This is a genomic window from Nonomuraea sp. NPDC050733 (assembly GCF_040654215.1).
GTDB lineage: Bacteria > Actinomycetota > Actinomycetes > Streptosporangiales > Streptosporangiaceae > Nonomuraea.
In genome coordinates this window covers 1-53,385 of the sequence record NZ_JBFAHO010000051.1, presented here as the reverse complement: position 1 = coordinate 53,385, position 53,385 = coordinate 1, and the positions used below count along the sequence as shown (strand labels likewise).

The 53,385-nt window shown below is 70.6% G+C and carries 58 protein-coding genes, 2 tRNA genes and 2 pseudogenes; 22 read left to right on the top strand and 40 right to left on the bottom strand.

The features are described from left to right. Nucleotides 1-93: 93 nt before the first annotated feature. From xylB to AB0H64_RS40605, 3 genes are all read right to left on the bottom strand, one after another. A complete protein-coding gene (gene xylB, locus AB0H64_RS40615; RefSeq protein ID WP_357636034.1) occupies nucleotides 94-1,584 on the bottom strand; it encodes a xylulokinase in 1,491 nt (496 codons plus the stop codon). Between the two features lie 193 nt (nucleotides 1,585-1,777). After that, a complete protein-coding gene (locus AB0H64_RS40610) occupies nucleotides 1,778-1,999 on the bottom strand; it encodes a hypothetical protein (protein WP_357636026.1) in 222 nt (73 codons plus the stop codon). 76 nt (nucleotides 2,000-2,075) lie between these two features. Next, nucleotides 2,076-2,525, bottom strand: coding sequence for a MarR family transcriptional regulator (locus tag AB0H64_RS40605; RefSeq protein WP_357636023.1), 450 nt, complete (start codon nucleotides 2,523-2,525; stop codon nucleotides 2,076-2,078). A 61-nt stretch (nucleotides 2,526-2,586) separates the two neighbouring features. On the opposite strand from AB0H64_RS40605, the gene AB0H64_RS40600 reads away from it, so the two are divergent. Both AB0H64_RS40600 and AB0H64_RS40595 read left to right on the top strand, forming a co-directional pair. Next, nucleotides 2,587-3,096 (top strand): VOC family protein, encoded by a 510-nt coding sequence (locus AB0H64_RS40600; protein ID WP_357636020.1) that lies wholly within the window; start codon nucleotides 2,587-2,589, stop codon nucleotides 3,094-3,096. Nucleotides 3,097-3,208: 112 nt separating this feature from the next. Continuing rightward, a complete protein-coding gene (locus AB0H64_RS40595) occupies nucleotides 3,209-3,454 on the top strand; it encodes a hypothetical protein (protein WP_357636017.1) in 246 nt (81 codons plus the stop codon). Nucleotides 3,455-3,575: 121 nt separating this feature from the next. Here the strand turns inward: AB0H64_RS40595 and AB0H64_RS40590 are convergent, their stop codons facing one another. Beyond that, the gene (locus tag AB0H64_RS40590) at nucleotides 3,576-4,151 is read right to left on the bottom strand and encodes an NAD(P)H-dependent oxidoreductase (protein WP_357636015.1); all 576 of its coding nucleotides are present in this window, start codon (nucleotides 4,149-4,151) and stop codon (nucleotides 3,576-3,578) included. 106 nt (nucleotides 4,152-4,257) lie between these two features. Between AB0H64_RS40590 and AB0H64_RS40585 the strand changes: the two genes are divergently transcribed. Further along, nucleotides 4,258-4,629 (top strand): helix-turn-helix domain-containing protein, encoded by a 372-nt coding sequence (locus tag AB0H64_RS40585; RefSeq protein ID WP_357636012.1) that lies wholly within the window; start codon nucleotides 4,258-4,260, stop codon nucleotides 4,627-4,629. 22 nt (nucleotides 4,630-4,651) lie between these two features. Further along, complete coding sequence (locus tag AB0H64_RS40580; protein WP_357636010.1) at nucleotides 4,652-5,110, top strand: MarR family transcriptional regulator; 459 nt, start codon at nucleotides 4,652-4,654, stop codon at nucleotides 5,108-5,110. Nucleotides 5,111-5,120: 10 nt separating this feature from the next. On the opposite strand, the gene AB0H64_RS40575 is transcribed toward AB0H64_RS40580, so the two are convergent. The 22 genes from AB0H64_RS40575 to AB0H64_RS40470 form a co-directional block, all read right to left on the bottom strand. After that, a complete protein-coding gene (locus AB0H64_RS40575; RefSeq protein ID WP_357636007.1) occupies nucleotides 5,121-6,233 on the bottom strand; it encodes a hypothetical protein in 1,113 nt (370 codons plus the stop codon). Nucleotides 6,234-6,290: 57 nt separating this feature from the next. Beyond that, nucleotides 6,291-7,664, bottom strand: a complete 1,374-nt coding sequence (locus AB0H64_RS40570; protein WP_357636004.1) for an amino acid permease — start codon at nucleotides 7,662-7,664, stop codon at nucleotides 6,291-6,293. A 153-nt stretch (nucleotides 7,665-7,817) separates the two neighbouring features. Beyond that, nucleotides 7,818-8,447, bottom strand: a complete 630-nt coding sequence (locus AB0H64_RS40565) for a TetR family transcriptional regulator (RefSeq protein ID WP_357636001.1) — start codon at nucleotides 8,445-8,447, stop codon at nucleotides 7,818-7,820. A 36-nt stretch (nucleotides 8,448-8,483) separates the two neighbouring features. Further along, nucleotides 8,484-9,194 (bottom strand): DUF4328 domain-containing protein, encoded by a 711-nt coding sequence (locus AB0H64_RS40560; RefSeq protein WP_357635998.1) that lies wholly within the window; start codon nucleotides 9,192-9,194, stop codon nucleotides 8,484-8,486. A gap of 113 nt (nucleotides 9,195-9,307) precedes the next feature. Beyond that, entirely contained in the window at nucleotides 9,308-10,930 is a 1,623-nt protein-coding gene (locus AB0H64_RS40555) for a GMC oxidoreductase (protein WP_357635995.1), read from the bottom strand. 70 nt (nucleotides 10,931-11,000) lie between these two features. Next, on the bottom strand, nucleotides 11,001-11,504 hold the full coding sequence (locus AB0H64_RS40550; RefSeq protein ID WP_310707440.1) for a carboxymuconolactone decarboxylase family protein: 504 nt from the start codon (nucleotides 11,502-11,504) through the stop codon (nucleotides 11,001-11,003). Continuing rightward, nucleotides 11,501-12,580: a dihydrodipicolinate reductase gene (locus tag AB0H64_RS40545; RefSeq protein WP_357635993.1), complete on the bottom strand. Its 1,080-nt coding sequence runs from the start codon at nucleotides 12,578-12,580 to the stop codon at nucleotides 11,501-11,503. Before AB0H64_RS40545 ends, AB0H64_RS40550 begins: the two co-directional genes overlap by 4 nt. Nucleotides 12,581-12,673: 93 nt before the next feature. After that, entirely contained in the window at nucleotides 12,674-14,233 is a 1,560-nt protein-coding gene (locus AB0H64_RS40540) for an aldehyde dehydrogenase (NADP(+)) (RefSeq protein ID WP_357635990.1), read from the bottom strand. 1 nt (nucleotide 14,234) lies between these two features. Further along, on the bottom strand, nucleotides 14,235-15,785 hold the full coding sequence (locus AB0H64_RS40535) for an FAD-dependent oxidoreductase (RefSeq protein WP_357635987.1): 1,551 nt from the start codon (nucleotides 15,783-15,785) through the stop codon (nucleotides 14,235-14,237). Then, nucleotides 15,769-16,059, bottom strand: a complete 291-nt coding sequence (locus AB0H64_RS40530) for a (2Fe-2S)-binding protein (protein ID WP_357635984.1) — start codon at nucleotides 16,057-16,059, stop codon at nucleotides 15,769-15,771. The genes AB0H64_RS40535 and AB0H64_RS40530 overlap by 17 nt, the downstream gene beginning before the upstream one ends. Further along, a complete protein-coding gene (locus AB0H64_RS40525) occupies nucleotides 16,056-17,243 on the bottom strand; it encodes an FAD-binding oxidoreductase (RefSeq protein WP_357635981.1) in 1,188 nt (395 codons plus the stop codon). Before AB0H64_RS40525 ends, AB0H64_RS40530 begins: the two co-directional genes overlap by 4 nt. Then, nucleotides 17,240-17,923: a GntR family transcriptional regulator gene (locus AB0H64_RS40520; RefSeq protein WP_310707446.1), complete on the bottom strand. Its 684-nt coding sequence runs from the start codon at nucleotides 17,921-17,923 to the stop codon at nucleotides 17,240-17,242. The genes AB0H64_RS40525 and AB0H64_RS40520 overlap by 4 nt, the downstream gene beginning before the upstream one ends. Next, complete coding sequence (locus tag AB0H64_RS40515) at nucleotides 17,920-18,921, bottom strand: proline racemase family protein (RefSeq protein ID WP_357635978.1); 1,002 nt, start codon at nucleotides 18,919-18,921, stop codon at nucleotides 17,920-17,922. Before AB0H64_RS40515 ends, AB0H64_RS40520 begins: the two co-directional genes overlap by 4 nt. Continuing rightward, nucleotides 18,918-19,823 (bottom strand): dihydrodipicolinate synthase family protein, encoded by a 906-nt coding sequence (locus AB0H64_RS40510; RefSeq protein WP_357635975.1) that lies wholly within the window; start codon nucleotides 19,821-19,823, stop codon nucleotides 18,918-18,920. The genes AB0H64_RS40515 and AB0H64_RS40510 overlap by 4 nt, the downstream gene beginning before the upstream one ends. Before the next feature lie 67 nt (nucleotides 19,824-19,890). Beyond that, nucleotides 19,891-21,225: an aminopeptidase P family protein gene (locus AB0H64_RS40505; protein ID WP_357635972.1), complete on the bottom strand. Its 1,335-nt coding sequence runs from the start codon at nucleotides 21,223-21,225 to the stop codon at nucleotides 19,891-19,893. Further along, nucleotides 21,218-22,510 carry an alpha/beta fold hydrolase gene (locus AB0H64_RS40500; RefSeq protein WP_357635969.1) on the bottom strand — a complete coding sequence of 431 codons (1,293 nt, stop codon included), beginning with the start codon at nucleotides 22,508-22,510 and terminating at the stop codon, nucleotides 21,218-21,220. Before AB0H64_RS40500 ends, AB0H64_RS40505 begins: the two co-directional genes overlap by 8 nt. Beyond that, on the bottom strand, nucleotides 22,507-23,325 hold the full coding sequence (locus AB0H64_RS40495; protein WP_357635966.1) for an ATP-binding cassette domain-containing protein: 819 nt from the start codon (nucleotides 23,323-23,325) through the stop codon (nucleotides 22,507-22,509). Before AB0H64_RS40495 ends, AB0H64_RS40500 begins: the two co-directional genes overlap by 4 nt. Then, on the bottom strand, nucleotides 23,322-24,122 hold the full coding sequence (locus AB0H64_RS40490; protein ID WP_357635963.1) for an ABC transporter ATP-binding protein: 801 nt from the start codon (nucleotides 24,120-24,122) through the stop codon (nucleotides 23,322-23,324). Before AB0H64_RS40490 ends, AB0H64_RS40495 begins: the two co-directional genes overlap by 4 nt. Next, on the bottom strand, nucleotides 24,119-25,108 hold the full coding sequence (locus AB0H64_RS40485) for an ABC transporter permease (RefSeq protein WP_357635960.1): 990 nt from the start codon (nucleotides 25,106-25,108) through the stop codon (nucleotides 24,119-24,121). Before AB0H64_RS40485 ends, AB0H64_RS40490 begins: the two co-directional genes overlap by 4 nt. Then, a complete protein-coding gene (locus tag AB0H64_RS40480) occupies nucleotides 25,108-26,064 on the bottom strand; it encodes an ABC transporter permease (protein ID WP_357635958.1) in 957 nt (318 codons plus the stop codon). The genes AB0H64_RS40485 and AB0H64_RS40480 overlap by 1 nt, the downstream gene beginning before the upstream one ends. A gap of 7 nt (nucleotides 26,065-26,071) precedes the next feature. Then, on the bottom strand, nucleotides 26,072-27,754 hold the full coding sequence (locus AB0H64_RS40475) for an ABC transporter substrate-binding protein (protein ID WP_357635955.1): 1,683 nt from the start codon (nucleotides 27,752-27,754) through the stop codon (nucleotides 26,072-26,074). Nucleotides 27,755-27,810: 56 nt separating this feature from the next. Further along, nucleotides 27,811-29,706: a beta-L-arabinofuranosidase domain-containing protein gene (locus AB0H64_RS40470; RefSeq protein ID WP_357635952.1), complete on the bottom strand. Its 1,896-nt coding sequence runs from the start codon at nucleotides 29,704-29,706 to the stop codon at nucleotides 27,811-27,813. Between the two features lie 362 nt (nucleotides 29,707-30,068). Here AB0H64_RS40470 and AB0H64_RS40465 point away from each other — a divergent pair, with 362 nt between their 5' ends. Then, complete coding sequence (locus tag AB0H64_RS40465; RefSeq protein ID WP_357635950.1) at nucleotides 30,069-30,419, top strand: DUF4190 domain-containing protein; 351 nt, start codon at nucleotides 30,069-30,071, stop codon at nucleotides 30,417-30,419. Between the two features lie 264 nt (nucleotides 30,420-30,683). Continuing rightward, nucleotides 30,684-31,337 (top strand): hypothetical protein, encoded by a 654-nt coding sequence (locus AB0H64_RS40460; protein ID WP_357635947.1) that lies wholly within the window; start codon nucleotides 30,684-30,686, stop codon nucleotides 31,335-31,337. A gap of 31 nt (nucleotides 31,338-31,368) precedes the next feature. On the opposite strand, the gene AB0H64_RS40455 is transcribed toward AB0H64_RS40460, so the two are convergent. Beyond that, nucleotides 31,369-32,328, bottom strand: a complete 960-nt coding sequence (locus AB0H64_RS40455; RefSeq protein ID WP_357635945.1) for a GntR family transcriptional regulator — start codon at nucleotides 32,326-32,328, stop codon at nucleotides 31,369-31,371. Nucleotides 32,329-32,520: 192 nt separating this feature from the next. Between AB0H64_RS40455 and AB0H64_RS40450 the strand changes: the two genes are divergently transcribed. Together AB0H64_RS40450 and AB0H64_RS40445 are read left to right on the top strand one after the other, a co-directional pair. Beyond that, nucleotides 32,521-33,573, top strand: a complete 1,053-nt coding sequence (locus AB0H64_RS40450; RefSeq protein ID WP_357635943.1) for a hypothetical protein — start codon at nucleotides 32,521-32,523, stop codon at nucleotides 33,571-33,573. A 118-nt stretch (nucleotides 33,574-33,691) separates the two neighbouring features. After that, nucleotides 33,692-34,267 (top strand): GNAT family N-acetyltransferase, encoded by a 576-nt coding sequence (locus tag AB0H64_RS40445; RefSeq protein WP_357635941.1) that lies wholly within the window; start codon nucleotides 33,692-33,694, stop codon nucleotides 34,265-34,267. A 235-nt stretch (nucleotides 34,268-34,502) separates the two neighbouring features. On the opposite strand, the gene AB0H64_RS40440 is transcribed toward AB0H64_RS40445, so the two are convergent. The 3 genes from AB0H64_RS40440 to AB0H64_RS40430 form a co-directional block, all read right to left on the bottom strand. Beyond that, a complete protein-coding gene (locus AB0H64_RS40440; RefSeq protein WP_357635938.1) occupies nucleotides 34,503-35,297 on the bottom strand; it encodes a hypothetical protein in 795 nt (264 codons plus the stop codon). A gap of 258 nt (nucleotides 35,298-35,555) precedes the next feature. Then, nucleotides 35,556-35,628 (bottom strand) — tRNA-Arg (locus AB0H64_RS40435). 56 nt (nucleotides 35,629-35,684) lie between these two features. Next, nucleotides 35,685-36,239 (bottom strand): hypothetical protein, encoded by a 555-nt coding sequence (locus tag AB0H64_RS40430; RefSeq protein ID WP_357635935.1) that lies wholly within the window; start codon nucleotides 36,237-36,239, stop codon nucleotides 35,685-35,687. Between the two features lie 149 nt (nucleotides 36,240-36,388). Between AB0H64_RS40430 and AB0H64_RS40425 the strand changes: the two genes are divergently transcribed. Both AB0H64_RS40425 and AB0H64_RS40420 read left to right on the top strand, forming a co-directional pair. Continuing rightward, a complete protein-coding gene (locus tag AB0H64_RS40425) occupies nucleotides 36,389-37,747 on the top strand; it encodes a histidine kinase (RefSeq protein ID WP_357635932.1) in 1,359 nt (452 codons plus the stop codon). A 181-nt stretch (nucleotides 37,748-37,928) separates the two neighbouring features. Next, nucleotides 37,929-38,582 carry a response regulator transcription factor gene (locus AB0H64_RS40420; RefSeq protein ID WP_357635930.1) on the top strand — a complete coding sequence of 218 codons (654 nt, stop codon included), beginning with the start codon at nucleotides 37,929-37,931 and terminating at the stop codon, nucleotides 38,580-38,582. A gap of 57 nt (nucleotides 38,583-38,639) precedes the next feature. Here the strand turns inward: AB0H64_RS40420 and AB0H64_RS40415 are convergent, their stop codons facing one another. Beyond that, a complete protein-coding gene (locus tag AB0H64_RS40415) occupies nucleotides 38,640-39,110 on the bottom strand; it encodes a hypothetical protein (RefSeq protein WP_357635927.1) in 471 nt (156 codons plus the stop codon). 233 nt (nucleotides 39,111-39,343) lie between these two features. Here AB0H64_RS40415 and AB0H64_RS40410 point away from each other — a divergent pair, with 233 nt between their 5' ends. Genes AB0H64_RS40410 through AB0H64_RS40390 form a run of 5 tightly spaced genes read left to right on the top strand, consistent with a single transcriptional unit; the run spans nucleotide 39,344 to nucleotide 42,681 of the window. After that, nucleotides 39,344-39,673, top strand: a complete 330-nt coding sequence (locus tag AB0H64_RS40410; protein ID WP_357635924.1) for a hypothetical protein — start codon at nucleotides 39,344-39,346, stop codon at nucleotides 39,671-39,673. Between the two features lie 18 nt (nucleotides 39,674-39,691). After that, the gene (locus AB0H64_RS40405; protein ID WP_357635921.1) at nucleotides 39,692-40,126 is read left to right on the top strand and encodes a hypothetical protein; all 435 of its coding nucleotides are present in this window, start codon (nucleotides 39,692-39,694) and stop codon (nucleotides 40,124-40,126) included. 1 nt (nucleotide 40,127) lies between these two features. Beyond that, nucleotides 40,128-40,859, top strand: coding sequence for a prolipoprotein diacylglyceryl transferase family protein (locus tag AB0H64_RS40400; RefSeq protein WP_357635919.1), 732 nt, complete (start codon nucleotides 40,128-40,130; stop codon nucleotides 40,857-40,859). After that, on the top strand, nucleotides 40,856-42,409 hold the full coding sequence (locus AB0H64_RS40395; RefSeq protein ID WP_357635916.1) for a radical SAM protein: 1,554 nt from the start codon (nucleotides 40,856-40,858) through the stop codon (nucleotides 42,407-42,409). The genes AB0H64_RS40400 and AB0H64_RS40395 overlap by 4 nt, the downstream gene beginning before the upstream one ends. A 23-nt stretch (nucleotides 42,410-42,432) precedes the next feature. Beyond that, on the top strand, nucleotides 42,433-42,681 hold the full coding sequence (locus AB0H64_RS40390) for a hypothetical protein (RefSeq protein WP_357635914.1): 249 nt from the start codon (nucleotides 42,433-42,435) through the stop codon (nucleotides 42,679-42,681). 13 nt (nucleotides 42,682-42,694) lie between these two features. On the opposite strand, the gene AB0H64_RS40385 is transcribed toward AB0H64_RS40390, so the two are convergent. Beyond that, nucleotides 42,695-43,153 carry a MaoC family dehydratase gene (locus tag AB0H64_RS40385; protein WP_357635912.1) on the bottom strand — a complete coding sequence of 153 codons (459 nt, stop codon included), beginning with the start codon at nucleotides 43,151-43,153 and terminating at the stop codon, nucleotides 42,695-42,697. A 296-nt stretch (nucleotides 43,154-43,449) separates the two neighbouring features. On the opposite strand from AB0H64_RS40385, the gene AB0H64_RS40380 reads away from it, so the two are divergent. Continuing rightward, a complete protein-coding gene (locus AB0H64_RS40380) occupies nucleotides 43,450-44,631 on the top strand; it encodes an ATP-binding protein (RefSeq protein ID WP_357635910.1) in 1,182 nt (393 codons plus the stop codon). 100 nt (nucleotides 44,632-44,731) lie between these two features. Here AB0H64_RS40380 and AB0H64_RS40375 read toward each other — a convergent pair whose 3' ends face one another. Both AB0H64_RS40375 and AB0H64_RS40370 read right to left on the bottom strand, forming a co-directional pair. After that, nucleotides 44,732-45,523, bottom strand: a complete 792-nt coding sequence (locus AB0H64_RS40375; RefSeq protein WP_357635907.1) for a MauE/DoxX family redox-associated membrane protein — start codon at nucleotides 45,521-45,523, stop codon at nucleotides 44,732-44,734. Between the two features lie 5 nt (nucleotides 45,524-45,528). Further along, nucleotides 45,529-46,476 (bottom strand): hypothetical protein, encoded by a 948-nt coding sequence (locus tag AB0H64_RS40370; RefSeq protein ID WP_357635906.1) that lies wholly within the window; start codon nucleotides 46,474-46,476, stop codon nucleotides 45,529-45,531. A gap of 216 nt (nucleotides 46,477-46,692) precedes the next feature. Here AB0H64_RS40370 and AB0H64_RS40365 point away from each other — a divergent pair, with 216 nt between their 5' ends. Beyond that, nucleotides 46,693-47,229 carry a SigE family RNA polymerase sigma factor gene (locus AB0H64_RS40365; protein WP_357635903.1) on the top strand — a complete coding sequence of 179 codons (537 nt, stop codon included), beginning with the start codon at nucleotides 46,693-46,695 and terminating at the stop codon, nucleotides 47,227-47,229. Here AB0H64_RS40365 and AB0H64_RS40360 read toward each other — a convergent pair. Continuing rightward, nucleotides 47,186-47,674, bottom strand: a complete 489-nt coding sequence (locus tag AB0H64_RS40360) for a MarR family transcriptional regulator (protein WP_357635899.1) — start codon at nucleotides 47,672-47,674, stop codon at nucleotides 47,186-47,188. The two genes, AB0H64_RS40365 and AB0H64_RS40360, sit on opposite strands and share 44 nt — an antisense overlap. Nucleotides 47,675-47,774: 100 nt before the next feature. On the opposite strand from AB0H64_RS40360, the gene AB0H64_RS40355 reads away from it, so the two are divergent. Further along, on the top strand, nucleotides 47,775-48,335 hold the full coding sequence (locus tag AB0H64_RS40355) for a YceI family protein (protein WP_357635897.1): 561 nt from the start codon (nucleotides 47,775-47,777) through the stop codon (nucleotides 48,333-48,335). A gap of 153 nt (nucleotides 48,336-48,488) precedes the next feature. Then, nucleotides 48,489-48,577: transfer RNA gene (locus AB0H64_RS40350), tRNA-Ser, on the top strand. Between the two features lie 88 nt (nucleotides 48,578-48,665). Here the strand turns inward: AB0H64_RS40350 and AB0H64_RS40345 are convergent. Further along, nucleotides 48,666-48,947 carry a tyrosine-type recombinase/integrase gene (locus AB0H64_RS40345; protein ID WP_357636031.1) on the bottom strand — a complete coding sequence of 94 codons (282 nt, stop codon included), beginning with the start codon at nucleotides 48,945-48,947 and terminating at the stop codon, nucleotides 48,666-48,668. A 449-nt stretch (nucleotides 48,948-49,396) separates the two neighbouring features. On the opposite strand from AB0H64_RS40345, the gene AB0H64_RS40340 reads away from it, so the two are divergent. Further along, on the top strand, nucleotides 49,397-49,612 hold the full coding sequence (locus tag AB0H64_RS40340) for a Tn3 family transposase (protein ID WP_357636028.1): 216 nt from the start codon (nucleotides 49,397-49,399) through the stop codon (nucleotides 49,610-49,612). Nucleotides 49,613-49,707: 95 nt separating this feature from the next. Here AB0H64_RS40340 and AB0H64_RS40335 read toward each other — a convergent pair whose 3' ends face one another. After that, nucleotides 49,708-50,313 (bottom strand): CGNR zinc finger domain-containing protein, encoded by a 606-nt coding sequence (locus AB0H64_RS40335; protein ID WP_357635894.1) that lies wholly within the window; start codon nucleotides 50,311-50,313, stop codon nucleotides 49,708-49,710. 88 nt (nucleotides 50,314-50,401) lie between these two features. Between AB0H64_RS40335 and AB0H64_RS40330 the strand changes: the two genes are divergently transcribed. Then, nucleotides 50,402-50,737, top strand: a complete 336-nt coding sequence (locus AB0H64_RS40330) for a VOC family protein (protein WP_357635891.1) — start codon at nucleotides 50,402-50,404, stop codon at nucleotides 50,735-50,737. Nucleotides 50,738-50,789: 52 nt separating this feature from the next. Further along, the gene (locus AB0H64_RS40325; protein WP_357635889.1) at nucleotides 50,790-51,209 is read left to right on the top strand and encodes an SRPBCC family protein; all 420 of its coding nucleotides are present in this window, start codon (nucleotides 50,790-50,792) and stop codon (nucleotides 51,207-51,209) included. Here the strand turns inward: AB0H64_RS40325 and AB0H64_RS40320 are convergent. From AB0H64_RS40320 to AB0H64_RS40310, 3 genes and pseudogenes are all read right to left on the bottom strand, one after another. Continuing rightward, nucleotides 51,206-51,376: pseudogene (locus AB0H64_RS40320) on the bottom strand (IS481 family transposase); the annotation flags it as partial. The gene AB0H64_RS40325 and the pseudogene AB0H64_RS40320 overlap by 4 nt on opposite strands. A 199-nt stretch (nucleotides 51,377-51,575) precedes the next feature. Beyond that, nucleotides 51,576-52,381: pseudogene (locus tag AB0H64_RS40315) on the bottom strand (IS481 family transposase); the annotation flags it as partial. Nucleotides 52,382-52,451: 70 nt separating this feature from the next. Further along, entirely contained in the window at nucleotides 52,452-53,354 is a 903-nt protein-coding gene (locus AB0H64_RS40310; protein WP_357635886.1) for an alpha/beta hydrolase, read from the bottom strand. Nucleotides 53,355-53,385: the final 31 nt, after the last annotated feature.

The window sequence follows — 53,385 nt, the reverse complement described above, 5'->3', positions numbered from 1 at the left end:
TCGGCGCGGGCGGGGGGGGGGCCGCCGGCCGTCCGTCCGCGGCGCGCGACCTTCCGGCCGGCCGCTCCCCTGGACCGGCCGGCCGGGTGGGCGTCAGAGCGGGCGGTCGAGGATGTGGGGGCGGGCGGCGGCGTAGCGGTGGCGGATGTCCGGCACCGGGTCGGCCTCGTAGGCCGCGGCGTCCTGCGACGACCAGTCCACCTCCGCGTCCAGCAGCCGGGCCGCCTGGTAGGCCGCGCCGTCGGCGACGTACTCGCCCGGCGGCGGGGCCAGAACGGGCCGGCCGAAGACGGTCGGCGCGATGCGGCGGACCGCCTCCGAGCGGGCTCCTCCGCCGATCAGCAGGACGCGCTCCGGGACGTGGCCGAGCGCGTCGAGGCCGTCGGCCAGGCCGCACAGCATGCCCTCGATCGCCGCTCTGGCCAGGTGGGCCGGGGTGGAGGTGGCCAGGGTGAGGCCGTGGACCGCTCCGGTGGCGTTGGGCTGGTTGGGGGTGCGCTCACCCTCCAGGTACGGCACCAGCGTGAGCCCACCGGCTCCCGGCGGGGCCTGGAGCGCCAGCTCGCCGAGCCGGTCGAGGCCGACGCCCGTGAGCCGGGCCGTCGCGTCCATGACCCGGGCCGCGTTCAGCGTGCAGACCAGCGGGAGGAAACGGCCCGTCGCGTCGGCGAACCCCGCCACCTGGCCACTCGGGTCGGCACTCGGCGCGTCGGAGACGGCGAACACGGTGCCGGAGGTGCCGATGGACACCACGACGTCGCCGGGCCGCGCGCCCACGCCCAGCGCGGCGGCCATGTTGTCGCCGGTGCCCGGCGCGATGCGCGTCCGCCCCGCCTCGCCCCCGGCGTCCAGGCCCCCGCCCGGCGCGGTGCGCGTCCCGCCGGAGCCGGCCTCCCCGCCCGGCGCGGTGGCGGCGTCGGCCACCGGCCCGAGGACACGGGGCAGCAGTGGTACCGCACCGAAGGCTGCCTTGAGCAGATCCGTCCGGTACGTCCCGGTGGCCGGCGACCAGTAGCCGGTGCCGGAGGCGTCGCCGCGGTCGGTGGTCAGGTGGTCGAGCGGCGGCGGCGGCGCGTCGGCCCACGCGCCGAAGGGCAGGCCGAGGACTCCCGCGAGCCGCCAGGTGAGCCAGTCGTGCGGCAGGCACACGGCGGCCACCCGGCGGGCGTTGTCAGGCTCGTGCTCGGCCAGCCAGCGCAGCTTGGTGATCGTGAACGACGCCACCGGCACGCTGCCCACCGCCTCGGCCCAGGCGGCGGGGCCGCCGAGCTCGGCCACCAGGGCCGCGGCGGCGTCCGCGGAGCGCGTGTCGTTCCAGAGCAGCGCCTCGCGCACGACCTGGCCGGCCTCGTCGAGGCAGACCATGCCGTGCTGCTGTCCCGCCACGCTCACGGCGGCCACGTCGTCGAGCCCGCCGGCCTCCTCGACGGCCCGCAGCAGGGCGGCCCACCAGTGGGAGGGGTGGATCTCGGTGCCCTCGGGGTGTGCGGCCCTGCCCTGCCGGACGAGCCGGCCGGTGGCGGCGTCGCGGATGACGACCTTGCAGCTCTGGGTCGAGGAGTCGACCCCGGCGACGAGCGTCATGCGGTCACGCCCGGCACGCCGCACGTGAGAGGAAGGTGAATGTCAGCGCTACCCATGGCCCCGATGCTGCACGAACCTGCCCGGACACCACAACCCCGGGCACCGCATTCCCCCACCCCAGACGCCACTGGGCAGAACGCCGGAGGCACCCCGCGCGGACCCTGTGTCACAACTCCCGCGCCGTGGGCCGGCGTCACAGGCCCGAGGGGTCGCGGCCCACGCTGATCTCTTCGGCGATCTTGCGTAGCTCGGGGCCGTCGAGACCCGGCGCCTTGGGAAGCTGGCGCACCAGCGCGTCGAGCACCACGGGCACCGGCTCTCCCGCCAACCGTCCGGCGATCCCGTGGACCGCCCTGAACAGCGCATCGTCCATGTCGTGCATCCCCCGCTCACCTCCGGGCGTGTGGAGCGTCATCCGCTCCTGCGCCGGGCCGAGGCCACACCCCCGGCCACCCGCGCAACGGTACGACGTGCCACCGACAGTTTCCGCGCTAGCGCTCCAGCGTGTCCCGGACCGTGGCGCAGATGTCGTCGAGTGCCCGTACCTGCTCGGGGCTGAGCACGTCGAACAGACTCCGCCGTACCTCCTCGACATGGCCGTGGGCGGCGCCGGCCAGCGCGGCGAAGCCCTCGTCGGTGAGCACGGCGAAGCTGCCGCGCCCGTCGTCCGGGCAGCGCTCGCGGCGCACCCAGCCGCGCTCCTCCAGCCGTGCGACCGCGTGCGACAGGCGGCTCTGCGAGGACTGCGCCCAGGTGGCGAGCTCGCTCATCCGCATGCGGCGCTCCGGCGCCTCCGACAGCCCCACGAGGACCACGTAGTAGGCGTGCGGCATCCCCGCGTCGCGCTGCAACTGGCGGTCGAGCGCCGCGTACAGGAGCTGGGTGGCGGCCACGAAGTTGCGCCAGGCACGCTGCTCGTCGTCGTCCAGCCATCGGGTCATGGGGCCATTTTAGTTGAACTCTCATATACTTGAGTTCGTGTCCTGCTGAAAGGGGAACACCATGCCGGTCCAGCGGCTCAACCACGCGGTCCTGTACGTCCGTGACGTGGAGCGGAGCGTCGCCTTCTACCGCGAAGCCCTCGGCTTCGAGGTGGTCATGGGGATGCGGGGGGCCGCCTTCCTCCAGGCCCCGGGCTCGAACAACGACCACGACCTCGGCCTGTTCGAGATCGGCGCCGGCGCGGCTCCGTCGCCGGCCGGGCGCTCGTCGGTGGGGCTCTACCACCTGGCCTGGGAGGTGGACACGCTGGACGAGCTGGAGCGCGTCGCGGCCAGGCTCGGCGAGATGGGGGCGCTGGTCGGCGCCTCGGACCACGCCACCACCAAGGCGCTGTACGCCCAGGACCCGGACGGCCTGGAGTTCGAGGTGTCCTGGCTGGTGCCGGCCTCGCTCATCGACGAGGAGCTGCTGGCCGCGCGCAGCTCGGTCCGGCCGCTGGACCTCGCCGCCGCCAAGCAGCGGTACGGCGGGACGACGCGCGGCGGCGTGGGCGTGTCGATCCCCGCCTGACACACGGCCTGACGCACACGGCCTGGTAGCCGAAACGCAGGCGCGGGAGGAAGTGATCAGGGCCGGAGAGGTACCGTGGCCTTGTCCGACTCCCGCGCCTTGGAGAACGGTCATGTCGAGCGATCCTGATCACGTGCTCGACGCCATCGACGGCGTCGTCGACGAATGGGAGACGCTGAGCGCCGACGCGATGCGCTGGGCGCCTCCCGAGCAGAAACAGGTGGGCGTGGTGGGCGAGGTGACCGACATCCTCGCCCCGCTCGCCAACGCCCTCACGGAGGCGTTCCGCCCGCTGGGCGACGCCGTGACGCGCCTGCTGGACGGCCTCGCGGGCGGCGATGACGACGACGACCGCTGAGGTCGTCAGGGTGATCCGCCATGCCGCCGGCGGGCCGCCAGGCGGTGATCCACGGGCCGGAAGGCCGCGCCGCGCACCTGCGGAGTGACCGGCATGTCCCTGATCAATCCGGTCGCGACGTTCAGGCCGCCAGGCGCATGGGACGCAGCGCGCCGGTGAGCTTGGTCAGCTCGGCGATCAGGGCGTCGGCGGCGGCGTTCATCATCTCGTCGGGCCGCACCACGCCGTCCTCGCCGACGAACTGGGGGAAGAACGGGATGTTGACGGACTCCACCACGGGCACCATCTTCAGCGAGCTGGTGACCTGACGCAGGCCGTTGACCGCGCGGGTCCCGCCGGAGACGCCTCCGTAGCTGACGAAGCCGGCCGCCTTGTGCTGCCACTCCTGGTGCAGGTAGTCGAGGGCGTTCTTGAGCACGGCGTTGAAGCTGTGGTTGTACTCGGGGGTCACGAAGACGAAGGCGTCGCCACGGTCGACGGTGGCGCTCCACGCCTTGGTGTGCGCGTGCTCGTACTTCTTGAGCCGGGGGTGGTTGGGCTCGTCGAGGAAGGGCAGCCCCACTTCGGCGAGGTCGACGAGCTCGATGTCGAAGCCGCCCGCCGCCACGGCGCGGTCCCGGAACCACTCGGCGATCGAACGGCCCACGCGGCCGGGCCGGGTGCTGGCGACGATGATCTGAAGGACGGGCTTGGACATGTACGGCTCCTCGCGGCGTTGGTGTGGTGACGGTCAGCTTACTAAACATTATTGAGTAACTACACATTCCTTAGCAAGTGTCCGCCCGATCCGGTACTCTCGTGACGTGAGCCTCAAGACCGTCTGCACCCGCTTCCACATCGCCCTGGAGCTGATCGGGGCGCGGTGGTCCGGCGCGTTGATCCACATGATCTTCAAGGGCGCGCACCGCTACGCCGACCTCAAGGCCGCCATCCCCGGCCTCAACGACACGATGCTGGCCCGGCGGCTGCGCGAGCTGGAGGCCGCCGGGCTCGTCGAGCGGCGCGTGCTGAGCACGTCGCCGGTCCGCGTCGAGTACCACCTCACCGAGATGGGCGAGGACCTGCGCCCCGTCCTGGACGAGCTGGTCACCTGGGCCCACAAGTGGATCCCGCTGCCCGACGCCGCCGACCACGAGGCACCGGAGCACGTCTCCCGGGAGAACGCCGCGATCTGACAGAGTTGTTACGTTGGCCGGCATGGCATCCCTGGGAACGCTGCTGCGGCACGTCCACGAGGTCATGGACGGCGCGATCGCCCGGATCTACACCGATCTCGGCCTGCCCGACTACCGGCCGCGCTTCTCCCCGGCCGTGCGGGTCCTGGCCGCCGAGGGGCCGCTGGCCATCCGCGACCTGGCCGCCGCCATCGGCGTCACCCACTCGGCGGCCAGCCAGACCGTCCACCAGATGAGCAGAGCGGGCTTCGTCACCCTCGAACGGGGCGCGGACGGCCGGCAGCGCGTCGTCCATCTGACCGAGCGCACCCGGGCGGCGCTGCCCGCCATCGAGGCGGAGTGGGCCGCCACCACGCGGGCGGTGGCGGAGCTGGAGGCGGAGCTGCCGGCGCCGCTCACCGCCGTGCTGGAGGCCACGGTGGAGGCGCTGCGCCGCCGCCCCTTCCACGACCGCGTCACCGCCGCCCAGGACCGCGACTGAACACCTCGGGTCAGGTGTGGGCGGGCAGGCCCAGGTGCTCGGCGATCGCGGCGGTCACCGGGGTGACCGTGGGCAGCGGCGGCCCGGCGTAGTGTCCCGGCTTGTGCGCGCGCAGCAGCAGCTCGCCGCTGCGCTCCCACTCGAACCCCTTGCGCCCGAGCAGCCCGGCGAACACCTCGCTCGCCCTGGCCGGGTCACGCTCGGCCAGGCGCAGCAGCGGCACCGGGGAGACGGCGTCGCCCCGGAGATAGGCGGACAGCAGATCGCGGTACGCGGCCCGGACGACGAGCGGAGGATCGTTGAACAATTCCTCCAGCATCCCGAACTCCGCGTAGTACCCCAGCCCTGCCGCCTCGTCGAAGATCAGGCCGACCGTGCGCGCCGCGACCAGGTGCTCGGGCGGTTCGAATCCCCCTGAGGGCGGGCCGCCGAGCCGTGCCGCCTGGTGGGCGAGGTAGCCCCGGACCAGATCGGCGAGGTCGACGCCGGGCAGCACGATCAGGTCGGCCCCGAAGTACTCGGTGAAGCAGCGCCGCTGCGCCCGCTGCGTCTCCCTGGCCTGGGCGAGCAGGACGGGGTTGCGGAGGACCCACGCCGGGTGGCCGAGCGCGAGCCGGGCGGCGACGTCCACGAGCGTGCCCCGCGCCTCGGCGGTGTGCACGGCCGGAGGCGCGCTGATCAGCCAGTCGGCGCCGAGCGGGATGAGCCGCCCCACGACGAACATGCCGGGCGTCAGCGCCGCGAACGCCTCCTCGCCCAGGTTGGAGAAGGCCCGGTAGACCAGCTCGTCGACGAGGTTGAACAGCAGCACGGCCGCCCCGTCGACGGCCCGCACCTCGAACACCCCCTCGACCACGATCTTCCAGCCGGCCACCAGCTCCACGTCGGTGCGGTCGAGCCCCGGCGTCTCGGCGAGGAAGCGGTCCACGACCGTGTCGCCGCTGGGCAGCGCGTGCTGGTGGGCGAAGAAGTCGACCGGCAGGAAGGCGGCCGCCTCGTCGGCCGGCGGCCCGCCGGCGTAGAAGCGGTCGAGCACGGCGCCCAGCTCGGCGCCGAACCGGCCCGAGGTGGCGAAGTGGATCAGCTCGGCCTTCAGCTCCACGGCCCGCGCAAGCTTGCTCACGCAGTGAGACTAACCGGCGACGGTGCGCTCACGCGGGCGGTTCGGGCAACTCGTGGTCTACCGCTCCCCGGCGGCCTGGGGCTCCAGCGCGGAGTGCCGGCGGCCGTAGCCGAAGTAGATGATCAACCCGATCACGAACCAGACGGCGAACCGCAGCCACGTCAGCGGATCCAGGAACGTGATCAGCCAGATCGAGAAGACCACCCCGATGGCCGGCACGAACGGCATGGCCGGCGTCCGGAACGTCCTGGGCAGGTCCGGCTGGCGGTACCGGAGCACGATGACCGCCACGCAGACCACCACGAACGCGAGCAGAATTCCGATGTTGGTCAGCTCGGCCGCCTCCCGGATCGGGAGGAACCCGGCGATCAACGCCGAGGCGGCGCCCACGATCCAGGTGACGCGGCTCGGCACCCGGCGCACCGGGTGCAGCTTGGCGAACCACGGCGGCAGCAGCCCGTCACGGCTCATGGAGAACCACACGCGCGTCACGCCCAGCATGAACGTGAACATGACGGTCAGGATGCCGATGATGGCCCCGACCGCGATCACGGACGCCAGCCCCGACAGCCCGACCGAGGCGAACGCCGAGGAGAAGCCGCTCTCGGGGTCGATCTCCTTGTAGTTCTGCATGCCGGTGAGCACGAGCGTCGCCAGCACGTAGAGGATCATGGAGATGATCAGCGAGTAGATGATGGCCTTGGGCATGTGCCGCTGCGCGTCCTTGGACTCCTCGGCGGCGGTGCTCATCGCGTCGTAGCCGAACACGGCGAAGAACACGGTCGCGGCGCCGGTGATCGCCCCGCTGATTCCGAACGGGAAGAACGGCGTGTAGTTGGCCGTGTTGATGAAGAAGAAGCCGACCACGATGACCAGCAGCACCACGGCCACCTTGATGCCGACCACGATCGTCTCGAAGCGGGCGGCGGCGCGGATGCCGAGGTTGAGCAGGTACGCGATCAACAGGCACAGGACGACCGCGAACAGGTCCACCACGTGGCCGCTCCCCGTGCCCGGCGCGCCGAGCATCCAGGCGGGCAGGTCCACGCCGAACTGCATGACCAGGAAGCCGAAGTAGCCGGATATGCCGATGGCCACGACGGCCACGATGGCGGTGTACTCCAGCAGCAGGTCCCAGCCGATGAACCAGCCGACGATCTCGCCGAGCACCGCGTAGCCGTACGTGTAGGCCGACCCGGCCTTCGGGATGAGCCCGGCGAACTCCGCGTAGGACATGGCCGCCGCCGCGCTCGCGACACCCGCGATGAGGAACGAGACGAGGACGGCCGGTCCGGCCGTCTGGTTGGCGACGGCTCCGGCCAGGGCGAAGATGCCGGCGCCGATGATGCCGCCGACGCCGATGGCGGTGAGCTGCCACAGTCCCAGCGTCCGGGACAGCTCACCCTCGTGCTCGTGGGCGATCTGTTCCACGGGTTTACGCCGGAAGATCCCGCGAGAAGACACCATGATGATCCTCCTGACCAGGGTTCGGCCCAGAGTGCCCCTTCCCGCCGTGTCGGCTCCTATGCCGTTCCCCCAGGTCGAACCGCCTTTGCCGGGCGACGGCAGGGCGAGCGCGGCGGCTCAGGGAGGGTCGCCGGGGAGGCCCAGGGCGCGGTGGAGCAGGTGGTGCATGTGCGCGCGGAACCGGCGCAGCGCCCGTGGGTCGTCGGCGCCGTGCCGCTCACCGGCCTTGTCGAACACTCCGCTCAGCACGAAGCTGTGGGCGCACCAGATCAGCGTGTTGACCGTGTAGTCCACGTCCGCGTCGGGGTCCACGTCCAGGGTGGCCCTGATGGTGTCGATGACGAGCTGGGCCAGCGGCTGGACGTACTCGGGTTCGAGCCCGGTGACGTCGCTGGCGTCGGAGAGCCACCGGTGCGTCCACAGGGCGGGGAACTCGGGGTGCTCGACGCAGAAGTCGATGTAGAGGTCGATCAGCCGGTGCGCCGTGGGAAGCTTGTCCTCCCGCGGGGCCGCCATCAGATTCTCGACCGCCGTCTCCAGCATGGCGCGGTGCGCGTTGTTGGCGCGGTTCATGACCGCGAGGTACAGCTCGCGCTTGCTGCCGACGTGGTAGCTGATGGTGGCGACGTTCAGCCCCACCGCCTCGGCTATCTGCCTGGTGGAGGTGCCGTCGTACCCGAGTCCGGCGAACAGTTTCGTCGCGACCCGGAGAATCATCTCCCGCTGGCTCGTGTCCCCTGAAATCACCCAAAGGACGATATTTGACCCTATCGTCCCCCTCAATCAGTTGACGGACAGATCTGGGCCAAGTTCCGGCAAAGCGGCGCGCCGATCCTCCTGGAAGCGGGTGATCTTCATGACGACGAACGCCGCCAGCGCCGCCGTGGCCGTCCACCAGGCGCAGCCGGCCACGTCCACCCACGCCGCCTCCCTCTGCGCCTCCAGGTCCGACCGCCACAGCAGCACGGCCACCACGTCGAACACCCAGACGCCGATCAGGAAGGCGCTCCACCAGGCCCAGATCAGCACGGAGGGGCGCGCCAGCGGCAGGGGCCCCACGGGCGCGCCCGGCCTGGAGGCGTTCCACACGTCCTCCACGACCTGCTTGGGGAACCACAGATTGACGACCGGCACGAACCAGCCCATGATCACCCACGGCCTCGCCCGCCGGTGCGGACCCGGCACGAGCACCTCGGCGTTCGCCCGCACCCGGCGCAGCCACACCAGGAACGCCCCGGCGGCCAGCACGAACACCGCGATCTCCGCGACCACGTTCCCGACGGCCAGGGCGCCGTTGACGTCCACCTCCAGCGGCCGGACGGAGTCCGAGTCGACGAGCATCCGCTGGATGATCACGGCCTGCCACGCGCTCATCCCGGCCCTCACGACCTTCACCAGGGAGTGCGCCGCCAGCGTCACCATGGCCACTGACGCCATCCCCCGCACCGGCCGCAGCACCGGCCGCAGGGCCGCGGGAGACACCGCCGGATGCATGAAAACTCCTCGCGTAGACACCCAGAAGCGCAGTATCGCCAAGTTCGACGCCCCGAAGCCCCGATTCCGGGCGTCGCAACGCTCCTGTGATCGACGACGACGGAGCCGCGCTCTCAGAGGTCGGTGGCGATGATCTTCTCGATGTTCCGCTCGGCGAGGGCCGTGATCGTGACGAACGGGTTCACGCTGGTGTTGCCCGGGATCAGCGAGCCGTCGATCACGTACAGGCCGGGGTGACCGGTGAGGCGGCCGTAGTTGTCGGTGGCCCTGTTGAGGACCACGCCCCCGAGCGGGTGGTACGTGAGGTGGTCGCCCCAGATCTTGTACGTGCCGAAGAGGTCGGTCCGGTAGATCGTCCCCTCCTTGGAGTTGATCTTGTCGAAGATGCTCTTGGCCATGTCGATGGCCGGCTGCTTCCAGGCGGTCTGCCAGCTCAGCTCGACCGCGCCCGTCGCGGCGTTCCAGGTGAACTGGGCGCGGTTCGGGTTCTTGGTGATCGACAGGTAGAACGAGGCGAAGGTCTCGATCCCGGTCGGAAGCGGCGCGATCTCGGCGAACGCCCCGCCCGCGGCCCAGTTGTCGATGCCGCTGCACGGGATGGTCGACTGGTGGGAGCCGGTCGCGTCCCAGACGTGGTTGGCGCGGCCGCACATGACGTTGCCGTTGTCGCCCCAGCCCTTGCCGACCTCGCCGTTCAGGTTGGGCAGCGCGCCGGTGGCCTTCAGCTTGACCAGCAGCTTGCTGGTGCCGACGCTGCCGGCCGCGAAGAAGACCCGGTCCGCGGTCACGGTCTTGGTGGCCGTGGTGTCGCCGTTGGTGTTGATCTGCTCGATGACGACCGTGTAGCGGCCCCCGGCCGCCGGGGTCACCGAGGTGACCTTGTGCAGCGGCGAGATCGCGACCCGGCCGGTGGCCCTGGCCTTGGCGAGGTACGTCTTCTGGAGCGACTTCTTGCCGTGGTTGTTGCCGTAGAGGATCTCGCCGGCCAGGGCGGACTTGGTGGCGGTGCCGGCCGCCTCCTGCTGCATGTAGTTCCAGTCGTACACGTCGGGGACGAAGACGAACGGGAACCCGGAGCGCTCGGCGTGCTTGCGGCCGACGCGCGAGAACTGGTACCACTCCGTCGAGTCGAACCAGGCCGGGTCCACCGTGCCGACGCCGAGCCCGGCGTGGGCGCGCGGGTAGTAGACGTCGTACATCTCGCCGGGGTTGACCGAGGGCAGGATGGCGGCGAAGTTCTCGCGCTTGGGGGTGACCGCCATGCCGCCGTTGACGAGGGAGCCGCCGCCGACCCCGCGGCCCTGGTAGACCGTGATGCCGCTGAACTCCTCGGCGTCCAGGACCCCGGTGTAGCGGCTGATGTCCCGGTCGATGGGGAAGCCGAGGAAGTAGTTGAGTGGCGCCTTGGTCCTGGTGCGCAGCCAGTACGACCGGTTGTCCGGCTCCAGCGTGGTGCAGAAGATCTTGCCGTCGGAGCCCGGGGTGTCCCAGGCCATGCCCATCTCGATCATGTGCACGTCCACGCCCGCCTGGGCCAGGCGCAGGGCGGCGACGGACCCGCCGTACCCGGTGCCGATGACCAGCGCCGAGACGCTCGCCCCGTTCGCGATCGGACCGGTGATCGCCTGTGCCGCGGCCCGCGCCGGGTCGCGGCCGGCGAGGGCCGCGACTCCGAGCAGGGTTCCGGTCCCGGCGATGAACCCACGACGCGAGATGCCAGAGGTCTTCTCACTCATGCGGCGTTCCTCACTCTTGAGGGAGTCGTACGGAGTTGCTCGCGCCTGAGTCGCTGCCTGGTGAATGCGCCTACCGGTCACCCGCCGGCGAGGGACCACCGGTGGGCAGCACGCACACGGTGTCCAGCCCCAGCACCCGGTTGAGCCGGCCGAACGCCAGCCACGATCCGATGCACATGCTCAGCTCCACGATCTGGAGCTGGCTGTAGTGCGCGGTCATCCGCGCCCAGAACTCGTCGTCGATGCCGTGGTGGTCGACGGCGTACCGCTCGGCGTACTCGGCCGCCAGCCGGGTCCGCACGTCGAAGGCCGCGGTGGTGCGCCACTCGGCCACCGCCTCGGCGAACTCGTCCTCCACCTTCTGCCCGTCCCGTTCGGTACGCCAGTCGAGGCAGAACGCGCAGCCGTTGATCTGCGCGATCCGCAGCCGCGCGGCCTCGAACTCGCGCAGCCCGAGGGTCGTGTGGGCGTACACGGCGAGGGAGAAGTGGGAGGCCGCGGGCCCGATGCCGGGGACCAGCTCGCCCCACACGTACGTGATGGGGTCCTTGCCCGCGGGAATGTCGACCCTCACCAGCGGCTCCTTCCGAGCTTGCCCGTCGCCGGGCGCAGAGGGACGTCGAGCGCGTCGTACAGTCCCGGCTCCGTCTCGGCCAGCCACTCGACGGCGTTGACCAGGCGTCCGACGGCGGTGGCGTTCCCGCCGGCGGCCGGGTTGCCGCCCTCGTCGCTCGCCTCGACCGTGACCTCGATCCGCGGCCTGCCCTCGATGACCACGCGGTGCGCCCCCGCGCGGCCGGGCGTCGCGGGCCAGTCCGGGGCGCAGGAGGGGTGGATCCGCGTCACGTGCTCGACCACGATCCGCGGCTCGCCGCCCACGATCCCCTGGACCTCGAACCGCACCGCGCCCTGCGTGCCGGCCTTGAACTCCCCCATGAGCTCCGTGGCGACGGTGGCGCCGAGGGGGCGCCGCTCCACGCTCTCGCGGACCTCCTCGACCTGGACCCCGAGGCCGCGGGCGATCATCCGCACCTGCCCGCCCCACACCATGGTCGGGACGGTCGGGGCGATCATCGGCGGCTCGTAGTCCATGGGCTGCCCCATCCCGACCAGGTAGCGGACGGAGTCCTCCTGGTCGTAGGCGGAGTAGTCGAAGATCTCCTGGCAGCGGATGGCGTCCACGGTGGTGGCCAGCCCGCTGAGCAGGAGCGGCAGCACGTCGTTCCCCCACCCGGGATCGACCCCGGACACGAACAGCGACCCGCCGCCCTCCGCCACGGCTCTCAGCACGCTCAGCCGCGTCTCGGGCGGCGCGTTGCGCTGGTCGTAGAGCGCGTACAGCGAGGGGGTGACGACCACCGCCCCGCCCCGGATCGCCCGGATGACGTCGGCCAGCGCCTCGTCGGGGCGGATCTCGCCGGACGCCGCGTAGACCACGGCTCGGGGACGGGTGGCGAGCACCGCGTCCACGTCGTCCGTCGCCGTGACCCCCAAACCGTGGCCGAGACCGGCGAGCTCGCCCGCGTCGCGGCCGGCCTTGCCGGGGTCGTGGACGAGCACGGCGGCGAGCTCCAGCGCCGGATGGGCCTCGACGGCGCGGATGGCCGCCCGGCCCACGTTCCCGGTACCCCAGACGATCGTGGACACCATGGGCGGAGCGTAACAAGCGCTTGGTTAGGTGCATAGGGCCCCCCGGTGACCGGCGCCGACGGCACGGTCTGCCGCTGACCGGGCGGCCCCCTGCTACTGGGGAACCCCGTCCACCGTGCGGGGAACGCCGAGCGGGTTGGCCTCGCGCAGCTCCGGGGGCAGCAGGGCCTCCGGGGTGTCCTGGAAGCACACCGGCCGCAGCCAGCGCTCGATCGCGGTGCTCCCCACCGAGGTGGAGGCGCTGGTGGAGGCCGGGTACGGCCCGCCGTGCTGCATGGCCGGGGCGACCGCCACCCCCGTGGGCCAGCCGTTCACGACGACGCGGCCGGCCAGCCCGCTCAGCCGGGCCACCAGCTCGGCCGCCCCGCCGTCCGCCCCGCCGTCCGTCTCGCCGTCCGTCTCGCCGCTCTCGTCGGCCGCGATCTGCGCCGTGGCCGTGAGGTTGCCGGGCAGGGCGTCCAGCACCGCGTCCCGCTCGGCCCGCGAGCCGTAGCGGGCCAGGACGGTGACGGGCCCGAAGCACTCCTCCAGCAGCTCGCCGTGCGCCCCACCGGCCGCCAGGCCCGACGCCGCCACGGTCAGCATGCCCGGCCGGACCGCGAGCGGCGCGTCGCCGTCGCCCGCCTCGCCCGCCGCGAGGACCTCCCGCACGCCGGGAAGCTCGGCGCGGGCGCGCACCCCGGCCAGGAACGCCTCCCGCATGCGCGAGTCGAGCAGCGGCCCGGAGGGCACCGTGGCCGAGACGGCCGCCTCGACGACGGCGTCGCCCGCCGGACCCTCGGGCAGGAGCACGAGGCCGGGCTTGACGCAGAACTGGCCGAACCCCTGGGTGTAGGAGGCGGCCAGGCCCGCGCCGATCTCCGCGGCCCGAGTCTCCGCGGCCCGCTCCGTCACCACCACCGGGTTGAGGCTGCCCAGCTCGCCGTGGAACGGGATCGGCCGGGGCCGGGCGCAGGCGATGTCGTACAGGGCCCGGCCCCCGCGCACCGAGCCGGTGAAGCCCACGGCCGCCGTCAGCGGATGGCGTACCAGCTCGGGACCCGCCTCGAAGCCGTGGACCAGGCCGACCACGTCCTCCGGCAGCCCGACCTTGACCGCCGCCGCGCGCAGGGCACGGGCGCACAGGACGCTGGTGGCCGGGTGGTCGGGGTGCGCCTTGACCACGACGGGGCAGCCCGCGGCCAGCGCGCTCGCGGTGTCGCCGCCGGGCACGCTGAAGGCGAGGGGGAAGTTGCTCGCCGAGAAGACCGCGACCACGCCCAGCGGCACCTTGTAACGCCGCAGGTCCGGCCGGGGCGCCGGCCGGGCTCCCGGGTCCGCGTGGTCGATGATCACATCGAGGTAGGCGCCGGACTCCGCCACGTCCGCGAAGGCCCGGAGCTGGTAGCACGTGCGCGCCAGCTCGCCCGTCAGCCGTACCCGGCCCAGCGCGGACTCCGCGTCGGCGGTCGCGATGATCTCCTCGCCGCCCTCCTCCAGCAGCGCGGCGGCCGTACGGAGCAGGTCGGCGCGCACCGAGCGGTCCGCGAGGGCCTCCGTGGCGGCGGCCGCGGCCCGCACGGCGCGGTCGACGTCCGACGGCGTCGACTCCGTCGCGACGCGCTCGCGGGTCTCCCCGGTACGCGGGTCGACGCTCAGCACGGCGTTCGCCATCTCATCCTCTTTCTTCGGTCGTGTCACTGACGGGCGTGTCGCTGACGGTCGGGCCACTGACGGTCGGGTCACCGACGGCCGGGTCACCGACGGCCGGGGGCCGGTCGAGCGCGGCCAGCTCGCCCAGGGTCACGGGCGCCGCCAGGCTGCGGGTGGACATCGGGCGCAGGTCCTCGGCCGTGGTCTCGCGGCGGCTCAGGCAGGCCGCGACGCCCGCGGTCGCGAAGCCGCACACCCGTCCCTGGCACCAGCCCATGCCGGGCCTGGCCAGCATCTTCAGGGTGCGCGGGTCGTCCGCGCCGAGGTCGTCGTGCGCCCGTCGCAGGTCGCCGTAGGAGACCTCCTCGCAGCGGCAGACGAGCGTCTCCTCCCGCAGCCACTCCGTCCAGGCGCGCGGTACCGGGTACGTCCGGTGCATGGCCGCGGCGAACCGCCGCCCGCGCCCGATCGCCCCGCGCAGCCGGGTCATCACGGCGGGACTGACCGGCCGGCCGAGCGAGCGGGCGACGGCGAGACCGCTCAGGCGGCCCTCCTGCGTGGCCAGCACCGCGCCGCCCACCCCGGTCGCCTCTCCCGCCACGTACACGCCTTCGACGCTGCTGCGCTGGAAGGCGTCCACGGTCACGACGAGGGAGCCGTCGACGTCCTTCCTCGTGCCGGCGCCGAGCATGAGCGCCAGCTCCAGGGACGGGGTGAAGCCCCAGCCGAGGGCGACGAGGTCGGCGGCGACCTCCCTGACGGGGCCGGCCGGGCGGCCGTCCCGGTCGACGCCGGTGAGCCGGACCGCCTCGACCCTGTCCTGCCCGAGGATGCGGCTCACGACGGTCCTGGTGCGGTACGGGATGCGGTGGCGGGCCAGCAGCGCCGCGTACTGCAGCGCCTCGACGGCCTTGCCGGGGACGGAGGCGGCCCCCACGGGGTCGCGCAGCCAGCCGAGCGTGCCGTTGGCCTCGGCGACGGTCACCACGGACGCCCCGGCCTGCGCGAGCCCCGTGGCCACCGGGAGCAGGAACGGACCGGTGCCGGCGACCACGGCCCGGCCGCCCGCGAGCGTGCGATGCCCCTTGAGCAGGGCCTGCACTCCCCCGGCCGTCATCACGCCCGGCAGGTCCCAGCCGGGGACGGGCAGTTGCCGGTCGTATCCCCCCGTGCAGAGGACGAGTGCCCGCGCGACGACCTCACCGGCCCCGTCCGCTCCGGGCTCCCTTCCGGATTCCCCCAGGGCGGCGGACGGCGTGGTGCGGAGGGTGAACGCGCCCGTCTCGTCCCGCGTGACGAGGTAGACCTGGCGGCCGGGCAGGTAGCGGATCCGGCCGGCGGCGCGGAGGGCGTACAGGCGGTCGCGGAGCCTGACGAACAGCGGCCAGCCGTGGTGGCCGGCGCGGTCGCCGGGCCGGGCGTGCCTCTCGTCGTAGTGCCGCCAGAACTGGCCGCCGGGCTGTCCGGCGCCGTCCACGACGGCGACCCGGAGCCCGGCCTCGGCGGCCTCGACGGCGGCGGCGAGCCCCGCCGGACCGGCCCCGACCACGGCGACGTCATGCGTGTCCGTCATGGCCACCTTCCGTGCCGGGCTCGTCATCGTCGGCGGAGTCGCCGAGGCGCATGCCGTCGGCGGCCGGGACGAGGCAGGCGCGGCGGTCGGGGACGCCGTCGACGGTGATCAGGCAGTCGAAGCAGACGCCGATGCCGCAGAACAGGCCGCGCGGCCGGCCCGCCTTACGGGTGACGCGCCAGTCGAGGATGCCGGCCGCGACCAGGGCGGCACCGACGCTCTGACCGGGCTCCGCGGGAACGGCGGCGCCGCGGAAGGTCATCCGGTGGGTCACGGGAGCACTTCTTCCATGTCAGGGAAGCTGTCGGGGAAGCGGTCGGGGGCGAACGGCTTGAGGTCCAGGTCCGGACCTCGCCCCGTGAGGGCCTGGGCGACGAGCTTGCCGGTGCCCGCGGACAGGCCGATGCCGGCGCCCTCGTGGCCACAGGCGTGCCACAGGCCGGGCGCGCGCGGGTCGGGGCCGATGACCGGCAGGTGGTCCGGGCAGTAGGGCCGGAAGCCCAGGTAGGTGCGCATGGCGCGGACCTCGCGCAGCATCGGGAACAGCGCTATCGCCTTGGCGGCCAGGGCGGCGATCGCCTCGACGGACGGCGTGCGGTCGAAGCCGACGCGCTCTCGGGAGGCGCCGATGAGGATCGTGCCGCTGTCGGTGCCCTCCACGACCGGCGAGGTCTGCAGGGCCGCGTCGGAGCTGGCCACGTCGCCCACGTACTCGGCGGCGTAGACCTTGTGCCGGATCGTGCGGGGCGGCATGGGCTGGGTGACCAGCACGAACCCGCGCCGGGGCAGCACCGGCAGGGACACCCCCGCGAGTCCCGCCAGGCCGCCCGCCCACGTGCCCGCCGCGTTGAGCACCGCTCCGGCGGAGATGTCGCCGCCGGTCGTGCGCACACCCGTCACCCGGTCGCCGTCGCGCAGAAAAGCCGTCACCTCGGTACGGGTACGCACCTCCGCGCCGAGCCCCCGGGCCAGCCGGAGCAGATGGGCGACCACCAGCATCGGCTGGACCTGGGCGTCCTGCGGGTAGAAGGCCGCCCCGGCGAGCTCCGGCGACAGGTGCGGCTCGTAGTCGCGCAGCTCGTCCCGCCCGACGTCGCGGACCTCGACGCCGTGCCGACGCTGGTGGGCGCCCAGCTCGCGCAGCGACGCCACGCTCGCCTCCGAGCCCGCGACGACCAGGCCGCCCTTGGCCTCGAACTCCCACAGCCCGGCGTGCCCGGCGAGGTCCTCGCGCCACACCCGCTGCGAGTACAGGGCCAGGTCCAGCTCGGGACCGGCCTCCTTGTCGGAGACGAGCAGGTTGCCCTCTCCGGCGCTGGAGGTCCCTCCGGCGATGGGGCCGCGCTCGACGACGACCACCCGGAGACCGGCGAGCGACGCGAAGTACGCGCCGGCCGCCCCCACCACGCCGGCGCCGACCACGACGAGGTCGGCGCTGCCGGCGCTGCCGGCGCTCATGTCGCCCCCTTGGCGCCACCCGCCCAAAGACCGCGCACGTGGCCGATGTGGCGGTGCATCAGGAGCTCGGCTCCGACGGGGTCGCGGGCCTGGACGAGGTCGAGCAGCTCGTGGTGCTCGGCGGCCGAGCGGGCCAGCCTGCCGCTCTGCAGCAGCGGGGTCAGGCCGAGCAGCCGCGTCTGGGAGCGCAGGTTGGACACGACGTCCACCAGGAACCGGTTGCGGCTGTACCCGAGCAGGGTCAGGTGGAAGACGTGGTCCGCCTCGACGTACCCGACGAGGTCGCCCCCCTCTGCGGCGTCGACGATGGCCTGGGCCAGCCGCCGCAGCTCGGGGAAGTCCTCCTCCGGGATCACGGCCACGCTCTCCCGCACGGCCGGCGGCTCGATCAGCAGCCGTACGGCGGCCAGGTTGTCGAGGTCCTCCTCGGACACCACCGTGACCCGGAAACCCTTGTTGGGCTGCGGGACGACCAGGCCCTCCTTCACCAGGTCCAGCATGGCCTCGCGCACGGGCGTGGCCGAGACGCCGAACTGGGTGCCGAGCGCCGGCGCCGAGTACACGACGCCGGGCTCCAGCTCGCCGGAGATGATGGCGGCGCGCAGGGCGGCCCTGATCCGGTCGCGCAGGTTCTCCCTGGGACCGATCTCGGGCAGCTCCGGGACCGGTGACAGGCTCACAGCAGGAACCCCGCGGGGAACGGGTCGGTGGGGTCCAGGTGGAACTGCGACGTGCCGGTGACCCAGGCGCGGCCGGTGATCGACGGCAGCACCGCGGGGAGCGCGCCCACCGTCGTCTCGCCGAGCAGCCGCCCGGTGAAGCGCGTGCCGATGAAGGACTCGTTCACGAAGTCCTCCCCGATCGCCAGCTCGCCACGGGCGTGGAGCTGCGCCATCCGGGCGCTCGTCCCGGTGCCGCACGGCGAGCGGTCGAACCAGCCGGGGTGGATGGCCATGGCGTGCCTCGACAGCTTGGCGGTCGAGCCGGGCGCCTTGAGGTAGACGTGGTGGCACCCGTTGATGTCGGCGCGTTCGGGGTGGACGGGGCGGTCGTGCTCGTTCACGGCGTCCATGATGGCGAGCCCCGCGGCCAGCAGGTCACCGGCGCGCGAGCGGTCGAAGGGCAGCCCGAGCTCCGCCAGCTCGACGACGGCGTAGAAGTTGCCGCCGAAGGCGAGGTCGTAGCCCACCTCGCCGAAGCCGGGCACCTCGACCTTCTGGTCCAGCGCGTACGAGAACGAGGGAACGTTCTCGATCGTGACCGAGGTCGCCGCACCGTCCTCGACCGCCACGGACGCGACCACGAGCCCGGCGGGCGTGTCGAGCCTGATCGTGGTCACCGGCTCCACCACGGGCACCATCCCGGTCTCCACGAGGACGGTGGCGACGCCGATGGTGCCGTGCCCGCACATCGGCAGCAGCCCGGAGACCTCGATGAACAGCACGCCGTAGTCGGCGTCGGGACGGGTCGGCGGCTGCAGGATCGCGCCGCTCATCGCGGAGTGGCCGCGCGGCTCGTACATGAGCAGCGTGCGGACGTCGTCGCTGTTGTCCATGAACCACTGCCGGCGCTCGGCCATGGTCGCCCCGGGGATGACGCCCACGCCGCCGACGATCACCCGGGTGGGCATGCCCTCGGTGTGGGAGTCGACGGCGTGGAAGGTGCGGCGTGATCTCACTTGTAACCCTTGCGGATGACGGCTTCGGTGTCGGCGGTGATGCGGGCGGTCAGGTCGGGCGAGAGCGGCAGGCGCGGCGGCCGGCAGGCGCCGCCCTTGAGCCCCGCGAGGTCCATCGACAGCTTGATCGACTGGACGAACTCGGTCCGGGAGTCCCAGCGCAGCAGCGGGTGCAGGTCACGGTAGATCCGCGACGCCTCCGCGAGGTCGGCCGGGTCGCCCGAGGTGGCCAGCTTGTAGAGGCGGACCGTGGCCTCGGGAATCATGTTCGGGTAGCCGGCGATCCAGCCTACCGCCCCGGCGATGCCCAGTTCGAGCAGCACGTCGTCGGCGCCGATGAGCAGGTCCAGGCCGGGCGCCAGCTCGGCGATCTGGTACGCCCTGCGGACGTCGCCGGTGAACTCCTTGACCCCGACGATCAGTCCTTCGCCGAACAGCTCGGCGAGCAGGTCGGGGGTCAGGTCCACCTTGGTGTCGATCGGGTTGTTGTAGGCGACGACGGGCAGCCCGGCCTTGGCCACCTCGCGGTAGTGGTGGACCACGGCCTCCCGCTCGGCGCGGTAGGCGTTCGGCGGGAGGAGGAGCACGGACGTGGCTCCGGCCTCGGCCGCCTGCTCGGCCCAGCGGCGGGCCTCCTGCGCGCCGTAGGCGGCGACGCCCGGCATGACGCCGAACCCGGCGGGGGCGGCCTGGACGGCCGTCTCGACGACGCGGGCCCGCTCCTCCGGGGTGAGCGTCTGGTACTCGCCCAGCGACCCGTTGGGGGTGACGCCGTCGCAGCCGCCCGCGGCGAGGAAGCGCACGTGGTCGGCGAACGCGTCGTAGTCGACGGAGAGGTCGTCGTTGAAGGGCAGGGCCGACGCGACGTGGATGCCGCGCCAGGGCGTGGCGGCGGTGGTCATGCTGAGGTCTCCTCTGTCAGGGTGTCCGAGATTACTGGTGCAATGTCACATCGACTTCACGGCTCGACTACACGGCGGCCATCCATTTCTCCAGCCCGGCTGCGTCGAGGGGCAGCGCGGCGGACAGGACCTCGGCGCCCTCGGGGGTCACCAGGAGGTCGTCCTCGATGCGGACGCCTATCCCGCGCAGCTCCGGGGGCACGGTCAGGTCGTGCGCGTGGAAGTACAGCCCCGGCTCCACGGTGAGCACCATGCCGGGCGCCATGACGGCGCCGTGGTAGGACTCCTCGGGCGCCCTGGCGCAGTCGTGCACGTCCAGGCCCAGGTGGTGGCCGATGCCGCACACCAGGTAGCGGCGGTGGTGCTGCCCGGTGTCGGACAGCGCCTCGTCCACCGAGACGGGCAGCAGTCCCCAGTCGGCCAGTCCGTGCGCGATGACCTCCATGGCCGCGTGGTGGAAGTCTGTGAAGCGCCGGCCCGGGCCCACCGCCGCGAGGCCGGCCCGGTGCGCCCGCTCCACCAGGTCGTGCGCCTGCCGCTGGGCCGGGGAGAACGTCCCGGACGCGGGGAACGTCCTCGTCACGTCGGCCGTGTAGTACGCGTGGGTCTCCACGCCCATGTCCAGGAGGACCAGCTCGTCCGGCAGCACCGGGCCGTCGCAGCGCACCCAGTGCAGCGTCGGCGCGTGCCGGCCGCTGCCCACGATCGAGGCGTAGCCGGGGCCGTTGCCGTAGGCGCGGGCGTAACGGTCGAACGTGCCCTGGAGCCACCGCTCGCCGGGCCCGGCCACCGCGGCGGGGATCTCGCGGACGACGGCGGCGAAGCCCTCGACCGTACGGTCCACCGCCTCGCGGAGCTGGCCGATCTCCCAGTCGTCCTTGAACATGCGCAGCTCGGCCAGCGTCCGGCCGACCTCCTCGTCCAGGGGCGCGGCCGGGTCGACGCCGAGCTCGGCCAGCTCGGCCAGCGGCCGGACCGGGACCTCCAGCGCCGCCGCCCAGTCCGCCAGGCCAGGCGCGGCCCCCACCCACAGCTCGCCGTACCTGGCGTCCGTCCAGAACCCGGGCTCGCCCGGGTAGGCGGGCGGCGGCAGGTAGAGGGTGGCGTCGGCGCCGCGCAGCACCACGACGGCGTTCTCGACCGCGCAGCCCGTCAGCCAGAAGAAGTCGCTGTCCGGCCGGAAGTCGTAGGCGGTGTCGTTGCTGCGGATCGGCGCCTCGCCCGCGCCCAGCACGACGGTCCGGCCCGGGAGCGCCTCGGCCAGCCTGGCCCGGTGGGCCGCCGCCGCCCGGGCCGCGCCCGGCACGACCGGCGGGGTCCGGTCGGGCGTGGCCCAGCCGGTGTTCATGTACGCGGTGAACGCGGGGATCTCGGAAAGCTTCGGGGGCCTGCCTTCACGCACCGGTGATCTCTCCTCCCATGTCGCGGATCAGCTCGCCCAGCCGGTCGAAGACGCGGGGGTCGCTGATGCCGTCGTGCTCGTACTCGTTGGTGACCCAGCACCGGGTGTTCCCCACCCGGGAGGCGGTGTCCAGTTGCAGGCCGGCGTCCACGAACATGTCGTCGTGGTAGACGGCGGCGGCGACCGGGACCTCGTTGGCGGCCAGCCGGTCGAGGTCGTACAGCGGGGGCCATTCCTTCCGGGCGGCCAGTGCCTCGACGGCGCCCCGGAACGGGCGCAGCTCGGCGATCTCCTCGAACATCCAGGGGTAGATCATCTCGCCGGTGAACAGCAGCGGCCTGGCCTCCTCGGCGAACTGCGGATGCCGGGCCCGCTCCTCCTGCGCCGCCCACGCGGTCGCGCCAGGGCCGTGGCCGTAGATGCTCTCCTGCAGCGCCGCGAACAGCGGGTTGTCGCTGTAGGAGCTGCGCGCCAGCACCTGGTGCAGGAACACCGCCGACAGCTCGTCCCCGTTGAACGCCTCGTCGAGCAGGTAGTGCATGCGCTCGTAGCCCGGCTTCATGCCGAAGTCGATGCCGAGCGACTGGAGCCGCCGGACCGTGAGCACGTCGCCGTCGGGCAGCAGCACGTCGCCGCCCGCCAGCCGGTCGGCGATGCGGCCCACCTGCTCGACGTGCTGCGGGTAGCGCCGGTAGAACTCCTTGTTCTTCGCCTCGACCCGGGGGTACGTGCGCCGGTAGACCTCGGCCGCCGACGGGTCGAGCCCGGCCAGGCCGCCCGTGACGCGGCACGAGCTGAGCCCCTCCGGCGCCACCGACAGGTACGTCAGCGTGAGGAAGCCGCCGTACGACTGCCCGAGCGTGCTCCAGCGCCGGCCGCCGAAGAACGTCCTGCGCACGTGCTCGTGGTCGGCCACGATCGCGTCGGCGCGGAAGCACGCGAGGAAGTCGGCGCCCTCCTCGGCGGTCACGAACGCGCTCATCCGGCGGCCGTCGATCCGGCTGCTGCGGCCGGTGCCGCGCTGGTCCATCACGATGACCCGGTGCGTCTTCAGCGCCTGGCCGATCCACCCGTCCGTGTTGAGCGGGCGCGGTCCCTTCCCGCCGGGGCCGCCCTGGAGGTAGACCAGGCACGGCAGGTCCTCGCGGGCCCGTCCCGGGTCGACGAGCTCGCGGAAGAAGAGGTCGATCCGGCCGCGCGCCGGGTCGGACCAGTCGAGCGGCACGGGCGTGACGTGGTCGCGCACGAGCATGCCGGGGATGATGTACGTGGCGGTGACGCTCACTGGGCGGCCCTCCTTCTGCGGTCCCATTCGGGGTTGATCCGGGGGATCGCGGCCAGCAACGTTCGGGTGTACTCGTCACGCGGAGACCGGAAGACCTCCTCGCACGGGCCCTCCTCCACGATCTTTCCCTTGTTCATGACGGCCACCCGCTGCGCGAGCTGCCGGACCACGGCCAGGTCGTGGGCGATGAAGATGTAGCTGAACCCGCTCTCCCGCTGCAGCCGCCGCAGCAGCTCGATGACCTGGGCCTGGACGGAGACGTCCAGGGCGGACACGGCCTCGTCGCAGATCACCAGCTTGGGGTTGACGGCCAGCGCCCGCGCGATGCCGATCCGCTGCGCCTGCCCGCCGGAGAACTGGGCGGGGTAGCGCTGCGCGTGGTCGGGGTTGAGGCCGACCCGCTCCATCAGCTCCCTGGTGTACGCGCGGCGGCCGCCCTTCGGGGCGATGCCCTGGTAGTCCAGCGGCGCCATGAGGATGCGCTCGACGGTGTGCCGGGGGTTGAGCGAGGAGAACGGGTCCTGGAAGACGACCTGCACGTCGGCGCGGTAGCGGGCGAGCCGGGCGCCGGTGGCGTGGGTGATGTCCTCGCCGGCGAACTCCAGGGTGCCGGAGGTCGGCTCCATCAGCTTGGCGACGATCCGCGCGCTGGTCGACTTGCCGCACCCGGACTCGCCGACGACGGCGAGGGTCTCCCCGAGCCGCACGTCGAAGCTGACCTCGTCCACCGCGGTGAACTCGTTCCTGCGCCGGTACGGTCCGCGCACCGTGAACCGCTTGGTCAGGTCGCGGGCGCGGAGCAGCACGTCACTCACAGGACCACCTCGTCGTCGATGCGCGGGATGCTCTCCAGCAGCATCCGCGTGTAGTCGTGCCGCGGCGCGGAGAAGACCTGCTCGGCGTCGCCGTACTCGACCTGCTCGCCACGGCACATGACCAGCACGCGGGTGGCGATCGAGCTGATCACGGCCAGGTCGTGGGTGACGAACACCATGCCGGTGCCGGTCTCCTGCTGGAGGCCGGCCAGCAGGCGCAGGATCTGCGCCTGCACGGTCACGTCCAGGGCGGTGGTCGGCTCGTCCGCGATGAGCAGCGCGGGCGAGCAGACCAGCGCCATCGCGATCATGATGCGCTGCCGCTGCCCGCCGGAGAACTGGTGGGGGTAGTAGCCGGCCCGCCGCTCGGGCTCGGGGATGCCCACCTGTGTCAGGGCCTCCACGACGACCTTCCTGGCTGCCCGCTGCGAGCACTTCCTGTGGGCCCGGTACATCTCCTCGATCTGCAGGCCGACCGTGTAGTAGGGGTTCAGGGACGACAGCGGGTCCTGGAAGATCATCGAAGCCTGCTCGCCCCGGATGCGGCGCATCTCCCGGTCCGTACGGCCCAGCAGCTCGACGCCGTCCAGCCGGATGCTGCCCCGCGTGAGGGCCCCGGCCGGCAGCAGGCCCATGACGGCCAGGCTGGTCATCGACTTGCCCGAGCCGGACTCGCCCACGATGCCGACGGTCTCGTTCCGCCCCACCGTGAACGACACGTCCTTGACCACGTCCACGGGGCCGCGCGTGGTCGGGAAGGTCACCGTGAGGTCCTCGACGACGAGCAGCTCGCTCATGACACCCTCACTCTCGGGTCGAGACCGGTGTAGAGCAGGTCGACCACCACGTTGCCGGCCATCACGAAGAACGCGGCCAGGAGGGTGACCGCCATGATCACCGGCTGGTCGTTCTTGGCGATCGAGTCGGCCGCCATCTTGCCGATGCCGTTGAGGCCGAAGACGGTCTCGGTGATCAGCGCGCCGCCCATGAGCGCGGCGAAGTCCATGCCGAAGATGGTGACGATGGGGGTCAGCGCGGGCCGCAGCGCGTGCCGGCGCATGGTGAGCACCGGGCTCATGCCCTTGGACCGGGCGGTGCGCATGAAGTTCTGCGCCAGCGCGTCGATCACGTTCGCCCTGGTCAGGCGGGCGTAGAGGCAGGCGTAACCGGTGGCGAGCACCAGCCACGGCATGAGGTACGACTGGAACCACAGGACCGGGTCGTCCGAGAACGGCACGGCCGAGGGGAACGGCAGGATCTGCAGCTCGACCACGAGGACGTACTGCAGAGTCAGCGCGAGCACGTAGTTGGGGATGCTCGCTCCGCCGAGGGCGAGGCCCATCGCGGCCCGGTCCCACCAGGAGCCCTCCTTGACCGCGCTCAGCAGGCCGGCGGCGATGCCGACGATCAGCCAGAGGACCGCCGCGCCCACCGCGACCGTGGCGCTGACCGGGAGCCGGTCCACGATCATCTGCGTGACCGACTGGCTGCTCTGGAAGGAGTAGCCGAGGCAGGGCGCCGGGCAGTGGATGAGGTTCGCCCCGCTGCCGTAGTCGCGGCCGGCGACGATCCCGCTCACGTAGTCCCAGAACTGCGTGACGAACGGCTGGTCGAGCCCCAGCGAGCTGCGGATCTGCGCGACGCGGTCGGGGGTGCAGGTCTTGCCGCAGATCATCAGCGCCGGGTCCGGCGACAGCTTGAAGAAGATCAGATAGGTGAACAGGCAGACCAGGAAGAGCAGGACGACGAGCCCGGCGATCCGGCCGGCGACGTAGCGGGCCATCAGGACGCCTCCCCCGCGTCGGTGGCGGCACGGACCCGGTCCCCGAGCACGGTCAGCGAGAGCACCGTGAGGAAGAGGAAGAGTCCCGGCACCGCGAAGTACATCGGGTCGGTCGCGTACCAGCTCACCGCGCTGGAGATCATCTGGCCCCACGAGGGGGTCGGCGGGGTGACGCCGACTCCGAGGAACGACAAGCCGGCCTCGGTGCCGATGTAGCCGGGGACGGCCAGGGTCGTCATGACGATGAGGGAGTTGCGGAGGTTCGGGAGGATCTCCTTGAACACGATCGCCCCGGTGGACGCGCCGGAGGCGCGGGCGGCCTCGACGAACTCCCGGTTCACCAGCGTGAGCGTCTGCCCGCGCACCACCCGGGCCAGGTACGGCCACCCGAACACGGTGATCACCGTGACCAGCAGGACCGAGCGGTTGCCCGTCGGCAGGGACGACAGGATCGCGATCATGAAAATCAGCGCGGGGAAGGCCATCAGGAAGTCCATGACCCGCGAGATCGCCTGGTCCACCCAGCCCTGGTAGAAGCCGGCCAGCAGCCCGAACACCACGCCGAGCAGCGTGGTCAGCACGGTCGCCGAGATCGCGATCAGGAACGACACGCGGGCGCCGTAGGCGATGCGGGCCAGGATGTCGCGGCCGTTCTGCGGCTCCACCCCGAGCAGGTGGTCGGCGCTGACACCGCCGAACGAGCCGCGCGGCAGCCCGCCGAGGTTGGTGTCCACGGCGGCGGGATCGAAGTCGTTCGGCCCGTGACCGGTGACGGCGGAGATCAGCGGTGCGCAGATCGCCATCAGCACGACCAGGGCGAGGAACGCCGTGCTGAGGACGGCGCCCCGGTCGCGCAGCAGGGCGCCCGCGATCCGGCGCCCCTCCGTGGCGGGCGCGCTGCCCGCGCCCGCCAGGGGGTCCGCCATCGCGTCGTGCGAGGTTGCGGCGGTGGTCATGGCCGTCCTACTTGCTCGGGTCCTTGAGCCCGACCGAGACCAGGTCGATGCCGGCGGAGTACGAGTCGTTGAGGTAGGCGCCCGCGATGTTCTCGCCGATGACCGTCACGTTCTTCTCGTAGAGCAGGGGCACGATCGGAGCCTTCTCCATGATCTGCTTGTCCAGCTCGCCGTAGGCCGCGTTGGCGGCGTTGACGTCGGTCATCGCGGCGATCTCGTCGATCTTCTTGTTGATGGCATCGTCGTCGATCTGGGCGAGGTTGCTGTTGCCCTTCTCGAAGATGTTGCGGCCGTCGAACAGCGGAGGCAGGAAGGTGGCGCCGGACGACCAGTCCGGGCACCAGCCGGTGAGGGCGGCGTCGTGCTGCCGGGCGGGCGTGCCGATCACCTCGTAGAAGGTGGACGTGTCCATGTTGTTGATCTTGACGTTGATGCCCAGCGGCTTCAGCGACTCCTGGATCGCGACCGCCATGCCCTGCTGGCGCGGCACCGGGCGCACGTCCAGGGTCAGGTCGAAGCCCTTGTCCTGGCCCGCCTCGGCCAGCAGCTGCTTCGCCTTGGCCGGGTCCGTCGGGTACGGGTCGTAGTCCAGCCGGCCGACGATCGTCGGCGGCTGGATCGCGCCGCCCTTGGTGGCCAGCGTCGTGCCGCCGTCGCCCGCGACCACGTTGTCCTTGTTGATCGCGTAGTTGATCGCCTGACGGACCTTCAGGTCGTCGAGCGGCTTCTTGGTGGTGTTCAGGCTCATGTACGTGGTGCAGCCCATGTAGCCCGACAGCGTGCGCGCCTTGTAACGCGGGTCCTGGATGCGGGCCACGGTGGCCGGCTGGATCGCGCCCGCGATCGCGCTGGCGTCGGCGCCCTGCCCGGCGAGCATGCGCTCGTCGATGGTCGCGCCGTCGATCCCGAAGGAGAACTCGAACGCGTCCGGCTTGGCGGCGCGGACCGTGTCCGTCGCGGCCTTCCAGTGCGGGTTGCGCACCAGCTTCAGCTTCGAGCCGCGCTGGTAGCTCTCCACCTTGTACGGACCGGACGCGATCGGCTTGGTGTCGAACGCGGCGGCCGCGCCCGTGCCCTTGGGGAACGGCACGAAGTTGGGCTGCACGAGCGCGCTGGCGAAGTCGGCGAACGGCTTCTTCAGGTGGAAGACGACCGTCTTGGGGTCCGGGGTCTCGATCGTGTCCAGGTCTCCCGAGACGTACGGGCCCTTGTAGTCCTTGGGCGCGTCGATGAGCAGCTTCGCGTAGGGCGAGCCGATGCCGGCCTCCGGGTCCCAGGCGCGCTCGATGCCGAACTTCACCTCCTCGCTGGTGATCGGCTTGCCGTCCTCGAAGAAGATGTCGTCCTTGAGGGTGAACGTCCACGTCTTGTTGCCGTCGGACGGGGTGCCCGTGCTGGTGGCGAGGTCGGGGACCACCTTCGTGCCCGCTGTGCTCGGGCCCGCGCCGAACGTCGTCAGGCCCCGGTAGATGAGCCGGTAGAAGTTGTTGACCCCGCCGTCCCAGCCCCGGGCCGGGTCCAGGTGGGAGAAGTCGGCGGTCTGCAGGACGTGGACGGTGCCGCCGGAGGTGGCGGCCGGAGCCCCGTCACCGGAGGCGGACGCGTTCTTCTCCCCGCCTCCGCCACCACATGCCGAGACTGCCAACGTGGTGAGCATCGCGACGCCGGCGAGCGTGGCCGATCTCCTCATTGTGCCTTCTTTCGAGCTGGCTTTCCGTTTACCGAAGCGACGCCGGGGGGCCGCCGTCACTGTGACCTGATCCACACGCGCATGGCCTCTGGCCTGCGATTTCCCCACAGGAAGTAGGGGACGAGGGCGGCGGGGACGTCCGCCGTCCCGCTGGTGCCGGCGTCCGCGCCGAGCTCGGGGTAGAGCTCCGCGGACGCGGGGATGACGACGCTCGCCGGCACCCGGAGAACGACGGCGCCTGCCGGGTCCTCGGCGATGTTCGCGCTGACAATGTCGGCCGGACGGAGCACGAGGTCGTCCACATCGGCCGGCACGTCCTGCTGCTCGACGCAGTAGACCAGCGGTCCGCGGGCGATGGCCACCGCGCCGCGGGCCGCGTCCACGTACGGGTGCGCCGCGTGCGCGCGTACCGGCATCGGCAGTCCCAGGCGCAGGACGTCGCCCTCCGCCCACCGGCGCTCGACGGTCAGCCAGCCGTCCTCCGCCGTGACCGGCTCGCCGTCCAGCGTCACGCCGCGCGCCCAGGCCGGAATCCGCAGCTTGAGCGCGTACGGGTGCGCCGGGGCCCGCTCGATCGTGACCCGGACGTCGCCGTCCCACGGGTAGGCCGTCTCGACGGTCAGCGCGACGGCGTCCGTCTCGACGCGGGCGTCGGCGTACTGGGCGAGGAAGAGCGCGCCGTCGCGCTCGGCCGCCGCGTAGTCGCCGAGCTGGGCCATCCACCGGACGATGTTCGGCGGGCAGCACGGGCAGCCGAACCACGACCGGCGCAGCTCCTCGCCGCCGGTCTCGGCGCCGCTGCGCTGCTCGTGGTCGGGGCGGCGCTGGAGCGGGTTGTCGTAGAAGAACGCCCTGCCGTCGGCGGACAGGCCCACCGCGTAGGCGTTGTAGAGGACGCGCTCGAACACGTCGAGGTACTTCGCGCCGCCCGTGGCCAGGAACATGCGCCAGCCCCACTGCATCGTGGCGATGGCGGCGCAGGTCTCGCTGTAGGCCCGCTCGGACGGCAGCTCGTACCGGTCGCCGATGGCCTCGTCCGAGTGCCGGCTGCCGAGTCCGCCGGTGATGTACAGCTTGGCGGCGACCATGTCGTCCCAGAGGCGCTCCAGTGCCTCGATGAGCGTCCGGTCGCCCGTCTCGATGAAGACGTCGGCCGCCCCGGCGGCGAGGTAGGCCATCCGCACCGCGTGCCCGGTGACCGACGGCAGCTCGCGGAACGGCAGATGGTCCTGGAAGTACTCCGGCGGGAAGATGCGGTGCTCGAGCTTGCCCCGGCCGCGACGGTCGACGAACAGCCGGGCCTGGGTCAGGTAGTCGCGCTCGCCGGTCTCCCGGTAGAGCTCGACGAGCGCCATCTCCACCTCCGGATGGCCGCACACCGCCTCCTCGCGGCCCTCGCCGAAGCGCCGCACCACCAGGTCCGCGAACCTGACCGCCACGCCGAGCAGCCGGTCGTCGCCCATCCGCCGCGCCGCCGCGACGGCGGCCTGGATGAGGTGGCCCAGGTTGTACAGCTCATGCCCCCAGGCCAGGTCCTCCCACGGCTTCTTGGCGGCGTCCGGGTCCTGGTAGAACGAGTTCAGGTAACCGTCCTCGGCCTGCACCCGCTCCAGCAGGTCCACGACCTCGTCGAAGAACGCCCGCTCACTCTCGCCGGCCTCGCCGCGGCCGATCTCGTACGCGAGCCCTTCGAGGGTCTTGTACAGGTCGGTGTCGAGGAAGGGGTAGCGGCCCCGGTAGGGCGGCGGCGCGTCGTCCGTGAGGAGCCTCCGGAGGTTGTCGACGTTGCCCGCGGCCCGCAGCTGCTCGACGGTGTGCGGGATGGTCGCGCGCCGGTTGCGGTCCTGCCACTGACGGAGCAGCCCCCCGGTGATGCGCACGCCCGCGACGGGGGCGACGGCTCCGGCCCGGGTCCGCACGGCTCCGGCGTGCGGCTCGATCTCCTCAGACATCCATCCGTCTCCTAGTGCTGTGTGGCATTGCACTGCACCCTAGAACTGCGTACGGTCGTCGCCAAGAGGTGAACGGGAAGTTGCACGATTCGTTATAAAACCCCCAGATAGTGATCTACCTGGACGTTTCTCCCCTCGTTGATGGGGGCAGAAGCGACCTGAATCCGGCCCCCGCCGCCGCACACCGCGGCCTCGGGCAAGGTCCCCGCACCCGGGATCGTCCCTCAGAGCAATTGCACATTGCAGAGCTCGGCGAGCTGCTGTTCAACCACTGGAACTGAACCGCCACGGCAGAGCCCTTGATCAGCGAAGGGAACCGGAGGATCCTGGCAGCTCGATCCTCATTCAGGGACGGAGCCGACATGCACTCCCCCTATGAGGGCGGCGACCATCGCCCTCCGCCACACCCGCACCCCACGCAGCCGTCAGCACCCACCTCAGGCATCGCCGTCGCCAGCCTCATCTTCGGCATCATCGGGCTGATCGGCAGCTGGTGCCTTTTCGGCATCCCGTCCATCGTGGCCATCGTCCTCGGCCATGCGGCCGCCAGGAAGACCAAGCAGGGCATCAGGCCCGGCCACGGCATGGCGGTGGCCGGGCTCGTCCTCGGCTACATCGTCGCCGTCCCGGCCTTCCTCATCTCCGCCTTCGTCATCCTCACCAGGCCCGCCATGGTCGCCGACTGGGTGAACACCGTCTTCGACCTGTTCTGAGCCGGGGGCGGTCGGTCGCTTCGCCGACCGCGCAGAGAGGCACGAACTACTTGCAGTACATCCATGTGCCGTCGGTACTGTCCACGTTTGTCGATCTTGTCCGCAAGGTCGGACATGACGATGACGTGCTCCACCGACCGCACCCGTCCGCGCGGGAACGTCTCGCTCCACGCCACCCGACCACCGCGAGGTCCGCCGTGGCGGGGAGACGATCACGCTGGAGACGGTCGTCGTGTCGCCGGCGACGGTGCGACACTTGACCGGATGGACGACGGGCTGGCCGCTGCGGTGCGACGGCTTCAAGAGGCGTTCGCCGGCTACCCGCGGCGGGCGGTGCTCGAAGGGTGCCCGCACTGCCGCGGTTCGGTCGCGGTGGATGAGCATGACCTGTTCTCGCTGACGATCAGCCTGGGGAACACGGTCGGCACCGGCGATGACGTGAAGAGTCTGCTGCCGTTGCTGCTGGAGCGGCTCGCCACCGGACATGAGCTCGTCCCGAGCATGGTCCTGAGCCTGCTGGTCCGGCAGGGCTGGCGGACCTGGCCGACGGCTGAACGGGAGGCCGTCGACGGCTACCTCACGGCGATCTGGCGGTCGCTGTTGGCGGAGTACCCGCCGCGGGTCGGCTCATTATGCGACGCGGCCGAATTCCTCAGCGTGGCCGGCGAGTTCACCGGCAGCACGAGTCTGTTTCTCCGCGACTGGGACACAACCCGCGGACCGGCGGCAGACCGTCACCTCGCCGACCTGGTGACCGGGTGGGCCGGCGGAGCGCGGCTGCCCGCCGCGGTCCTCACCTGGCTGCACAGCGACGTGGTACGAGCCCGCCTGTACGACGCGTTCGAGCGTGATCACGACGCCTCGTGGGCCGACGACCTGGCACGGGCCTACGATCTGCTTTCAGCCGACCTCATCTGAGGTGGGAGGGATACCGGCGATCACCGTAGCCTCATGACCACGTTCGGCCCTGGCCCTCCACCAGGGCGGCGAACCCGTCGAGATGGCGTGCGAGGGCATACTCGAACAGTCCGTTCAGGTCCGACGCCGTTTCCTCTGGAATCGCCGCCAACAGTGGAAATCGTCCGCTGTCGAGGAGTTCGTCGGCCCGTTTGCGCTGTGCCAGCCACCACCGGTCGAGCGTCACCCCGGTCTCCTGCTCCGCCTCGACCTCGTCCGCCATGGACAGAGCGACGGTGAGGACCAGGGTGTGCAGCGTGAGCGCCTCCTGAATCAGTGTCGTCATGGGCAGCCCGAGCCCGTCGAGCGCGCGCAGGGTCCACTCCGTATGTTCCATCATGTTGGGGACGAGCGACGGGCGAGTGAACGAGATGGCCCTCGGCAGCCAGAGGTGTCGCCGGCACAGCTCCCATTGCCCGCGGGAGATCAGTTCGAGCTTGGCTCGCCACCCCTCCGGCCCCGGAATGGGCAGGTCCGGTTCGCCGAAGGCTTCGTCGACCATCTGCGTCACCAGTTCGTCCTTGTTCGCCACGTGCCGGTACAGCGACATCGGACCGACGCCGAGTTCGGCGGCGAGCCGCCGCATGGACACGGCGTCGAGTCCTTCGGTGTCGGCGATCGCGATGGCGGCACGGAGAACGTGCTTCCGGTTCAGCTTGGTGATCCCGCCCTGCCGTGGCTCCAGTGGCGTGCTCGGGCCGGTCGGCTGCTGCCGGCTCGCGCGTGCGCTGACCACCGTGCCGGCGCCGACCTTGGTCTCGACCAGCCCGTCGTCGCGGAGCGCCGCCATCACCTTGGTCGCGGTCGCGACCGCGACTCCCCATCGCTGGGCGATCTGCCGGATGGACGGCATCCGATCGCCGGGCCGCAGGTCGCCGGTCAGGATCCGGGCACGGATCTCCGCGACGATCCGCCGGTACGGCGGATCCGGTCGCTGCGTTGATGACGACATGGCTGCCCCGATTCGTTGGCGTGCGGCAAGTGTACTAGTTCAATCGCTACAGCACTAGTTCACTTCTTCTCTCAAAACCGCAGGGGAATGCTGCTTCCTTGGAGTTGATCGTTACTCTGTACGCATGACAATTGATACACCGTACGCATCACTGCGACAGGCGGGTGCCGCATGAGCCGGCCGGAGGACCCGATGTCCATCTCGTTCGCCGAAGTGCGGTCGTGGCATCGACCATTGATGATCATGGTGGCGGCGATGTCCGCGCTCGTCGTCGTCGCGATCTTCGGCCTCCTCGCGGACGGTCGCGAGCTCATGCAGCAGTCGATCTGGGTCAAACCGTTGAAGTTCGGGGTGTCGTTCGTCATCCATGGCGCGACGCTCGCATGGCTGTTGCCGAAGCTGCGCAAGGCGAGGCGCACGATGTGTGCCCTCGGAACGGCCTTGGCCGTCGCCGGGCTGGTCGACGTCGGTTTCATCGCGGTGCAGGCCGCCCGCGGCACCTACAGTCACTTCAACACCGGCACCGATGCGTTCAACGAGATCGGACAGGTGCTCTTCTCCACGGGCGTGGTCGGGTTGTTCGGGGCGAACCTGCTCATCGCTGTCATGCTGCTGTTCCAGCGAGTCGGTGAAACGGCGCTCATCTGGGCCCTGCGTGCCGGGCTCTGGCTGGCCGTCGTCGGCATGGGGTTGGCGTCCTTCATCGTCGGGACGGCCACGAGGAAGCCCCGGACGGTCGAGGACGCCTACGGGAACCCGGTCCCGCTGGTGGGCGGGCACGGGGTGGGGGTGCCCGACGGCGACGGCATGCCGCTCACGAACTGGAGCACCGTGGGCGGCGACCTGCGCGTTCCGCACTTCATCAGCCTGCACTCCATCCAGGTGTTCGTGCTCGCGGTGCTGGTTCTCACCGCCCTCGCGGCCCGGATCGGCTGGCTGCGCAGCGAACGTGCACGCGCCCGGCTGACCGGGGTCGCCATCCTGGGCTACACCGCGCTGTTCACCATCACGGCGTGGCAGGCGCTGCGCGGTCAGTCGCTGATCCACCCTGACACAGCCACGTGGACCGCGCTCGCGGCGTCGGTCGCCGTGACCACGCTGCTGGCGGTTCTGGCCATCGCGGTGGCCCGCCGCAGTGAGGTGGCACCCGCCGGTTACGGGCACCCGCCCATCGCGAGCCACGGGCAGCACGCATCCGACCCACGCCATCGGCCCGGCGGCCTTCACCCCACCCAACAGGCATAAATGACGGAACAGCACGCTCTCATCAGCATTTCCGCTTGGAAGTCAGAGAGCCCGTCAGCCGTTGTTCGGTGCTGCTGCCGTTGACGTTGCCGTCAGCCCTGAGTTCTACGATCTGCTCATGAGCGACTTGGGCCCGACGGGCGTAGAACTGAGGACCGACCGGCTGGTGCTGCTGCCCCCGACCAGAGCCGATATTGATGCGATCTTCGCGATTCACAAGGACCCGCAGACCAGCCTGCACAATCCATCCGACGCGCTCGCCCACCTCGATGAGGCGGAGCAGCTCTATCAACGCTGGACCAACCAATGGCAGAGCTGTGGATACGGGTACTGGGTCGTCCGACGTCACGGTAGTGCCCAGCAACTGGGCTTCTGCGGAATCAAGCCCATGGAACTGCACGGTATGAAGATCCTCAACCTCTTCTACCGCTTCGCCGTCTCAGCATGGGGCCATGGCTACGCCAGCGAGGCCGCGACTGCGGTCACCACCTGGGCATCCCAAGCCGTCCCCGACCTCCCGCTGATCGCCCGCGTCAGGCCGGCCAACGTCGCCTCCCAACGCGTGGCGGTCCATGCTGGCCTGTCCCGGGCCGAACACCTCGACGAAAACGGAGAGGACGGCCTCGATTGGATCTACGCGGCGAACCTGCCGGACCCAACAGACCAGCCACGAAACCCGGCGGGTCAGAGCTGAGGAACGAAGCCACGGCCCGTCGATCGCCCCGACCACATGGCGACCCTTCGCAGTGGCCTTCCAACGAAGCCGGAGCGCTTCGATCAGAGCCTTGACGGCGCAAGCAAGGCATAACTCAATTTCCGTTGCCGCATGGGTCCTTTGGATCGTCTCAAGGGGCCCATGTTCATACACGAGTTGGAGAAGATCGGCTATGCGAGCTGGCGTTTTGCCTGCCAACGACGCATGCAGCGGACTACTCCTCGACTGTCACCTGGCCAGGCGGAGGTGTGTTGACCGTCACGGTCTCGCTCCAGCTGTCCACTCGCAAATCTGAGACGCTCCTCACCTTCGTGTGTGAGCCTCGACTCTCCGGCTCGGTCCGCGACGTCCACAGGCGGCGGATCAGGCGATCCTTTCCAACCCACAACCGCCACGACACCTTGATCTTCAGCTCGGACTTGTCAGGGCGCCCACCGAAGGGGATACGGATCAATGGATCCAGCCTGGCCAGCGCACCCAGCGTGATCATGCCCTGATAGCGGACGCCACCATCGGCGGTGGAATGCTTGGCCGACGTGGTGGCTAGCACCGCCTTGAGGGTGGCGGGAGCCAGGGCATTGATGCGGCCGGCCCTCACCTGCGGGCGGTAGCTCTCATCCTCGACCAGTTCCCACTTGCCTTTCGATTTCCGCGCTTCGTCGCGCCAGTACCCACGGCCTTCCACTTCGATCCACCGCTGGACCGGGCTGACGGCGGTTTTATCGTCGATTCGCGTGGTGACGTCGATGGCCAGCACCCTGCCCTGATCGAATTCCGCTCGCCCACGGGCGCGCTCAGCCGTCTTATGGCCTTTCTGATATCCGGACGTGATCACGTGGGTCGAAACCGCAGAGTATCTCACCCCATGGCCTTCGATCAGCGCATTCTGCAGCGCCACCACAGGATCGGACGGAACGCGCGCGGTCCCTGCCGCGGCAGCACCGCTGAACGGGCCGACCAGACTTGCCGCCACTAGTGCGAACACCGACGCAGCGGACCAGCGTCTCATCGAGGACGTCCTCTCGTTGCACAGCCATCTTGAACAGGCAGGGATGATCTTTGCAACGCGCGATCTCGACAAGATCACGGAAGTGCGGCATCGGCCGGCCGATAGGGCAGACCCGGCTGGCAGGTTCCGATAGCGCGTCAAGAAGCGAGGCATGCCCACTGCCTTGGACCGGCCGATCGAAGACGTTGCTGTAAACCGCTGCTGTACGGCCATGAAAAAGGCCCTCCGGGATCATCCCAGAGGGCCTTTGACCTGCTGTGCGGCCGGAGGTACTCGAAACCCCAACCTTCTGATCCGTAGTCAGATGCTCTATCCATTGAGCTACGGCCGCTCGCTGCGTAAGCAAGCATAGCGGACCTTCGGCTGTGCCTCGAACCGGATTAGGGGTCAGGATCCGGCGGACTCGGGTTTGCGGGGCCAGAGGGTGTAGCTGACCGGCCAGATCAGGGCGATGAGGGGGACCTTGAGGAGGCCGCCCATGAAGGCGAGGAGGGGGTCCGTGCGTGTCGGGTCGGCTACCAGCCAGATGAGGGCTTGGACGAAGGCCCAGGTGAGGGCGTAGGCGAGGACTATGCCGAGCCAGAAGGCCCACTCGTAGCGGGCTCGGGGCATGCCGCCTGCCGGTGGGCGTGGGGGTGGGGGGCCGCCGGCGAAGCGGTGGTGGAACTTGGCGTCGGCCCAGCGGATCGTGCGGTGGCCGAAGACGATCGAGTACGAGAGGTAGACGGCCGCGAGGCCGTGTCTGATGTCCGCCACGGCGCCGCCTCGCATGTCGATGACGGCTGCCGTGAGCAGGATCACGTCCAGGAGCGGTACGCACAGGAGCAGGGCGGTGCTGAGGGTGCGGCGCTTCCACAGGTAGCGGGACGCTAGGCCCAGGGCGAGGAGGAGCCAGAAGCCGATCTCGCAGCCGATGAGGATGGCGACAATCACGGGTTCCATGGTGGCGAGCGGGAGGGCGCCGTACATCGTCGGTGGATAGGAGCCTGTGGATACATCGAAGGGTGTATCCACAGGTGGCCCAAGGGGGGAGGGGCTTGGTGGCGCGGGGTGGTGGGATGGGTGGCATGCGGAGTGCGGGGCTGTGGGCGGTGGCGGCGTTCCTGTGCGGGGCGCTGCTCGTCGTGGGTGGCGCCTATATTCGCCGTGGGGCGGATGAGTGGGCGCTTCTTGTTCCGCTGGCGTTGACGTGCGCCGGCGTCGCCGTGCGGTGGCGCACGCCGCTGGGGGCGCTGGGGCTGGGGACGTTGGGTGTGGTGGTGGACCTCTTCGTGGGGCCTTCACTGCCTACGTTGTTGGTCTATACGGACAACATCTACGCTGCGGCGCTTTATGGGCCGGCGAGGTTCTCGCGGTGGTTGCTGGGGGTTGCGTGTTGTCTCGCCGTGTTGGTCGGGGCCGTGACGTGGTTTCTGACTGAGAACTGGCGGTTGCCGCCCGTTAATGCGGTTCAGGCTGGCCTGGTGCTCATCACGCCGGTCACGACGGCGATGGTGCTGCGGCAGCAGCGGGAGCAGGCCGCTGCCGAACGGGCTCGGGCGGAGCAGGTGGCGCGGCTGGCGGAGCTGGATCGGCAGGCGGCCATCGCGAGTGAACGCGCTGCGATGGCGCGGGAGCTGCATGACATGGTGGCCAACCACTTCAGCGCCATTGCCATTCAGGCCACGGCCGTTCTGTCCCGCAAGGACCTGGATTCGATGACCGTGCGGGGGGTCATGGAGTCGGTTCGGGAGAACAGCGTCAAGGGGATGGCCGAGATGCGGGCCATGATCGGGCTGTTACGGCAGGACAGCGGCGAAGGTCCGGGCGGGGGTGGTGGTGATGCCATGCGGCCTCGGCTGGCGGACGCTGAGAGTTTGGTGGAGCGGGCTCGGCGGGCTGGGATGGCGGTCGGATTGCGAGTCGAGGGGGAGCCTCGGGAGCTGCCGGCCTCGGTTGACCTGGCGGGGTATCGGATCTTGCAAGAGGCGTTGACCAATGCGCTGAAGCATGGGGAGCGGTCGGCTGAGGTGGTGCTGGGTTATGGGGCCGAGTGCGTGACGGTGATCGTCGACAATCCCGTTCGTGGGTCCCGGAGTGGGGCCGGGGTTGCCGCTCGGACCGGCAACGGTTCGGGGGCTGGGGGTGTCGCTCGTACCGGCACTGGTTCCGGGGTGGCCGGGGTCTTCTCTCGTGCCGGCAACGGTTCGGGGGCTGGGGTTGGGGTCGGTGGAGGTACGGAACAGGAGGCGGGTGATGGGGTGGGCCTTCGCCGGGGTGAGGTGTGGTTGCCGGGGTCGGGGGCGGGGATCGTCGGGATGCGTGAGAGGGCGGCGCTGGTAGGTGGGTCTTGTGAGATCGGGGCTGTCGTCGGAGCTGGTGCCTCGGCTGTGAGGGCGGGCGCCGGGCTGGATACGGCTGGGGCGTGGCGGGTGAAGGCAGTGCTGCCCACCGGCGTGGTTTCCGCGTGAACGGGTGGGGGTGGGCGCCGGGTAGCCGGGTTCAGCACGTGGGGTGGACGCCGGGTAGCCGGGTTCAGCAGGTGATGAGGGCGCCTGACAGTTGGGGCGAGTGGGTGGTGCGGGCGCTGGATTGCCGGGTCCAGCGGGTGGTGTGGGTGCCGGGTAGCCGGGGCGAGTGGGTGGTGGGTGGATGACGATCAGGGTGGTGGTGGCGGATGATCATGCGGCGGTTCGGGCCGGGATCGCGCTGATTCTGGGGGGTGTGGAGGACATCGAGGTCGTGGGTGAGGCCGCCGATGGGGAGGAGGCGGTGGCGCTCGCTCGGCAGATGCGGCCGGATGTCGTGTTGATGGATGTGCGGATGCCCCGGCTGGATGGGATATCGGCTACTCGGGAGTTGGCCGGGGTGGCCGATGTGCTGATCTTGACGACGTTCGATGTGGATGAGTACGTCTTTGGGGCGCTTCGTGCTGGGGCGGCGGGGTTCTTGTTGAAGAACACCGATGCGGATGGGCTGGTGGAGGCCGTGCGGGTGGTGGCTCGGGGGGATGGGCTGATCTCGCCGACGGTCACTCGGCGGTTGATCTCGGCGTTCGCGGAATTGCCTCCGCCTCGCGATCGGCAGGCGGTGGCCGGGTTGACCCCTCGGGAGCGGGAGGTGCTGGCCTGCGTGGCCCGGGGGTTGTCCAACGCGGAGATCGCGAAAGAGCTCGACATGGCGGAAGCCACGACGAAGACGCATGTGAGCAGGGTGCTCAACAAGCTGGGGCTGCGGAGCCGGGTGCAGGCGGCGATCTACTACTCGGCCTATGAGGGGGAAGGGTCGGTCGGACCTTCGTCGTGATGGAGCTCCGGCGAACCCTTCGTCGGGCGGGGGACCGCGAAGGCGGGACGCGTAGGTTCAGGCGGTCGTACGGGTGTAGGTGAGGGCGAAGTCGGCGTTCCACGTGGTGCCGTCCTTGGAGAGCTCCCATTGGGCGTCGATGGTGTCGCCCTGGAGGGTGCCGATGAAGCGCTGGTGGAAGCCGGGGGCATTACGCCAGATGCGCCAGACGCCGTCGATGAATGTCATCCGGTAGACGCGGTGAACGCCTCGGGCGTCGGCGTACAGCATGGTGAACTCGCCCGTTGCGTCGTCCAGGCCGATCAGGGCGGTGGTGGGGAAGGGGGCGTGCTCCCTCCACTCCTGAGGGGCGGATTCCGGCATTTCATCGATGTCGGAGACTTGGCGGAGGAACAGGCCGTTCTCGGCCCAGGTGAACTCGCTCCAGGCGGGGGTGAGGCCGGGTACGTGTGCCTGGACGGTCCAGCGGCCGACGAGGGGTGCCAGTGGCGCGAAGAGGGCCGGCGCGGGCTGGAGGTTCGGGTTCATGTCTTGCTCCTCGGCTTTCGCTTGGGTGGCTGCAACCAGCGTGCCCCAGTACTGACCGCGCGAGGAGTGGGAACTGAGCGCTCAGCGACCGGACGGGGGACAGGCGGCCTGTCTCCTGCCGGTCTCAGCGACCGAACGGGGAGACAGACGGCCTGTCTCCTGTCGGCCTCAGCGGCCGGGCGAGGAGACAGGTGGCCTATCTCCTGTCGGGGGTGGCCCGTAGGCTGGCCGTCGTGAGTTCTCCTCCGCCTCCGCCCTCCCCGGGCCAGCCGCCACCCTCACAGACCGGGCAGGTCGTCGGGCTGGCCTTCGCTGGCGCCTTCGGGTACTGGATCGTGAACCTGGTCGTGGGCCTGGCCGTGCTGCGCATCGGGTCCGCGGCCGGGATGGGGGTCGGGGCGGCGTTCCTGGCCCTGGGGGCCTTGGGCGGCGGAGTCGTGCTGGTGCTCCGGCGGAAGCCGTGGGCGTTGGGGCTGGGGCTGGGCCTGATGATCGGGTGGGCGTCGGCTTCGATCGTGTCCGCCGGGTTCTGCACGGGGCTCAACCCGGATCTCTACTCGTAGCGGGGAGTGTTCTGAGGGATGGGCGCACCACCACCGCCGCCACCGCCACCGGACGGGCCGCACCAGCAAGGCCCGCCACCACCGGACGGGCCGCACCAGCAGGTCCCGCCGCCGTACGGCGCGTGGCCGCCTCCGCCGAAGCCGCCCCAGGAAGGGTCCCCTGGCCTGGTCATCGGGCTGGCGTTCGCCGGGGCGGCCCTCTACAGCCTGGTCAACGTCGTGCTCGGCTTCCTGATGTTCTTCGCCGCCATGGGGCAGGGCGGCGGCACGCCGTGGATGGCCGTCGGCGCCGTCGCGCTGGCTCTCGTCGGGCTCGGGGCGGGCGCCGGGTTGCTGTTCGTGCGGCGGCCGTGGGCGACGGGGCTGGGGCTCGGTCTGATGATCGGCTGGGCGTTGTGGTCGATCGTGTCCGCCGGGTACTGCACCGGCCTCAACCCGAGCTTGTACGGCTGACATGCCGCTGCATGAGATCTTCGTGGGACTCGGCGTGCTCGTCGCCTCCGTCGTGTTCGTACGGGAGGCGCGGCGGCGGGGCGCGCTCAGCGAGCAGTCCCTGGTGGCCGTCACCGGCGCGCTCGTCGGCGGCGCCGTCGGGATGCGTCTGGCGGGCTGGATGGAGACGCTCGACCTCCAGGATCTGTGGCTGTACGGCTCCCGCAGCATCCTGGGCGGCCTGACCGGGGCGTACGCCGGCGTGCTGATCGCCAAGCGGATCATCGGCTACCGGGAGCGCACCGGCGACCTGTTCGCCCCGGCGGTGGCGCTGGGCATGGCCGTCGGGCGGATCGGCTGCCACCTGACCGAGGCCCCCGGCCGGCCCACCGACCTGCCGTGGGGCGTCCACGCTCCCCCGACCACCCCCGAGTGTCCCGGCTGCCTGACCGGCCAGGCCATGCACCCGTCGTTCGTCTACGAGATCATCTTCCAGCTCGTGGCGTACGGCGCGCTGGTCTGGGCGCGGGACAGGGTGACGCGGCCGGGTGAGCTGTTCACGCTGTACCTCGCCGGCTACGCGGTCTTCCGGTTCCTGGTGGAGTTCACCCGGGCGAACGAGACCGTGTGGCTCGGCCTGACCCGGCCGCAGTGGTTCCTGATCCCGGGGCTGCTCCTGCTGGCCGTACGGATCGGGTACGGCCGTCGGCGCGGCCACTACGATGCCCTTCTCCGGCGGAAGGTCAGGTCATGAGCACTGGGATGGAGCTGCGGGGCGACCGCATCCTCAGGTACGTCAACGCGTTCTGCCCGCACTGTCACGGCCAGGACCTGGAGCGGGTGGAGCGGCTCAGCGGTTACCTGGCGGTCCGGGACGGCCGGGTGTGGCTGGAGCGCGGGTGCCGCGAGCACGGCCTGGTCCGGACGTTGTACGACGAGGACCCCGAGATCCTGACGTACCTGGAGGAGTGGACCGCTCCCACCAAGCAGCACGTCCCGGACGTGTCGGGCAACTTCGCGCCGGTCCCCGCCGCATACCTCCAGGGTCTGCCGGAGATGCAGACGCAGCACACGTGCATCCTGCTGGAGGACATCGCCGAGGCGTGCAACCTGCGCTGCCCGACCTGCTTCGCCGACAGCTCGCCCGACCTGAGCGGAATCGTCCCGGTCGCGGACGTCCTCGCCAACGTCGACCAGCGCCTGGCCCGCGAGAACGGCCGGCTGGACGTGCTCATGCTGAGCGGCGGCGAGCCGACCCTGCACCCGGAGCTCCCCGAGCTGCTGCGCGAGCTCACGCAGCGGCCGGTCACCCGCATCCTGATCAACACCAACGGCGTCCTCGTCGCCCGCGACGACGACCTTCTCGACCTGCTCACCGAGCACCGCGAGCGGGTCGAGGTCTACCTCCAGTACGACGGGAGCTCGGCCGAGGCGTCACGGCACCACCGCGGCGGCGACCTGCGGCGGCTCAAGGAGCAGGCCGTACGGCGGCTGTCGGAGCGTGAGATCTTCACCACGCTGGTGATGACAGCGGCGCTCGGCGTCAACGACGGCGAGATCGGCGACGTGGTGCGGCTCGCGCTCGACACGCCGTTCGTGGGCGGGGTGTCGCTGCAGCCGCAGTTCGGCTCCGGCCGTTCGGCGCGGATCGACCCGATGGACCGGCTCACCCACACCGGCGTGCTCAGCCGGCTCGGGCCGCAGACCGGCGAGCTGGTGACGTGGCGCGACCTGACCGCGCTGCCCTGCTCGCACCCGCACTGCTGCTCGGTCGGCTACCTCATCCGTGACGACTCGCGGCAGTGGAAGTCGCTGGTGGCGCTGATGGGTCACGACCGTCTCAAGGCCAACCTGGGCCTGGTCTCCAACCGGATCGCCGACAGCGACATCCCGCGCGAGCTGCGGCTGGCCGTACAGGAGTCGCTGCTCGGGCTGCTGTCGGAGCAGTCGTCGCTGTCGCACCCGCGGATCGGCGACCTGTGGCGCGACATCTGCGAGAACTGCGACCTCGGCGTGGCCACCCTGCTCACGCTCGCCTCGTCGGCGCTGCCGGGCCGGCGCGCGAAGCTGCGCCGGATGTTGGGCGAGCGGGTGGTACGGGTGACGATCAAGCCGTTCATGGACATCTCGACGATGATCGAGGAGCGGCTCACGCAGTGCTGTGTCCACGTGGGCACACGGGCCGAGCAGGACCAGTGCGCACCGTTCTGCGCGGTGCAGGCGTGGCCGCAGCTCTCGGCGCAGCGGCTCTCGGCGGTGGCGTCGCAGCCCCGGACCCGGCTGCCGCTGGAGGTGCTCAGGTGAGGGCCGCTGCCGATGATCCCGGCGTGAAGAAGGCGGAGCCGTACGATCCGCTCCGGCTGTGCGTGTACGCGACGGTCGCGCTGCTGGCGTGGCTGCTCGGGCCGTGGGCGGTGCTGGGGTTCGCCGGGCTGGGGTTCGCGGGGTACTGGAAGGCGCGGCGGGCCGGGCTGACCCGCAGCAAGTGCCTGCTGCGGGACACCCGGCTCGTGCTGGCCTACCTGGGACTCCTGGGCGCGGTGGCGGTCGTCGCGATCGTCCTGTCCCTGCGGTGACGTGCGGTGACGGCTACTCGGCGGGGACGTACAGGCTGAGCGTCTCCGCGATGCAGGCCGGCCGCTTCTCGCCCTCGACCTCGATCGTCATCTTCAGGTTGGACAGATAGCCGGCGGGCGTGCCCTTGACGTCGGTGAGCTCGCCCGAGGCCCGGACGCGCGCGCCGACCGGCACCGGGCGGGGGAAGCGGACCTTGTTGAGGCCGTAGTTGACGCCCATGGCGATGCCCTCGACCTTGACCAGCTCGAACATGAACGACGGCAGCAGCGACAGGCTCAGGTAGCCGTGGGCGATCGTGCCGCCGAACGGCCCGCTCTTGGCCCGCTCCACGTCGACGTGGATCCACTGGTGGTCGTCGGTGGCGTCGGCGAACAGGTTGACCTGCTCCTGGGTGACCGTGCGCCACTCGGTGGGGCCGAACGTCTCGCCGACGGCCGCCTTGAGCTCTTGTACGTTCGCGAAGGTCCGCATGGGGTTGAACGCTATTGCGCTGGCGGGACGGCTGCCAAGTCGAACAGCCCGTACGTCCCCGGACGCCGGACCGAAGGACCCCGGGCCGATCTGTTGCGAAGATCTTTACCCGAAAGCATCGCACGGGCGTTCGAGTCCGCGCTACAGTTCTGGGTGTCGAATCGAACAGGGGTTCGGCCAGGTGAGAGGGGGTGTGTCCGGTGACGATGACGGCGACCGCCCCTGCCCGGACACGCCGTACGGCTTTCTGCGCAAATCTACGACGGCCGCTATATCCGGCAATAAAGTCCGAGAGCGTGGACCCCGTGCGCAATCCCTACGCCCCCGGAGCCGGGCAGCGTCCGCCCGAGCTCGCCGGCCGTGACCGTGAGCTCCAGCAGTTCGAGGTCGTGCTGGAGAGGGTGGCCCGTGGCCGGCCCGAGCGCAGCATGGTCGTCACCGGGCTGCGCGGCGTCGGCAAGACCGTCCTGCTCAACACCTTCAAGTCCATGGCGATGCAGCGGCTGTGGGGCACGGGCAAGATCGAGGCCCGGCCCGAGCAGTCGATCCGCCGTCCCGTCGCCGCCGCCCTGCACATGGCGGTCCGCGAGCTGGCGCCGCGCCACCGGGCGCCGGAGCGCATCGAGGAGTTCCTCGGCGTGCTGAAGGCGTTCGCCATGCGTGACCCGGCCGCGGCCAAGGGCACCTCGCACTGGTCGCCGGGCATCGAGGTGCCGGCCAGCCGTGGCCGCGCCGACTCCGGCGACCTGGAGATCGACCTGACCGAGCTGTTCGTCGACGCGGCGAGCGTGGCCACCGACCTGGGCGTCGGCATCTCGTTGTTCATCGACGAGATGCAGGACGTGCCGGCCTCCGACGTCTCGGCGCTGTGCGCCGCCTGCCACGAGCTGTCCCAGTCGGGCGGGCCGCTCATCGTGGTCGGCGCCGGGCTGCCGCACCTGCCGAGCGTGCTGTCGGCCAGCAAGAGCTACTCCGAGCGGCTGTTCCGCTACGCCCGCATCGACCGGCTCGACCGGGAGGCCGCCGACCTGGCGCTGATCCTGCCGGCGCGCGAGGAGGAGGTCGAGTTCACCCAGGACGCCCTCGACGCGCTCTACGAGGCGGCCGACGGCTACCCCTACTTCGTGCAGGCGTACGGAAAGGTCGCCTGGGACCTGGCTCCGCGCAGCCCCATCACGGTGGACGACGTGCGGGTGTCGGCCCCCGAGGCGGAGGAGGAGCTGGCGGTGGGCTTCTTCGGCAGCCGTTACGAGCGGGCGACACCGGCCGAGCGCGACTACATGCACGCCATGGCGCAGATCGGCGACGAGCCGGTCGCCACCGCGGAGGTCGCCGACGCCCTCGGCCGCAAGCCGTCCAGCCTGTCGCCCGCGCGCGACAGCCTCATCAAGAAGGGCCTGATCTACAGCGCCGAGCGCGGGCTGATCGCGTTCACGGTGCCGCATTTCGGGAGGTTCCTGCGGGCTCAGCCGATCTGAGCGGCATCCCCTAATCCTCTATTGGGCTGTCTAGTGGGGAAGCTAGACAGCCCAATAGAGCCACATCAAGCTGTCGTGGGAAATCTACGGCTGTCTAGCGTCAGGCCGATACGGGCGTATATTCCGGCATGGAGCCGCTGTCCTCGCGGCTGACCACGGCCGCCCGCACCACCGGCCGGCGCCCGCTGAGGTACACCGCGAAGACGACGTCCCGGTCGCCTTGGCCGTCGAAGGCGAAGAAGCGCCAGCACAGCTCCCGCCAGCTGTCGTACGGCTCCGCCGCGGCGAGCTCGCCCTGGTGGGCCCGCCACGTTCCGCTGCTCCTGAGCCGTGACAGCGTGACGCTCTCGGCGGGGCCGCGGCGCCGCTCGCAGGGAGCGCGGTAGCGCAGCCGGTCCACCATCTCCTCCAGCTCCGGTGACAGGGCGACCAGCACGACGAGCCCGGCGAAGGTGTGCCAGGACGGCCGGGCGAACACCGCCCACCCCGGCGTCTCCGCCCACACCGTCATGACGGACATGCCGGTGAGCACGACGGTCCTCGCGACCGAGCGGAGTCCCACGGGCGCCGAGCTGACCTCGCCGAAGCAGCCGCAACCCGCGTCGGGCCGGCGTCTGCGCAGCTCCAGCAGCACGTACGTGGACAGCGCGAAGAACGTCACCGTGCCCCAGCGGAACACCGGATGGCCGGTGAGCAGGAGCCCGCCGGCGAGCACCAGCTCTCCGGCGGCGCAGACGATCAGCGCCGGGGCCTGCATGCGCCCCGGCATGAGGACGGCCGGACCGAGCCGCGACAGCGCTCCCGGCTCCCCTCCGGAGCGCACCGTGATCACCTTGGCCACCGTCCCGAGGACGAGCAGTGCGATCAGCACCGGCTGCTGCGATGCCAGCACGAGCGTCACCCCAATCCGATCTGAGCGTTGAAGCAACCCTTGACCAGGTCGCCGCCGAGCTCCACGTACGTCGTCGGCGACAGCTCGGCGATGCGTCCGCGAGGCGACGTGCCGCACTCGACGCAACGGTCACAGAACCTGCCGGCCACGCAGCCGCAGGCGACGATCGGCACGTTGGCCGAACGCTCGGCGCACAGGTTGCGGACCTGCACCAGCGAGCCCATCGCGAGGTACGGCAGGCCCGCGCAGGACACCTCGGCCTCCGGACAGCCCGTGTCGGAACGCTCCACCATCGGGTACGCCAGGCCCCGCTCCCCCTCGTCGAACGCATCGGACCAGGTGGCGGTCCCGGTGACGCGCTGCTGGGTGCCGGCGTAGACGGGCGGCGGGTCGGGGACGGCGCGTGCCGGGTAGGCAGGCTGCGAGGTCGCGGGCAGCAGCGCCAGGCAGCCGTCCTCGCGCTGGACGCCGATCGCGTCGAGCAGGTAGCCGGGCTCCAGCCGCGGGTGGCGTACCTGGAGCCGGCCGATGGCCCGGTACGGGACGGTGATGGTGCGGCGGCCCCGGTGCGGGCCGCACGCCAGCTCGACGGCCAGGTCCCCGCGTCCCTGCACGGACAGGATCGTCCCGGTGATGCGGGTGATGCCGGCCCAGATCCGCTCGACGAGCTTGCCCTCGCGCAGCGCCCGCATCACGACGCGGGCGCCGATGGGCAGATTGGCGGGAGTGGTGTCGGTGCCGTGCCAGGCGGTCGCGCAGGGTGCGATGACCAGGCGCTCCTCCTGGCCGTCGGGAGTCTCGACGACGACCAGATGAGGGCTGATGTCGCGGATCTCCCCTGTGACGGCGTGTACCGGGTCACCGTCGTCCGGGGCCGGGCCCGGCACCCCGGGCTCCCGGCCCAGTGCCGCGGCGGCGAGCAGCCTGCGCCTGTCAACGCTCGGATGGCCCATGCCTACCCCTTCTCGTCGCCTATAGATTCACACGTCTTGGCCGGTCGTGTGGGGTGACACCGCATAAGGGAGCAAATTACGCATCCCCCGGTGAAGGAGTTCGCACCCTTGGTCGTACAAACCGCCACCGACCTTGACGGACCTTTGTCGTCGGCGGGCCGAATCATGGGTTCTGGTTCAGCCCTAACGGGGCGTTCGGCTGCGATTCTGACGACAATGCAGATCATCGAGGGCGAAGAGGAGTTCCGCGAGTACGTGCGCGCCCGCGGGCCGTCGCTGCTGCGCACCGCGCACCAGCTCACCGGTCACCCGCTGGACGCCGAGGACCTGCTGCAGAACGCGCTGACCCGGACGTACCTGGCCTGGGACCGCATCGAGGACCGTGGCTCCCTGGACGGCTACGTCAGGCGGGCCATGGTGAACATCAACATCTCGCAGTGGCGGCGGCGCAAGGTCGAGGAGTACCCGTCGGACGAGCTGCCCGAGGTGCCCTGCGCGGCGCACGACGCCCACGGGGCCTACGGAGAGGTCCACGAACGGCTGGAGAAGGCGCTGGGCAACCTGCCCGAGCGCATGCGGGCCGCGATCGTGCTGCGGTACTACGAGGACCTGACCGAGCCGGAGGTCGCCCGGGTGCTCGGCATCAGCATCGGCACGGTGAAGAGCACGGTGTCGCGGGCCATGGCCAAGCTCAGGAACGAGCTGGGCATCACGGTCGCGGACCCAGAGGTCCCTCCCCCGTCCCCGCGGTAGCGCAGGGCCGTACGACGTCGCGGATCTTGCGGAGGGTGGCGAGGAACGCCGTGAGCTCGTCGTCGTCGAGCAGGCCGGTGAAACAGCTCTCGATGTCGGACAGGTGCAGCGGCAGCACGGCTTCGAGCCGCGCGCGGCCGGCGTCGGTGAGCGCCGCGTAGGAGGCGCGCCGGTCGGAGGCGCAGGCCACCCGCTCGACGATGCCGTCACGTTCCAGACGGTCGACGACCCGGGTGACGCCGCTGGTGGACAGGCCGGTCTGGGCCGCCAGGTCGGTCATGCGCAGCTGCTGGCCCGGTGAACGACCCAGGCGGAGAACCGTCTCGAAGTCGATGTCGGACAACCCGGCCGCGCTCAGCACGGGCTGCATCCGGGAGTTCAGACCCGCGTTGACCTCGGCCAGCAGCCCCATGGCCGTCAGCCGGGGGTCGTCGATGTGGTGCACGTTCACACTCTAATCGACAATAGTTGACGTGAGGAATATTCCTCCTGTAGACCTTTGTTAGCTCAAATATCCGCAAGGCAAGCTTCGTTGGAGGAACCCCATGAGCACCCGTACCTGGGAAGGCCTGACCATCCCCGCCCCCGGCACCTACAACCTGGACGCCGCCCACACCAGCATCGGCTTCTCGACCAAGCACATGATGGTCAGCAAGGTGCGCGGCACGTTCGGCGAGTTCAGCGGCACGGTGACCATCGGCGAGACCCCGCTCGAGTCGTCGGCCGAGCTCACGATCAAGACCGCCAGCATCAACACCGGCGTCGCCGACCGTGACGGTCACCTGCGCGGCGACGACTTCCTGGCCACCGACAAGTTCCCGGAGATCACCTTCCGGAGCACCCGCGTCGTCCACCAGTCGGACGACCAGTTCACCGTCGTCGGCGACCTCACGATCCGCGATGTCACCAAGCCGGTCGAGCTCACGGTCGAGTACGGCGGCGCCGGCACGAACCCGTGGGGCCAGGCGGTGTGGGGCTACTCCATCACCACGGAGATCGACCGTGAGGCCTTCGGCCTGACCTGGAACCAGGCCCTGGAGACCGGCGGCGTCCTGGTCGGCAAGAAGGTCAAGATTGAGATCGAGGGCGAGGCCAACCCCGCCTAGCGTTGAGTCATGGCGTGCCCGCCCCACCGGGCGGGCTCCATCCACAGGTCTCTGTCCACAGGCTGTGGATAACATGACTGGAAGGCTCGCCGGCCAACCGCTTTGCCGCCTCGCCAGAAGGCCGGTACGCTGTCCTGAGTCGCTTGGCTTCCAGGAGGATTCGCCTAGTCAGGTCTATGGCGCCGCACTGCTAATGCGGTTTGGTGGCAACACCATCCGGGGTTCAAATCCCCGATCCTCCGCAGGTCGGAAGGCCCTTCCCGAGATTCCGGGGAGGGCCTTTTTGATGTCTGGGAGCCTGTGGGTTGCAGTTTGGGTTGCAGTTCCGCGTTAGACGGAGCCCCAGAGAGCTGAGTCCATGCGGTCGCTGGCGTCCCTCATCTGGAGGGTGGCGACGTGGGTGTACCGCTCGGTGGTGGTCACGCGGGTGTGGCCGAGGATCTCCTGGACGACGCGGATGTGGACGCCCTGCTCTATCAACAGGGTGGCGGCGGTGTGTCGGGTGTCGTGGACGCGGACGTCTCGGACGCCGGCCTGCTTGAGGATGGCCTTCCACTGCTTCCAGTCCTCTGTGCGTTCGATCGGACCGCCGTGGTGTGTGGTGAAGACCAGGTCATGGTCCTCCCACCGGTCCCCCGCCTTGAGGCGTTCGGCGGACTGGATCTTCTTGTGCGCTTTGAGGAGCCCCAGGAGTGCCGGCGGGCACTGAAGGGTGAGCCTGCTCTTGCCCTTGCGTTGCCGGAAGATCAGGCCGCCGCCGGACCGTTTCGGGCACTTGTCCGCGTGGCCGGTGCAGTCCTTCGGGCACGGACGCCGGTAGCAGGTGTGGGCGCGCTTCTTGCAGTCCGGCTTGCAGTCCCGAGTGTGCTGGTGGTCCTTGCAGTTCTTCTTGCACGCCTTCCGGTGCCACTTCTCTCCACAGGCATGCGGATCGTCGCAGCCGTGCTGCCACTCGGCGCGCTGAATCTGGAACCATGCCCTGATCTCGCCAGTCGTCAGGTTGACGTACGACCAGCGGAGGCCGAGCGCCTCCCCTTGGCGGATGCCGAGCGCCAGCGCGACTGAACAAGGGGGAAAGCCTGCACGCGCTGCGCCGCGACCTGCACTACGCCCAGCAGGGCACGATCACCCGGCCGCACCTGAAGCAGCAGACCGAGCAGGCGTGGCGCCTGACGCTGCTGACCAACTCGGTGGTCGCGTGGACGACCGAATACGACACCAGCGGATGGCGACCGCTTCGGCCCGCCCAACTGCGCCAGCTGGGGCTGACCCCGTGACCTGAGTCCCTCAAAGAGAGGCGAAAGCCCGCACCTGCCCGCACGGGGCGCGGGGCCGATGGCGTGGGGTTATCGGTTTGTCGGCTGGCCCGCGGTCAAGGGCGCGTGGACTTGCGATGGTGAGAGGCGCGGGCTTTGGCGCGGTTCCCGCAGATGTCCATGGAGCACCAGGTGCGGCGCCGATTGCGGGAGTGGTCATAGTAGGCCCATCGGCAGCTCGGCTCCCGGCAGGCCTTCAGCCGTGTCCACGTGCCTTCCGCCACTGCCTCAGCCACGACGGCGAGCAGCCTGGCCAGCGCCGCCTCCACCGGCCCCCGGGCGCGGGCGACCAACCGGGGCGGGGAAACGGTCACGTCGAGCATCAGCGGGAAGTCGCGGGCGAGTTCGGCGAGTTCGGCGCGGGCGGCGGGGTTGAGGCCGTCCGGGCGCGGGCTGGAGACCGGCTCGGTGTTGTTCTCAGCGATCAGTGCGCGTAGTCCCTCGCGGATCCGTTCGGCACGGTCGCGCTGCTCGTCGTTCACCACCGTGTCGGCCGGCATGAGGCCGCGGGCGTGCAACCACGTCGCCAGCTGCTGCGGGGTTGCGATCTCGTCGCCGTCCCGGCGGCGAGTGTTGATGAACTCCTCGATCACGCGTAGCGGCATCGGCGCCGTCCCGGTTGCGAGGTTGTCCGGCACGGGCTCGGCAGCACGCTCATCCATCACGTCTCGCAGCCTACCCGGCTATCGGCGATGGTAGGGTACTTAACCGACGTAACTGGTACGTCAGTTAGATCAGAAGGGATCGCTGGTGAGCATCAGCATCGGCAACATCTGCATCGACACGAACGACCTGGCCGGCAGCACCGCCTTCTGGCAGGCGGTCACCGGATACCAGGTCGCGTCCTCGGACGAAGGCACCACTTACCTGGAGGACGCGAACAAGGGCGGCGTGGGCCTGTCCCTGCAGGCCGTGCCCGAGGGCCGCGAGGGCAAGAACCGGCTGCACCTGGACCTGTCCACTGATGACCTGGCAGGCGAGGTCGGCCGGATTCGGGCCCTCGGCGCGAGTGAAGTGCGGCGCTTCGACGGCTGGGTCGTGCTGGCCGACCCCGAGGGCAACCAGTTCTGCGTCGTCGCCGCTTAGACGCGCTCGCCACCGCGCGACACCAGTTCCCACCACTACAGAAGAGACAGATATGGCCTCCGTGCACAAAGAGATCATCATCGATGCCGACCCCGCGGCCGTGTGGGCGATCATCAGTGACTTCACCGACGGGCCCGTCCGGATGGCGCCGGGCTTCGTCACCGACAGCCAGCTCGACGAACCGGACGTCAGGGTCGTCACGTTCGCCAACGGAATGGTGCTGCGGGAGCGGCTCATCGCGCTCGACGATGAGCCGCGCCGGCTCGTCTTCTCGGTCATCGGCGGCACCATGCAGCCGGAACACGACAACGCCTCGATGCAGGTCGTCCCGCACGGGGACGGCCGCAGCCGGTTCGTATGGATCCACGACGTGCGACCGGACGACCTCGCCATCCCGATGGGCGCCGGAATGGACCACGGCCTGAGCATCTTCAAACAGACGGTGGAGTCCTCCAGCGAGCACCTCGGCTAGGTGTACTGATCGGGGACGTTGATCAACCGTGAGAAGTGCGGCTGGTTGGCACACGCGGTGCGGGGCCGGTGGTGGTTGTAGTCGTGCAGCCAGTCCGGGAGCGCGTTCATGCGTTCGGTCTCTGAGGCGTAGCAGCGGGCGTAGGCCCATCCGTCGGGCATGGTGCGGGTAGGGTGGGCCGAACGGCGAGGTGCCAGCGTTGTGAGCTGGTCCTTTTCCGTTCGGCCTCCCCTCCGAACCGGGCAGACCCGTTTCCGAGTACCCGCCTCTCCTTTCGGCGCTGGGTAAGCCATCGGACCCAGGAACCTCCCTCCGAGTTCCTCCCGGCTGGACCGGGGATACGACCATGCGCCTCGTGGCGCACTGGAAACGCTCGACCTTTCCGTTGGTCTGGGGCCGGTACGGCCGGATGTACTTCGGCCGGATCGACAGCGCCTCGCAGGTGTCCCGCCATAGGTGGGACCGGTAGGCGCTGCCGTGTCGGACAGGACGCGCTCGATGGTGAGGCCGCGCTGGGCGAACCAGTCGACGGCTCGGTGCAGCACGCCGGCGGCGGTGATGGCGGTTTCGCCGTCGTGGACCTCGGTGTACGCGAAGCGGGAGTAGTCGTCGAGGACGGTGTGGACGTAGGCGTAGCCGAGCTTTGGGCTGCCGTACTGGTTGCGTGGCTTGTCGGGGGTGCCGGCTCGGTTGCGGTCGCCTTGGCGGCGGCCGACGTAGCGCCAGCCGCCGCCGTCGGGGATGTTCCCGAGCTTCTTCACGTCGACGTGTACGAGCGATCCGGGGTGTGGGTGCTCGTAGCGTCGGATCGGTTCGCCCGTGGCGCGGTCCACGTGCAGCCGGTTGAGCCGCGCCGCGGTGAGGATGCGGTGCACGGTCGATGGCGCGATCCCGAGCCGCGCTGCGAGCTGAACGGGCCCTTCCCGCAACCGCATTCGCAAGCTCACGCACCGCTTCGACACAGCCTTGGGACGACTTGCTTGGCGACGACTTCGGCCGGGATGAGCGGTCATGCATGGGCTCGCCTGCCAGGTAGCGACTCACCGCTTCACGGTCGGCCACCACACCTGGAACCGAGCGGCGACCTCATTGACCGGCCAGCCGTCTTCGACGACGAGGCGAGCCACCTTCAGGCGGTGGCGCGGGGTCAGGGCTGCGTTTGGGTGGGGCATGGCGTCCCTTCGGTAGGTCGAGGGGCCCGCCGATGGTGGCGGACCCCTCGGTGCGGTGATGCGGGTGCGATCAGTGGTTCCGCGCGCTCGGGCGCGTCGCAAGGGTGGTGATGAAGGTGGCGATCTCGTCGGGGTTCTCTTCGGCCATGAAGTGCCCGGATACGGTCGGCTGGTAGGTCAGGTCCGGCGCCCAGGCCCGCCACAGCGATGCGGCGTCGAAGCCAAGCTGGGAGCCCCAGTCCTGTGAGATGACGCCAACCGGCATCGCGAGCTGCGCGCCACGCTCACGGTCGGCTCGATCCATCTCGAGATCGATGCTCGCGGTGGCCCGGTAGTCGGCCACGATGGAGTCGATCGCGGCGACCGAGCTGTCGATGTAGTAGGCGCGCTCCTCATGGGTGAAAGTCGTGCCGCCGGGGTCCCATGCGTCCAGGAAGGAGCCGAAGAACTCCGGAGCGACTGCGCGGATCATCTTCTCGGGAAGCCCGACGGGCTGAGCCATCAGGTACAGGTGCCAGGCGACCTTGGCGTCGACTCCCTGCAGGACGGCCCACGTGTCGAGGGTGGGCAGGACGTCGAGGATCCCCAGGTGGTCCACGACGGCGGGGTGGTCCAAGCCTGCGCGGACGGCGACCAGCGCACCGCGGTCGTGCCCGACGAGCCCGAAGTGGTCCACGCCGAGGGCGGACGCGACCGTCACGATGTCCTGAGCCATCGTGCGCTTGGAGTACGTGGCGGGGTCGCTCCCGTCCGGCTTGTCGCTGTCGCCGTATCCGCGCAGGTCGGGGACGATAACCGTGTGGTGGTCGGCGAGCCTCGCCGCGACGTGGCGCCACATGTAGTGGGTCTGCGGGAACCCATGCAGAAGGACCACGGCCGGCCCGCTCCCGCCGACGGCGACGTTGAGGGTGACGCCGTCGGTGCCGGGGATGGCCTGGTAGTCGAAGCCGTTGATCGTCAGTCGGGTGGTCATGCGTTCTCCTTCGCGTCAGGCGCGGCGGTCT

Coding starts and splice junctions, on each gene's coding strand:
- xylB (WP_357636034.1), bottom strand. CDS start 1,584: ATGACGCTCGTCGCCGGGGTCGACTCCTCGACCCAGAGCTGCAAGGTC.
- AB0H64_RS40610 (WP_357636026.1), bottom strand. CDS start 1,999: ATGACGCTCCACACGCCCGGAGGTGAGCGGGGGATGCACGACATGGAC.
- AB0H64_RS40605 (WP_357636023.1), bottom strand. CDS start 2,525: ATGACCCGATGGCTGGACGACGACGAGCAGCGTGCCTGGCGCAACTTC.
- AB0H64_RS40600 (WP_357636020.1), top strand. CDS start 2,587: ATGCCGGTCCAGCGGCTCAACCACGCGGTCCTGTACGTCCGTGACGTG.
- AB0H64_RS40595 (WP_357636017.1), top strand. CDS start 3,209: ATGTCGAGCGATCCTGATCACGTGCTCGACGCCATCGACGGCGTCGTC.
- AB0H64_RS40590 (WP_357636015.1), bottom strand. CDS start 4,151: ATGTCCAAGCCCGTCCTTCAGATCATCGTCGCCAGCACCCGGCCCGGC.
- AB0H64_RS40580 (WP_357636010.1), top strand. CDS start 4,652: ATGGCATCCCTGGGAACGCTGCTGCGGCACGTCCACGAGGTCATGGAC.
- AB0H64_RS40560 (WP_357635998.1), bottom strand. CDS start 9,194: ATGCATCCGGCGGTGTCTCCCGCGGCCCTGCGGCCGGTGCTGCGGCCG.
- AB0H64_RS40555 (WP_357635995.1), bottom strand. CDS start 10,930: ATGAGTGAGAAGACCTCTGGCATCTCGCGTCGTGGGTTCATCGCCGGG.
- AB0H64_RS40545 (WP_357635993.1), bottom strand. CDS start 12,580: ATGGTGTCCACGATCGTCTGGGGTACCGGGAACGTGGGCCGGGCGGCC.
- AB0H64_RS40540 (WP_357635990.1), bottom strand. CDS start 14,233: ATGGCGAACGCCGTGCTGAGCGTCGACCCGCGTACCGGGGAGACCCGC.
- AB0H64_RS40535 (WP_357635987.1), bottom strand. CDS start 15,785: ATGACGGACACGCATGACGTCGCCGTGGTCGGGGCCGGTCCGGCGGGG.
- AB0H64_RS40525 (WP_357635981.1), bottom strand. CDS start 17,243: ATGAGCGCCGGCAGCGCCGGCAGCGCCGACCTCGTCGTGGTCGGCGCC.
- AB0H64_RS40510 (WP_357635975.1), bottom strand. CDS start 19,823: ATGACCACCGCCGCCACGCCCTGGCGCGGCATCCACGTCGCGTCGGCC.
- AB0H64_RS40490 (WP_357635963.1), bottom strand. CDS start 24,122: ATGAGCGAGCTGCTCGTCGTCGAGGACCTCACGGTGACCTTCCCGACC.
- AB0H64_RS40485 (WP_357635960.1), bottom strand. CDS start 25,108: ATGGCCCGCTACGTCGCCGGCCGGATCGCCGGGCTCGTCGTCCTGCTC.
- AB0H64_RS40480 (WP_357635958.1), bottom strand. CDS start 26,064: ATGACCACCGCCGCAACCTCGCACGACGCGATGGCGGACCCCCTGGCG.
- AB0H64_RS40475 (WP_357635955.1), bottom strand. CDS start 27,754: ATGAGGAGATCGGCCACGCTCGCCGGCGTCGCGATGCTCACCACGTTG.
- AB0H64_RS40470 (WP_357635952.1), bottom strand. CDS start 29,706: ATGTCTGAGGAGATCGAGCCGCACGCCGGAGCCGTGCGGACCCGGGCC.
- AB0H64_RS40465 (WP_357635950.1), top strand. CDS start 30,069: ATGCACTCCCCCTATGAGGGCGGCGACCATCGCCCTCCGCCACACCCG.
- AB0H64_RS40460 (WP_357635947.1), top strand. CDS start 30,684: ATGGACGACGGGCTGGCCGCTGCGGTGCGACGGCTTCAAGAGGCGTTC.
- AB0H64_RS40455 (WP_357635945.1), bottom strand. CDS start 32,328: ATGTCGTCATCAACGCAGCGACCGGATCCGCCGTACCGGCGGATCGTC.
- AB0H64_RS40450 (WP_357635943.1), top strand. CDS start 32,521: ATGTCCATCTCGTTCGCCGAAGTGCGGTCGTGGCATCGACCATTGATG.
- AB0H64_RS40445 (WP_357635941.1), top strand. CDS start 33,692: ATGAGCGACTTGGGCCCGACGGGCGTAGAACTGAGGACCGACCGGCTG.
- AB0H64_RS40440 (WP_357635938.1), bottom strand. CDS start 35,297: ATGAGACGCTGGTCCGCTGCGTCGGTGTTCGCACTAGTGGCGGCAAGT.
- AB0H64_RS40430 (WP_357635935.1), bottom strand. CDS start 36,239: ATGGAACCCGTGATTGTCGCCATCCTCATCGGCTGCGAGATCGGCTTC.
- AB0H64_RS40420 (WP_357635930.1), top strand. CDS start 37,929: ATGACGATCAGGGTGGTGGTGGCGGATGATCATGCGGCGGTTCGGGCC.
- AB0H64_RS40415 (WP_357635927.1), bottom strand. CDS start 39,110: ATGAACCCGAACCTCCAGCCCGCGCCGGCCCTCTTCGCGCCACTGGCA.
- AB0H64_RS40405 (WP_357635921.1), top strand. CDS start 39,692: ATGGGCGCACCACCACCGCCGCCACCGCCACCGGACGGGCCGCACCAG.
- AB0H64_RS40400 (WP_357635919.1), top strand. CDS start 40,128: ATGCCGCTGCATGAGATCTTCGTGGGACTCGGCGTGCTCGTCGCCTCC.
- AB0H64_RS40395 (WP_357635916.1), top strand. CDS start 40,856: ATGAGCACTGGGATGGAGCTGCGGGGCGACCGCATCCTCAGGTACGTC.
- AB0H64_RS40385 (WP_357635912.1), bottom strand. CDS start 43,153: ATGCGGACCTTCGCGAACGTACAAGAGCTCAAGGCGGCCGTCGGCGAG.
- AB0H64_RS40370 (WP_357635906.1), bottom strand. CDS start 46,476: ATGGGCCATCCGAGCGTTGACAGGCGCAGGCTGCTCGCCGCCGCGGCA.
- AB0H64_RS40365 (WP_357635903.1), top strand. CDS start 46,693: ATGCAGATCATCGAGGGCGAAGAGGAGTTCCGCGAGTACGTGCGCGCC.
- AB0H64_RS40355 (WP_357635897.1), top strand. CDS start 47,775: ATGAGCACCCGTACCTGGGAAGGCCTGACCATCCCCGCCCCCGGCACC.
- AB0H64_RS40335 (WP_357635894.1), bottom strand. CDS start 50,313: ATGGATGAGCGTGCTGCCGAGCCCGTGCCGGACAACCTCGCAACCGGG.
- AB0H64_RS40325 (WP_357635889.1), top strand. CDS start 50,790: ATGGCCTCCGTGCACAAAGAGATCATCATCGATGCCGACCCCGCGGCC.
- AB0H64_RS40310 (WP_357635886.1), bottom strand. CDS start 53,354: ATGACCACCCGACTGACGATCAACGGCTTCGACTACCAGGCCATCCCC.